Source organism: Sinorhizobium chiapasense, from assembly GCF_045277575.1.
Taxonomy (GTDB): domain Bacteria; phylum Pseudomonadota; class Alphaproteobacteria; order Rhizobiales; family Rhizobiaceae; genus Ensifer; species Ensifer chiapasense_A.
In genome coordinates this window covers 795,721-852,564 of the sequence record NZ_CP144205.1, presented here as the reverse complement: position 1 = coordinate 852,564, position 56,844 = coordinate 795,721, and the positions used below count along the sequence as shown (strand labels likewise).

The following is a 56,844-nucleotide window of genomic DNA, read 5'->3' as shown; positions in this document are numbered from 1 at the left end:
TGACCCCCGAAAGTTGGACATCAAGCTTCGGGGGTCAGTTCAGTTCTGCGCGGCGTTCTCGTTTCCGGAGTTGTTTTTAGCGACGCGATTCCGCACGGAAAACCGCTTCGCACTTTTCCTGGAATTGTCGTTGAAGTGGCGCAATTCCGGACGGAAAACCGCTTCGCACTTTTCCTGGAATTGCTTTTAACGCCGCAGATTGTCGATCGGAAAGATCGCGCAGGTTTCGGTGCCATGGGCCAGCAGCTTGCCGTTTCCGTCGCGAAGCCAGGCTTCCGATGTCGCGATCGTCCGGCCGCGATGCACGATGCGCCCCTCGCAGAAGACCTCACCCATTCCGGGGAGCAACGGCCGGACGAGGTTCACCTTGAACTCGACGGTCGTATAGGCTTCGCCCGGTTTCACCGTGGTGAAGACGGCGCAGCCGAGCGCGGAATCCATGATCGTCGCCGTCCAACCGCCATGAACCGTGCCGAGCGGGTTGAGATGTTCCTCGGTCGGCAATCCCTTGAAGACCACCCGGCCCTCTTCCACTTCGCTCAGTCCGAACTTCAGTGTCTTGGACATTGGCGGTGCCGGCAGCTCGCCGCTCAGCAGATCCTGCATCGCCTTGAGACCGCCGTCACGGGCGACACGGTCGAGCGACAGCACACCGATGCCGGATACGGACATGCCGGGATAAAGCTCTTCATACATCGATAACTCCTACTGCATGTTGCCTTTAATCGTTGCCGATTAAAGGACAAAAACATGCAGCACTTCAAAGTGCTACAGCGACCTTTGGCGTCTGATAAGACGCTCTGCGCTGTAGGAGATCAGGCGGCGGAGGATTGCGCATTCAGCGCCTTGAGCGCCGCATGGACGAAGCCGTCGCGCGCGGAAGATACGTCCAGGCCGCGCGGCTCATAGACATGGCGGTTGAGGAAGAAGGCGGTCAGGCGGAAGGCGGCGGCAAGGCTGTCGTGATCCGCTGCCCGGCGCGTTTGCGCAGAAAGGAACTCCGGCAGCACCAGCATCCGGTCGGCATAGCGTTCCCCCGCCGCCCGACAGACCGCCCTGCCCGATTTCGGCGAGACATAGACCAGTTCGGTGCGGGCGCCGGTCGCGACACATTCCGTGAGGTCGAGCCCGAATCCGAGGTCGTTGAGAACCGCAAGCTCGAAGCGCACGAACAATTCTCCGGCATCGGCCGGATCGGCGAGATGATCGACGATGACGGTCAGCGCCTCGTAGAGGTGCGGATGCGGGTCACGCTCCGGGAGGAGCCGCAGGAGCGCACCGAGCGCCTGGATGCCATAGACCGAGGTTGCCGTCTCCATCAGCCGGGCGGCGCGCAGCTCCACCGGTTCGATGCGGAATTCGCCCATATGCTCGTCAAGCCGGGCGCGCCAGGTCACTTCCACCGAATTGCCCGGCTGCAGCACCGGCTGCATGATGCGCGAGCGGCCCGAGCGCACCATGCCGAGATGCCGGCCGTGGGTGGCGCTCATGACCTCCACGATGGCCGAGCTTTCGCCGTGCCGCCGTATCCCGAGAATAATGGCCTGATCGCTCCATTGCATGGATATGGCATACACCCGCGGTCGAAAGCGGATCAAGCTATGTTGCGAACGCAAGCGCGACACGGCCGAGTGTCGCCATTCGGCCACACTCACTGGTTGCCTCATTTGCGACATGCTGTCGCCGCCCCGACGCCGTCTTTGACATTAGAACGGAAGAGCGGCAAAAGCCGTGCCTCCCGCCCAAAATGACAAATCAGCAGGATCAAAATTTTCATTATGTGTGTGTCCCGGAACAGCGCCGGCCGCCTGGCGCAGCTCTTCGCCCTTCTTCTCGCCACCTCGACGCTCGCCAGTTGCGTCACCACGTCGGGGCCGGCCAAGCCGAAGGGACCGGATCCATACTATGTGGCGATGTACGGGCCGCTGCCGAATGAGAAGTTCCCGCTGGATGCGATCGATATCAGCAAGGTCGACAAGCGCTATCTGCGCCAGCAGGTTGCCTATCAGACGCATGAGCCGCCGGGCACGATCGTGATCGATACGCAGAACCGCTTCCTTTACCTCGTCCAGGATGGCGGCATGGCGATGCGCTACGGCATCGGCGTCGGCAAGGCCGGCCTGGAATTCGAGGGCGAGGCGCGCATTGCGCGCAAGGCCGAATGGCCGCGCTGGACGCCGACGCAGGACATGGTGGCGCGCGAGCCCGAGCGCTACGGCCCGCTTGCCGGCGGGATGGAGCCGGGTGTGCGCAACCCGCTTGGACCGCGCGCGCTTTATCTCTTCCAGGGCAACCGCGACACGCTGTTCCGCATCCACGGCACGACCGAGGCCTGGTCGATCGGCAAGGCCGTCTCCAGCGGCTGCATCCGTCTCTTCAACCCCGATATCATCGACCTCTACAGCCGCGTGCCGCTCGACTCGCGTGTCGTGGTACTGCAGGCCGAACCGCCGATAACAGAGCCGGCCGCAGGCGTGCCGATGGCGAGCGCTGCCAATGGCGGCCTGCCGCCAGCCTATTGACTGAACGCCTTGCCGATCCAAGCCATCCACGAGCGCTGGATCAGCCAATATGCGGGACACGCGATGTCGGTCCTCTCCGCCCTGCAACAGGGACTGGACCGACCATCGGAGTGATGGATTCGACTTTCCATCGCGCGGCTTTCTTCGTAAGAACGCCCTGACAACACAATCTGGGGACATGGTCGTGCGCTACCTCATCACCGGCACCGCGGGCTTCATCGGTTTTCATCTCGCCAAGCGATTGATCGACGAAGGCCATTTCGTGGTCGGCTTCGACGGCATGACGCCCTATTACGACGTCACGCTGAAGCAGCGCCGGCATGCGATCCTGGCCCGATCGAACGGCTTCAAGGCCGTCGTCGGCCTGCTCGAAGACCGCGCGGCGCTGAACCATGCGGCGGAGATTGCCGAGCCCGAGGTCGTCATCCACCTCGCGGCCCAGGCCGGGGTGCGCTACAGCCTCGAAAATCCCAAGGCCTATGTCGATTCCAACCTCGTCGGTTCGTGGAACATCCTGGAGCTGGCGCGCGAGCTCGGCCCCAAGCACCTGATGCTCGCCTCGACGTCCTCGATCTACGGCGCCAACGAAAAGATCCCGTTTGCGGAGACCGACCGCGCCGACGAGCCGATGACGCTCTATGCCGCCACGAAGAAATCGATGGAGCTGATGGCGCACAGCTATGCCCATCTCTACAAGGTTCCAACCACGGCCTTCCGTTTCTTCACGGTCTATGGCCCGTGGGGCCGGCCCGACATGGCGCTGTTCAAGTTCGTCGACGCCATCCACAAGGGACAGCCGATCGACATCTATGGCGAAGGCCGCATGAGCCGCGACTTCACCTATATCGACGACCTCGTCGAAGGCATTCTCCGGCTCTCGCACGTGGCGCCGGCGGAAGAAAACCGCGTGCCGTCCGAGAAGGCCGAGGACACGCTGTCGCGCCAGGGGCCGTTCCGGGTCGTCAATGTCGGCGGCGGCCAGCCGGTCGAGTTGATGACCTTCGTCGAGACAATCGAGAAGGCCGTCGGCAAACCGGCGCTGCGCAACATGCTGCCGATGCAGCAGGGCGACGTGCCGCGCACCTATGCCTCTCCCGATCTGCTCGAGGCACTGACCGATTTCAAACCCTCGATCCCGGTGGCAGAAGGCGTGGCGCGCTTTGCCGCCTGGTATGAGGAATACTACAATGTCGGCGGCAAAGCCGGATCCTCGGCCCCGCAGGCATAAGCACGGGCGAACCGGCATGGTGTGCGCGTTCACCGACAAGAGCTCGCCAGACAACAAAGGAAAGAGCCTATGAAAATCACGATGATCGGCGCCGGCTATGTGGGCCTCGTTTCCGGTGTGTGTTTTGCGGATTTCGGTCACGACGTCGTTTGTCTCGACAAGGATGAGAGCAAGATCGACGCGCTGATGCAGGGGCGGATCCCGATCTTCGAACCCGGCCTCGACCAGCTGGTCGCCAGCAACGTCGCCTCGGGCCGCCTGTCGTTCACCACCGATCTCGTTGCCGCCGTCGCCGACAGCGACGTGATCTTCATTGCGGTCGGCACCCCTTCCCGCCGCGGCGACGGTCACGCGGACCTGTCCTATGTGTATGCGGCCGCCCGCGAGATCGCCGCCAATCTCCAGGGCTTCACCGTCATCGTCACCAAATCCACCGTTCCGGTCGGCACCGGCGACGAGGTCGAGCGCATCATTCGCGAGACCAATCCCGGCGCCGATTTCGCCGTCGTCTCCAATCCGGAATTCCTGCGCGAAGGCGCGGCGATCGAGGACTTCAAGCGGCCTGACCGCATCGTCATCGGTGTTGCCGACGACGACGAGCGGGCGCGCGACGTCATGACCGAGGTTTACCGGCCGCTCTATCTCAACCAGTCGCCGCTCGTCTTCACCTCGCGCCGCACCTCCGAACTGATCAAGTATGCCGGCAATGCCTTCCTGGCGATGAAGATCACCTTCATCAACGAGATGGCCGATCTCTGCGAAAAGGTCGGCGCCAATGTCCAGGACGTCGCCCGCGGCATCGGCCTCGACGGCCGCATCGGCTCGAAGTTCCTGCATGCCGGCCCCGGCTACGGCGGCTCGTGCTTCCCGAAGGACACGCTGGCCCTGGTCAAGACCGCCCAGGACCATGACGCGCCCGTGCGCCTCGTCGAGACCACGGTTGCGATCAACGACAACCGCAAGCGGGCGATGGGCCGCAAGGTGATCGCGGCGGCCGGCGGCGACGTGCGCGGCCACAAGATCGCCATCCTCGGCCTCACCTTCAAGCCGAACACCGACGACATGCGCGACAGCCCGGCGATCGCCATCGTGCAGACGCTGCAGGATGCCGGCGCCCACATTGTCGGCTATGATCCGGAAGGCATGGAGAACGCCAGGAAGATCATCGACGGCATCGATTATGCCGGCGATCCCTACGAGGCGGCCAACGAGGCGGATGCGCTGGTGATCGTGACGGAATGGAACGAGTTCCGGGCGCTCGATTTCCGCCGCCTGAAAGCGGCGATGAAGAAACCCGTGCTCGTCGACCTCCGGAACATCTACCGCCAGGACGAGGTCGCCAAGCACGGCTTTGCCTATTCCAGCATCGGCCGGCCCCTCTGAGGGGGCCTACTGCATGTTTCCTTTAATCGTAGCCGGTTAAAGGGCGAAAACATGCAGCAATTCAAAGTGCTACAGCGACCTTTGCGCGTCTGATAAGATGCGCGGCGCTGTAGTCGGCGAGAGGCCGCGCACAGTACGGCGCGGCCGGCTATGCTTTTGGAACCGGCAGCGGCGGCAGAGCTTCCCAACTCTTGCCCGCAAGGATGACGCAGCTGCGGCCATTGACGTCGGTGACGATCAGTGTCCAGCTGCCGTTGTCGGCCGCGTAGACTTCCATGATCGCCTGAGGATTGATGAGCGCCGTCGCGGCTGGTTTTTCCCGATATTGTCGCGCCAGAAACTCGACCACCTCGGATCGGTTAGCGCAATTTATGGGGGCTTGCGAAACTGCCGGAACCGGGCGCGCCATCACGCCTGCCGCCAGAAGGGCGGCCAGCGCGCAGCCGCGGATCACCTTGCGTACCATCACGCAACTCCTTTCACCGGATGCCCGGCGGAGGAGGAGTTTCCGCTGACCTTTTCCGCCGTCGATCCGGCTGCTCGATCGGCACATTGCTCACAAAGTGCACGTGCCACGATGAAGAGAGTATGGCGGAAAGCCGATATTATTACAATTATCTAAATTATAGACTATCCCTCGGGGCGCCGGAGCGCCCCAATGGAGGCACTGCTATTTGCGTTTCATCGCTTCCATCAAGGCCGCCCCAAAGGCGCCTTGCGACGGCGCTTGCGGCTTCTGCTGGTGCACGGGCGCGCCGCGGTTGCCGCCGTTCGGTGCACTTCTACGCGCCTCACGGCCAGACTCGGCGCCGCCATCCTTCCGCATCGTCAGGCCGATGCGCTTGCGGGCGACGTCCACCTCGGTGACGCGGACGGTCACGACGTCTCCAGCTTTCACCACTTCGTGCGGATCCTTGATGAAGCGGTCCGCCAGTTGCGACACGTGAACAAGCCCGTCCTGGTGCACGCCGATATCGATGAAGGCGCCGAAAGCCGCAACGTTGGTAACGGTGCCCTCGAGCTGCATGCCGACCTTCAGGTCCTTGATGTCGTCGACACCCTCGGCGAAGGTCGCTGTCTTGAAGCTCGGGCGCGGGTCACGGCCCGGCTTTTCAAGTTCGGCCAGAATGTCCTTGACGGTCGGCAGGCCGAACCGCTCGTCCACGAAAGTCCTCGGATCGAGCTTCTTCAATGCAGCGCTGTCGCCCATCAGCGCGCGCACGTCGCGACCGCAGGCCGCAACGATCTTCTTGGCAACGCCATAGGCTTCCGGATGCACCGAGGAGGCGTCGAGTGGTTCCTTGCCGTTCGGGATACGCAGGAAGCCTGCGCACTGTTCGAAGGTGCGCGCGCCGAGCCGCGGCACCTTCAACAGTTCCTTGCGACTTTCAAACGGCCCGGTCGCGTCGCGATGCGCCACGATCGCCTCGGCCGAGGATTTGCCGAGACCGGATACCCGGGCGAGCAGCGGAGCCGACGCCGTGTTGACGTCGACGCCGACGGCATTCACCGCATCTTCCACCACCGCATCCAGCGAGCGGCTGAGCTTCGACTGGTCGACGTCGTGCTGGTACTGGCCGACGCCGATCGATTTCGGCTCGATCTTCACGAGTTCGGCCAGCGGATCCTGCAGGCGGCGAGCGATTGAAACGGCACCGCGCAGAGAAACGTCGAGGCCGGGGAACTCCAGGGCGGCGGTTTCGGAGGCCGAGTAAACCGATGCTCCGGCCTCGGAGACAATGACCTTGGTAGGCTTTGGCGCAGGCAGTTGCTGCAGCATGTCGGCAACAAGCTTTTCGGTCTCGCGGCTCCCCGTGCCGTTGCCGATCGCGATCAGTTCCACCTTGTGCTTGCGGACCAGCGAGGCGAGCTCGGCCTGCGTTCCGCGAATGTCGTTTTTCGGCGGGAACGGGTAGACGGTCGTCGTTTCGAGCAGCTTGCCGGTGCCATCGACCACGGCGACCTTGACACCGGTGCGGATGCCCGGATCAAGACCCATCGTCGCCCGCGATCCCGCGGGTGCGGCAAGCAACAGGTCCTTGAGGTTGCGGGCAAAAACGTGGATCGCCTCCTCCTCGGCGCGCTCGCGCAGTTCGCGCATCAGGTCGAGCGACAGCGACATGGAGAGCTTCACGCGCCAGGTCCAGCCGATCATCTCGGCCAGCCATTTGTCACCCGGCAGATGGGCGCCGACATTGTAGACGGCGGCGATCATGCGCTCGACCGGCTTGACCGGCGAGGTATCGTCCTGATCGACGACGATGTCGACGGAAAGCACCTCTTCGTTCCAACCGCGCAGCATCGCCAGTGCCCGGTGGCTGGGTGTCGTCGCCCAACGCTCGGAGTGGTCGAAGTAGTCCGAGAACTTGGCGCCGGCTTCCTGTTTGCCCTCGACCACCTTCGCGCGCAGGAAGGCGGCGCCCTTCATGTGGTTGCGCAGGCGGCCGAGCAAGTCGGCGTTTTCGGTCATGCCTTCGGCGATGATGTCGCGGGCGCCGTCGAGCGCCGCCTTCACATCGACGACCTCGGCAGTCAGGAAGGCGGTTGCGCGATCGGCCGGCGCCATGGAGCGATCAGCAAGGATGGCTTCGGCCAGTGGCCCGAGGCCGCGCTCGCGGGCGATCTCCGCCTTGGTGCGGCGTTTCGGCTTATAGGGCAGATAGATGTCTTCGAGCTCGGCTTTGGTTTCGACGGCGGCGATCTTGGCTTCGAGTTCGTCGGACAGCTTGCCCTGCCCGCGGATCGACTCGAGGATCGACGCACGGCGTGCCTCGAGTTCGCGCAAGTAGGTCAACCGCTCCGACAGCACACGCAGTTGCGTATCGTCGAGCCCGCCAGTCACTTCCTTGCGGTAGCGCGCGATGAACGGCACTGTCGCCCCCTCGTCCAGCAGCTCGACAGCGGCGGTAACCTGAGAAGCTGTTGCCTTGATTTCGCTGGCGATGATGGCGGCGATAGGTTTTGCGGGGCTGGCCATGGGCAATTCCGTCTTTCCTGCAGCGCTTCGAAGCGCTGCACGTTTTGTCCCTGGATCGCAGACGATCGAGGGAAACAGGCAGTTCGTTTGGCTGGCGACCATAAAGGCGCAGAGCTTCCAGGCCAAGTGAAGGCCTTCGGAGGAAATCCGGAACTCCACAGAAGAACAGAAGATGGGAGGTGGCCATCCCTTGGCCCCTGTGGGGGCCGAGGAGATGGCCCTGGATCAGACCGCGATGGCAGCCGGCTCGATATGTTCTTCCGGCGGCGCCTCATCCCAATTGTTGACCGGTTCGAGCGGCGGCCGGCGTTTTTCGAACTCGACCAATTGCCGCTCCCGCTCCTCGATGTAACCGCGCGAGACCGGCACGGCATCGAGAGAAGGCGAAAGCTGGAGCTGGAAGATGAAGTGCTTGTCGTAGAGGAAGGCCGTTTCGGAAGCCGCCAGATAGAATTCCCACATGCGGAAGAAACGTTCGTCATAGAGCCGCACCGCCTCTTCGCGGCGGGCGACAAACCGCTCCCGCCAGGCGCGTAAGGTCCAGGCATAGTGCATCGGCAGGATCTCGATATCCTTCACCAGGAGCCGCATGCGCTCGACCGACGGCAGAACCTCGGAAAGAGCGGGAATGTAACCGCCGGGGAAGATATACTTTTCGATCCATGGATTGGTTGCCCAGGGCTTGTAGACCTGGCCGATCGAATGCAGCAGCATGACGCCTTCAGGTTTCAGCAACTCCTTCATCTTGCTGAAGAAATTTCCGTAGTTACCGATACCGACATGCTCGAACATACCGACGGATACGATGCGATCGAACTGCCGGCCCTGCAGGGTGCGGTAGTCCTGCAGTTCGAAGCGGACGCGATCGGAAAGCCCACGCCGGGCGGCACGATCACGAGACACCTTGAGTTGCTCCTCGCTGAGTGTGATGCCGGTAACTTCCACTCCGGAGGATTCGGCCAGATACATGGCCATTCCGCCCCAGCCAGAACCGACTTCCAGCACTTTCTGTCCCGGCTCCAGCAGAAGCTTCGCGGCGATGTGCCGTTTCTTGGCAAGCTGGGCCGCATCGAGTGAGATGCCCCGCGGCTGGAAATAGGCGCAGGAATATTGCCAGTCCTCATCGAGGAACAGGTTGAAGAGCTTGCGATCGAGATCGTAGTGATGCGCAACATTGTGCCGGTTGCGGTTCACAGGCATGCGGCTGCGCACCTGCTGGCGCAAGACATGCTGCAGGGCCGTCAGTGTGTTGGCAAACGTTGCCGCATTTTCCAGCCCATTGTCCTTGACGATCGAAAGCACGTCGAAGATGTCACCTCTTTCGATGACGACGCGCCCGTCCATGTACATCTCACCGAAGCGAAGGCCCGGGTCCCGGACGATCGCCTTCTCCGCCTCTGCATCGACGATGCGGATCGATGCCGGTTTTCCGGTGCCGTCACCCAAGATGACTTGTTCGCCGGAAGAAAAAGTCACCGTCAGGTTGCCGTTGCGCACCAGGCGACGAAGCAAAGTCAACAATGCTGCATTCATATCCCACCCCTACCAGACCTACAGACGTGTCCTGGTGCATGAGAGATGCGAAGGGTCGGCTCGTTCGGGACTTCAGGGAGGTGCGCCAGCGCGCATTGGGAACAGACGCGGCGCGTCCCGAAGCGGCGAGAACCGGCTCGGGCGTGGCCTCACGGGCATCCAGCGCGCGCATCAGGCTCCTCGTGCTTGCGCCGCCGGATATTCGTCAGGCCAGCCGCCATCGGGCTCCTATCCATCAGAACTTCCATTAATCTAGGAAGCTTCAATCGATTGGCAATGGGCTCTTTGTGGCCCCTCATAGATTTGTTTCCTTAGCAATTACTGAGGAACAGGCCTAGGCACCCGATCCCGCGGCCCGGCAGGCGAGCACGATCATGCGGGCGATCGAAATCCAGGGTTGGGCCAGCGGCAACAATACGGGTCGGATTGATGTGGGCAATGCCGTAGTAGCCGCGCTTGATGTGATCGATGCGCACGCTCTCGCGGATGCCCGGCCATTGATAGATTTCGCGCAAATAGTTCGACAATGCCGGGTAGTCTTCGATCCGACGGATGTTGCATTTGAAGGCGCCGTGATAGGCCGCATCGAAGCGAACCAGGGTGACGAACAGGCGGATGTCAGCCTCGGTCAGATACTCGCCGGCGAGGTACCGGTTGGCCGCAAGGTGAGCATCAAGCCCGTCGAGCATGTCGAACAGGCTCACCACCGCCTCGTCATAGGCCTCCTGCGTCTTTGCAAAGCCGCACCGGTAGACGCCGTTGTTGACCCGTTCGTAGATCGGGCCGTTCCAGCGATCGATGTCGCTGCGCAGCGCCTCCGGATAGAAATCGAGCCGGTTGCCGGTCAGGTGATCGAAGCCTGAGTTCAGGATGCGGATGATGTCTGCGGACTCGTTGTTGACGATCCGCCCCTCCTGCATGTCCCAGAGAACCGGGACCGACACCTTGCCGGTATAGGTCGGGTCGCTCGCCACATAGAGTTCATGATGGAAGCGGATCTTGCCGACGCGCTCGCCGGCATCGACGGGCTCGTCATAGGTCCAGCCATCCTCGCCGAGCACCGGGTTGGACACCGTGAGCCCGATGATCTGCTGCAATCCCTTCAGGTTTCTGAAAGCGATCGTGCGCGAGGCCCAGGGGCAGAGATAGGAAACGAACAGGCGGTAACGCCCAGCCTCGGCCGGCAGAGCCGGCTGGCCATCCGGGCCCGGGCTTCCGTCTGGCGTGATCCAGCGATGAAAGCGTGTCGGTTCCCGGTGGAATGCGCCGCCCTTCATCTCGCTCGCCGCAACGTCGCCCTTGACCCATTTCCCCTCGACAAGTTGCGGCATTTCTTTTCTCCGGATCGCAAAAGTCAGCGATAGCTACGTCTCACAGGGCTCGGCGGAGGGTCAATCGCGCGCACGGGTGACACATTGTTCGCAATCCGCGACACGCACGCGGTACGTGCACGATCATCGTCGCGCCACATTGTCGGGCAATCCCGATTTCGAGAGGAGAATCGGGATGAAGAAAGCCCTTGCCGCTGTTGCGCTGTTTGCCGCCATGGTCTGGCTGATGAACACGTCGCTGTTTGTCACGCCGCCGCCGGGCGCGGCGAAACTGCTCTCACATCGAGGCGTCCACCAGACCTATCCGAAAACGAATGTCGGCAACGACACCTGCACGGCAACGATCATCGACACGCCGCAGCATCCCTATCTCGAAAACACGATCGCCTCGATGCAGGCCGCCTTCGATGCCGGCGCCGATGTCGTCGAACTCGACGTGCATCTGACGCCGGACAAGCAATTCGCCGTCTTCCACGACTGGACGCTCGATTGCCGCACCGAAGCCAAGGGCGTCACCGAAGAGACACCGATGACGACGCTGAAGGGTCTCGATATCGGCTACGGCTATACGGCCGATGGCGGCAAGACGTTCCCTTTCCGCGGCAAGGGTGTCGGCCAGATGCCGACGCTGGACGAGGTGCTGGCTTCCCTGCCCGACCGCAAGTTCCTCGTCAATTTCAAGAGCCGGCGCGCCGAGGAAGGCACGGCACTCGCAACGCTGGTCGAAGCGCAGCCGCAATGGCGAGAGGCGGTGTTCGGAGTCTATGGCGGCGAAGAACCGACCCGCGAGACGATGAAGCGCCTGGACGGCATGCGCGGCTATGACCGGACATCGACGATGGCGTGCCTCACCCGATATCTCGGTTACGGCTGGACGGGTCTGATGCCGGAGGCCTGCAAGAACACCCTCGTCGTCGTACCCGGCAACTACGCGCACTTCCTGTGGGGCTGGCCCGACCGTTTCGCCGAACGCGTGAAAGCGGCCGGAAGCGAGATCATCCTGCTCGGCCCTTATCACGGCGGCGACTTCACCGCCGGGATCGATACGATGCAGGATCTGGAATTGGTCCCGCCGGGGTTTTCCGGCTACATCTGGACCAACCGGATCGAGGTGATCGGACCGGCACTGGGAAAGCGCCGGATCGCCGACCGCTGAAAGAACTGTGGCACTATCCAGCACGCCGCTTGCCGCTTGCCGGTATCGATCCTATGACTTCGAGAACAATCGTCGGGACCGCCAGCAGCGGCCGGTCCGTCTCGACTTCGCAGGAGGCAAGCTCATGGACGTCACGATCTACCACAACCCCGCCTGTGGCACCTCGCGCAATACGCTGGCGATGATCCGCAACGCCGGCATCGAACCGACCGTGGTCGAGTATCTGCAGGCGCCACCATCGCGGCAGGAACTCGAAAAGATGATCGCCGATGCCGGTCTGACGGTTCGTGACGTGATCCGCGAGAAAGGCACGCCCTATGAGGAACTCGGGCTCGCAGACCCCGCACTCAGCGACGATCGCCTGCTCGACGCGATGATGGAGCATCCGATCCTCATCAACCGTCCCTTCGTGGTGACGCCGATCGGCACGCGGCTTTGCCGCCCGTCCGAACTGGTGCTCGACATCCTGCCCGATACGCACAAGGCTCCGTTCTCGAAGGAGGACGGCGAGCCGGTTCTTGACGCAGAGGGAAAGCGCATTTCAGGCGTCTGATCTCGCTTTCAGCGGCCACTGCACGAGGCCTAGCTCCGGAATCGATTTAAGGACTTATGCTGCAGAACTGAAGTGTTGCGGCAATCTGCGCGCATCTTGACAGGCGCATGCCGCTACCATGCGACGCCCGTCCGGTGCGGGCGCCAAGTCCTGTTGCAGCGGGGAAATGCAGCGGGCCAATGCGGCCAGGCTTATCGCGGAAACTCGAGACCCATTTCGCGGAAGCGTTCGGGGTCGTCGCCCCAGTTCTCGCGCACCTTGACGAACAGGAAGAGGTGCACCGGTTGCTCGAGGATCTCGGAGATTTCCTTGCGCGATGCCGTCGAGATCGCCTTGATCGCGTCGCCACCCTTGCCGAGCGCGATCTTCTTCTGGCTTTCGCGCTCGACGTAGATCACCTGTTCGATGCGCACCGAGCCATCCTTGCGCTCTTCCCACTTCTCGGTTTCGACATGCGAGGAATAGGGAAGCTCCTGGTGCAGCCGCAGGAATAGCTTTTCCCGGGTGATTTCGGCTGCAAGCTGGCGCATCGGCAGATCGGAAATCTGATCTTCCGGATAATACCAGGGCCCCTCGGGCAGAGCGGCCGCGAGATAGTCCATCATGTCGTCGCAGCCGGAACCGTTGAGCGCCGAGATCATGAAGGTGCGGTCGAACTTGATCGTCTCGTTGGCGGCGGCCGCCAGCTTCAAGAGGTCCTCGGGGCGCACCTGGTCGATCTTGTTCAGCACGAGGATCTTCGGCTGGTGCACTTCCTTGAGCCCCTCGAGGATCGCTTCCGCATCGCCCTTCAAGCCGCGTTCGCTATCGATCAGGAACATGATCACGTCCGCATCCTTGGCGCCGCCCCAGGCGGTAGTCACCATGGCGCGGTCGAGCCGGCGGCGCGGCTTGAAAATGCCGGGCGTGTCCATGAAGACGATCTGGGCGTTGTCGTGGATGGCGATGCCGCGCACGATCGCGCGCGTCGTCTGGACCTTGTGGCTGACGATCGACACCTTGGCGCCAACGAGGCGGTTGACCAGGGTCGACTTGCCTGCGTTGGTCGCGCCGATCAGCGCCACGAAACCCGAGCGGGTCGGCGCGCCTTCGGCGGCCGTATCTTTTTCCATATCCGTCATTTTTTCCGTCAATTTCCGGCGGAGTTTTTCCGCCACACGCCTTCGCGTTCCAGCAATTTCATCGCGGCGATTTGCTCGGCGCCACGCTTGGATCTATCGATCCCGGTCTCCGGCGCGATCCCCGAAATCTCCACGGTTACCGTGAAGCGGGGATCATGGTCCGGGCCGGAACGATCGTCCGTCCTGTAAGTCGGCGCGATGCCGAACTTGGCATGCGCCCATTCCTGCAATTCGGTCTTCGCATCGCGGCGGGCACCGTCGGCGCGTACTGCCCTGTCTTTCCAGTGGCGCAGCACGAAACCGCGGGCGGCTTCAAGGCCCCCATCGAGATAGATGGCAGCGATGAGCGACTCTACCACATCGGCCCGCACATTCATCATCGCCTTGCCGGTAATCTTCTTGACGTCGGAGCCGGTGCGAATGAACTGGTGCAGTTCCAGATCGTCGGCGACCTTGGCGCAGCTTTCGGCGCTGACGAGCTGGTTCAGCCGTACCGAGAGCTCGCCTTCGTTTGCGTCGCGAAACGTCTGGAACAGAAGCTCGGCAACGCAGAGCCCCAGCACCCGGTCTCCCAGGAACTCCAGGCGCTGATAGTTGGAGCCTTTGGCGCTGCGGGCGCTGGAATGGGTGAGCGCCCGGTCCAGGCGCTCCTTCTCGGCAAATTGATAGCCAATCACGGTCTCGAGTTTTGCCCGATCCTCCGCGCTCAGCGACCGCGACTTCATTATTCGACCGCCTTGAACAGACGATCGTAACGCAGGTTCGCCGGCCACTTCCAGATTTCGCGGAACGAGGTGTCGTTGCCGAGCGAGAAGAAGATCATGCTGGCGCGGCCAACCAGGTTCTCGGCCGGCACGAAGCCGACGTCGAAGCGGCTGTCGGCCGAGTTGTCGCGGTTGTCGCCCATCATGAAATAGTGGCCTTCGGGCACGATGAATTCGCGGGTATTGTCGCCGCGCGAATCCGGGAACTGGTCGAGGGTGTCGTAGGAAACGCCGTTGTCCATGGTTTCGCGATAGACCGAGACGTCTCCGCCCGTGTCGTACTGGTCGTCGGCGCGGAACGCACCGTCCGGCACGCGATCGACCGGCTTGTCGTTGATGTAGAGGATACTGTTGCGCACCTGGACGCGATCACCCGGAAGACCGACGAGGCGCTTGATATAGTCGATGTCGGGGTTCGGCGGGAAGCGGAAGACGACGATATCGCCGCGCTTCGGCTCGCTTGCGAAGATGCGGCCGGAGAAGAGATCGGGCGAGAGCGGCAGCGAATACTTGGAGAAGCCGTAGGCGAACTTATTGACGAAGATGTAGTCGCCGACAAGCAGCGTCGGCATCATCGAGCCCGAGGGAATGGTGAAGGGCTGAAAGAGCACCGTACGGATGACGACGGCCAGGAGCAGCGCCTGGATAACGACCTTCACGTTTTCCCAGAGCCCGCTCTGCTTCGCTTCTGTCTTTTCTGCCACGCTTTTGTCTTCCTTTATCATGGCAACGCCCTCACCGGGGCTTGCTCTCAACTTTCTTCCGCAGTTTTGATCCCACCTTCAAACTGCGTACAATCCGGTCTCATATGCTGCAGACTGCCTGCCCTTCAATCGCCTCGGACCGGGTTTTCCAGCGGAATGCTCTAAACCGTTCCCTCAACCGGGGCAACGGGCAGCGCTTCGATAATCACGAAGGCCTGCGCCAGAGGAAAATCGTCGGTAATCGTCAGGTGAATGGCCGCCCGGTGATGGGGCGGCAGCATCTGCGCCAAACGCTCCGCCGCACCGCCGGTGAGGTTCATAGTCGGCTTGCCGCCGGGCAAATTGATGACGCCCATGTCCTTCCAGAAGACGCCTTGCGCCAGCCCCGTGCCCAGCGCCTTCGAACAGGCTTCCTTGGCGGCGAACCGCTTGGCGTAGGACGCAGCCCTATTCTTCCGGCCTTCGGACTTGGCGATCTCGACATCGGTGAAACAGCGCTGCACGAAACGCTCGCCGAAACGGGAAAGCGAATTTTCGATCCGCCTGATATCAATCAGGTCGCTGCCTATGCCTATGATCATGGGGAAGGTCCGAAGTCTTTGGCGCGCGCCGGGCGTCGCTTCTGAAACATGCGGGCCGCATGGTAAGCCGCAATATAGGAAATCAGTGCGCCAGCAGCGGCCAGCGGCAGGGAGCCGATGAGCATCGGCTTGAACACCGGTCCCCAAAGGGCGGAAAGGTCGAGGTGCTCGACCATACGCATGACGTCGGCACTGCTGGCGGCATGGGCGCTTTCGACGCCCAAAAGGGCAATGCCGAGCTCATAGGACGCCGTCAGGATCATGGGGATCGTCACCGGGTTGGCAAGCGCGGTGGTGATCGCGGCGGCAACCAGGTTGCCCGAGAAGACGAAGGCCAGGGCGACGGCTATGACGATGTGCAGGCCGAAGAACGGCGTGAACGACGATGCCACGCCAGCAGCCACGCCGACAGCGATGGAATGCGGCGTCGAAGCCAGGCGCAGGATACGCAAGGCGATATAGCGCGGGCCACGCCGAAAGCCCTTGCGTGGCCAAAGGAGCGCGCGGAGCCTTTCGGAAATCGTGACCGGTTTTCTACGTCTGAATAACATTCTGCCGTCATGACCGCATCTTGGATGCCGTGGCCCGGCACAAGACGGCGCGTCCGCCTGTTTGCTGGCCGCAAGATAGGCATCATGCCCGTTGCTTGCAACCCGCCGGCGCGCCGCGCACGTGTCGCAGGCGAGCCATTCATCGAACGCATAGCTTCAGCATCCCGCCCAAGAGACGGGACGCGATCGACTTAGTAGTTGCGGAACAGGCCGCGGTCGATCTGACGCTGACGGTATTCGAGATCGATACGATCGACCGAATTGTTGAGATAGGCGAGCTCGCGCTCTTCCTGAGTGGGGACGCGCAGCGCGCGGGTGATCTTCTTCAACTGATTGAACATGGCAAACCTCTTTGTTTACCTCCCGAGACAGAAGATAGTTTAGAGGTCCCTTTCCCACCAGTTCCAGGAAAAGGCGGCAGCCATGCGCCTGCAGCATACCTTGCCGTTTTGCCATGCATCCGATGCCTGTTTTTGAGGCATCCACGTGCAGAATGGCCCGGCAGCAGGCACGGCAGCGCTACCGGCAGCCGTGCCGATCGACTCACTCGAAGAGGCGTTTCACCAGCGACACGCTCGGCAGTTCCTTGAGCTGCGCGATTAGGTGGTTGAGCTGACGCAGATCCCAGACCTCGAGATCGAACTGCAGCTCGCTGAAGTCCGCCGCCACGCGGCCCATCGACAATGAGCGGATATTGACGTCGCTGGTCGCGATCGCCTGGGCCAGCTCAGCCAGCGTTCCGGGCTCGTTCAGGGCGCTGATCGCAATCCGCGCCATGAAGCGGCTGCTGTTGGCCTCGTCCAGATCCCAACGCACATCGATCCAGCGTTCCGGTTCGTCGTCGAATTTCTGCAGGATGGGCGACTGGATCGGGTAAATGGTGATGCCCTTGTCCTTCTCCATGATGCCGACGATGCGATCGCCGGGAATGGCACCTGCGGGGCTGAAATGCACTTCGGCATTGCCCGAGAGGCCGCGAATTGGAAGCGCTTCCGGCCCTTCGGCCTGGGTCGCGCCGTTCGCATCCTTGCCGCGACCCGGCAGCTTGAACACCATGCCGGCGGCGCTGCGCATGTTGAACCAGCCATCGTCGGCGCTGGGCTTCACCGTCACGCGTTCGTCCTGATGGTCCGGGAAGACGGCGCGCAGGACATCGAGAGAAGAAAGCTCGCCGCGACCGACGGCGGCGATCGCGTCTTCGACTTCCTTCTGACCGAGACGGTGCAGGGCGGGCTTCAGTGCTTCGCGCGAAAACGTCTTGTTGGCGCGCTCGAAGGTGCGTTCCAGAATGCGATAGCCGAGCCCGGCATATTGTTTGCGAATGGCGGCCCGTGTCGCGCGGCGGATCGCCGAACGCGCCTTGCCGGTCACGACGATCTCCTCCCAGGCCGGCGGCGGCACCTGGATACCCGAGCGGATGATCTCCACCTCGTCACCATTGTTGAGGCGGGTCACCAGCGGCATGATGCGGCCGTTGATCTTGGCGCCGACGCAGGTGTCGCCAATGTTGGTATGCACCGCGTAGGCGAAATCGATCGGCGTCGCGCCGCGCGGCAGCGCGATGAGCTGTCCCTTGGGCGTGAAGCAGAACACCTGATCCTGGAACAGTTCGAGCTTGGTGTGCTCGAGGAATTCTTCGGGATTATCACCCTCCGCGAGGGATTCGATCGTGCGCCGCAGCCAGGAATAGGCGTTCGAGGTCGGCGACAGGGCGGTATCGTTCGAGTTCCCCTCCCCGTCCTTGTAGAGCGAATGGGCGGCGATGCCGTATTCGGCGATGTCGTTCATCCGCCGCGTGCGGATCTGCAGCTCGATGCGCTGGCGCGACGGGCCGACGATCGTCGTGTGGATCGACTGATAGTCGTTCTGCTTGGGCGTCGAGATATAGTCCTTGAACCGACCTGGAACGACACGCCAGCGGGTATGGACGATACCGAGCGCCCGGTAACAGGACGGGATGTCATCGACGATGATGCGGAAACCCCAGACGTCGGAAAGCTGCTCGAAGGACAGAGACTTCGACTGCATCTTGCGGAAGACCGAATAGGGCTTCTTCTGGCGCCCCTTGACCTGTGCAGCCTTCAGGCCCTCAGCCTGAAGGAGTTCCCGCAATTCGTCCTCGATCTTCTTGATCAGGCCTTCGTTGCGCTGGGAAAGCTCCTCCAGTCGCCGGGTAACCGTTTCGAAAGCCTCTGGATTGATGTGGCGGAACGAGAGATTTTCGAGTTCCTCGCGCATGTCCTGCATACCCATGCGGCCGGCGAGCGGCGCATAGATATCCATGGTTTCTTCGGAGATGCGGGCCCGCTTTTCCGCCGACATGTGGTCGAGCGTGCGCATATTGTGCAGCCGGTCGGCAAGCTTCACCAACAAAACGCGCACGTCATCCGAAATGGCCAGCAGCAGCTTGCGCAGGTTCTCGGCCTGCTTGGCCTTCTTGGTGACGAGATCGAGCTTCTTGATCTTCGTCAGCCCCTCGACGAGCGCACCGATGTCCTCGCCGAAGAGATCGTCGATCTCCTGGCGGGTCGCCGTCGTGTCTTCAATGGTGTCGTGGAGCAGCGCGACCGCAATCGTCGACTCGTCGAGCCGCATTTCCGTCAGGATGGCCGCCACTTCCAAGGGATGAGAGATATAGGGATCGCCGCTTGCCCGCTTCTGCTGGCCATGCTTCTGCATCGCATAGACGTAGGCCTTGTTCAGCAAGGCTTCATTGACGTCGGGCTTGTATTTTTGCACGCGCTCTACGAGCTCGTATTGGCGCATCATTCGCTGGCGATCCTCTAGAGCGGGATGATTTCAGGTCGGCTCGACCTAAAATCATAAACGTGATCGTTCTCATAGGTTAGAGCGGAATGCGGGCGGAAAACCGCAAACACTTTTCCTCATCCTGCTCTGGAAGAAATCAATAAAAAAGTGCGCCAATCATACGAGTGGCGCACTGCTTTGAAAACACGCGGGAACGGGCGTTCCGCGAAGGATCTCAGTAGTCGTCGCTCTTTTCCGGCGGCACGAGACCTTCGATGCCGGCCAACAGTTCCTCTTCCGACATGCGGTCGAACGTGATCGCTTCCGGCTGATCCTCGTCTTCGGCAACCTCGGCGAACGTGGTCTCCGATTCCGACTGAAGCAGCGAAGCCGGATCGGGCTCGGGCTCGTCCACTTCAACGTGCTTCTGCAGCGAGTGGATCAGATCTTCCTTGAGGTCGTCGGGAGAAAGCGTTTCATCGGCGATCTCGCGCAGCGCAACGACCGGGTTCTTGTCGTTGTCGCGGTCGATGGTGATGGCGGCACCCTGAGAGATCAGGCGCGCGCGGTGGCTGGCAAGCAGAACGAGTTCGAAACGGTTATCGACCTTGTCGATGCAATCTTCGACGGTGACGCGGGCCATTGCCTGTCCTTTTGGGCTCGAAGCGCGGCGGCATGGCCGCTGCACGGATTGACGACACGAAACCGGAAACAGCCGTCTAGCGACGGCCTCGTCGGCTCCGATTTCTGGAATTAGCCGCCCGGATACAATCAAAACAAGGCAAGTTCAAGTTTTTCCTTCAAGTGACGCTCACGTAACGTCACACTTCGTGATAAAATGCGATCCAAATGGGCCGGAAAACCTAACTCGCAAACACCTGGTTGCATTGTAGGCCACAACACCAAAACGCCTGGTAGAAAAGGCATTCCAGGGATGTGGACTATCTATAGCAACTGCTAAAACTAGCTATATTCGCGAGCGCCCTGCTGGAATAATGCAATGCCTAGCCTACATTATTTGCAATATCAGCAATTATTAATGTAAACGACTTATTTTGCGTATCGGCCGGCAGCGGGCCTTTGATGCGCCGGCATTGAAAAGGAAAGACGATGTTTGATCCCCGCGAAAAGATCGCACTTTTTATCGACGGCGCAAATCTCTACGCGGCATCGAAAAGCCTCGGCTTTGACATCGACTATCGCAAGCTGCTGAAAGCCTTTCAAAAACGCGGCTATCTGCTGCGCGCCTACTATTACACCGCGCTCATCGAAGATCAGGAATATTCTTCGATTCGCCCGCTGATCGATTGGCTAGACTACAACGGTTACAAGGTCGTGACGAAGCCGGCCAAGGAATTCACCGACTCGCTCGGTCGCCGCAAGATCAAGGGCAACATGGACATCGAACTCGCGATCGATGCAATGGAGCAGTCCGAGACCGTCGACCACCTCGTCATCTTCTCCGGTGACGGCGACTTCACCACGCTCGTCGAAGCGCTGCAGCGCAAGGGCCGCAAGGTCTCGGTCGTCTCGACGATGTCGACCCAGCCGCCGATGATCGCCGACGACCTGCGTCGCCAGGCCGATCACTTCATCGACCTCGCGACGCTGCGGGCAGAGATCGGCCGCGAACCTTCCGAACGTACACCGCGGCATACGGCCGAACCGGTGGCGGACCCCGTCGAAATCTAAAACGACGACAATCAGCGAAGCGCTTTCAAGCTAGAGCTCGAAGGGCGGGTCAACGCTTTTGGGCAGGCGATGGCGACGCCGTGTCACGTGAACCTCGACCTTCCATTGGTCAAGGACCTGGTCGTGTTCGTGGGTATTGACCGGTGGCGATCTGGCAGGAGCAGGATCGCTTTTAGCCACGATCCTTCAGCAGGCGGCTTTTCTGCCGGTTCCAATCGCGCTCTTTCGAGCTCTCGCGCTTGTCGTGAAGCTTCTTGCCCTTGCCGAGCGCCAACTCGAGCTTGGCCCGGCCGCGCTCGTTGAAGTAGATGCGCAGCGGAATCAGCGACATGCCTTCGCGGTTGACCGCGCCCTGCAGACGATTGACCTCGCGCTTCGACAGAAGCAGCTTCCGCCGCCGCCGCGTTTCATGGTTGAAGCGGTTCGCCTGAAGATACTCGGGCAGATAGGAGTTAATCAGCCAGATCTCGCCGCCTTCGTCCGTCGCATAGGATTCGGCAATGTTGGCCTTGCCCTCGCGCAACGACTTGACCTCGGTGCCGGTCAGAACCAGACCGGCCTCGTAGGTGTCGACGATCTCGTAGTTGAAGCGGGCCCTTCGGTTTTCCGCCACGACTTTTTTGACCGTGCGCTGGCTTCCTTTGGGTGCCATCAGTTCATCAATCCTGCATGCCTCAGTGCCGCGTCGATCGCTGCCTCGGTTGCCGGCTCCAGCGTCGACAACAGCGGCGAGCGCACGGTGCGGCTCATCCGGCCAAGGCGGTTCAGAGCATATTTCGCACCGCAGAGACCGGGCTCCATGAAGATCGCCTTGTGCAGCGGCATCAGCTTATCCTGGTAGGCGAGCGCCTTGGCGAATTCGCCGGCAAGCGTTGCCTCCTGGAACTCGGCGCAAAGGCGTGGAGCCACGTTGGCCGTGACCGAAATGCAGCCGACACCACCATGGGCGTTGAAGCCGAGCGCAGTCGCGTCCTCACCGGAAAGCTGCACGAACTCCGGGCCGCAGGCCATGCGCTGCTCGGATACGCGCTCGATCTTGCCGGTCGCATCCTTGACGCCGATGATGTTCGCATAGGCCTTGCTGAGCGCCGCCATCGTCTCGACACTCATATCCACGACCGAACGACCGGGAATGTTGTAGATGACGATCGGCAGCTTCACGCTCTCGGCGATCGCCGCATAATGCGCGAAGAGGCCCTTCTGCGTCGGCTTGTTGTAATAGGGCGTGACAACGAGGATCGCGTCAGCACCGGCCTTTTCGGCATGCTGGGCGAGCTCGATCGCTTCCGTCGTGTTGTTGGAGCCGGCGCCGGCAATCACCGGCACCCGCTTGGCGGCCGCCTCGATGCAGAGTTCGACGACTTTCTTGTGCTCGTCATGGGAAAGGGTCGGAGACTCGCCGGTGGTGCCGACCGGCACGAGACCATGGCTGCCTTCTTTTATCTGCCATTCCACATGCGCGACGAAACCATCCGCATCCACCGCGCCGGTCGCGGTGAACGGTGTTACGAGAGCGGGAATGGAACCCTTGAACATGCACAACTCCTGACGGCACAAAGGCGCAAAATGCACTCATGCTTTGGCCGTAATCGACGGTTAAAAAACTGCCGCACCATAATCATGTGAGTGGGCTGCGGCAAGCGTCGTGACACGGCATTTCACGCCGGTTTTCGTGCAAAAGCTTGACGTTCGGCCCGCATAATGGTCCCGCCCAGCCACAGGCCTGGGCGGCAAGGTACGATTGCCATGATCAATATTGGCCGCTAGTCTTGCCTCAGACAATCCGGCGGCAGTTGAATGTGAGACACGGGGAACACAGCCTCTTGATGCGCGGATCAATTTTCCTGCCCGTCGCCGCCGTCATCGGCGCTGCGCTGCTCACATCGCCAGCGCTTGGTTCCGAAACGCCGGAACGAATACCGGTCCCGACGCATAGACCCGACAAACCTGGCAAGGCTGCGCAAGTTGCCGCCGACGAGACTACCAATGCCATTCCGGCAATCGCCGCGCCGGGCGACAGCGATTTGAAGGCGGGGCTCGACGCCCTCTCCAACCGGCAGCCCGCGGCCGCGATTGCCGTGCGCAACGCGATGAGCCGCGACGCGCTCGACCGTCACATCCTGACCTGGGCGATTGCAGTTTCCGGCCAGCGCGGCATTCCCTCCTATGAGATTGCCGATGCCCAGCGCGAACTACAGGGTTGGCCCGGCTTGAAATCCCTGCGCGCCAATTCGGAGCGGGCGCTCTATCGCGAAAACCCGCCGGCACCCGACGTCCTCGCCGCCTTTGGCGACACGCAGCCCGAGACAACCGAGGGAACCCTCATCCTTGCTCGCGCGCTTGTCGCCCAGGGACAAACGGATGCGGCTGCGAAACGGTTGCGCGAAATTTGGCAACGGGACGCACTCGACAAGGACATGGAGACCCGGATCCTGGCGGAGTTTTCCGGCCTGCTGACGCCCACCGATCACCAGCGGCGCATGGCTATGCTTCTCTACCGCAACCGTGTCGAACAGGCCGAACGTTTTGGCGACCTCGGCAAGGCGCAGTCGCTCTATCGTGCCTGGGCAGCGGTCAGCCGCGGCAACGACAAGGCAGATGCACTGATCGCGGCGGTCGACCCTTCCTGGCGCAAGGATCCCGCCTATCTTTTCATTCAAATCGAGTTCCTGCGCAAACAGAAGAAATACGAGGAAGCAGCCAAGTTGCTTGCCCGTATGCCGAAGGACAAAGGGGTACTCATCAACCCGGGCGAATGGTGGGTCGAACAACGCGCGGTCAGCCGGGGCCTGCTTGACGCGGGCGACTTTGAGGGCGCCTACCGGATCGCGGCCAGTCATCTGGCAACGGATGCGACCGATATCGTCGATGCCGAATTCCACGCGGGCTGGTATGCGCTTCGCGGCATGGAAGATCCGGCGATCGCCGCCCGCCATTTCCGCCGTATCCTCGACGTCTCCAACCGCCCGCTTTCCGCTTCGCGCGCCTGGTACTGGCTGGGCCGATCGGCCGAGGCTGGCGGACCTGGCAATGCCAGCGAGTGTTTCGCCAATGCGGCGCGCTATCCCGGAACGTTCTACGGGCAACTGGCCGCCGCCCGGCTTGGCCGCAAGACGCTGAACGTCGCCTACCCTGCCCCGACGGCAGATGACCGGACAAGATTCGAGAATCGTGAAGCGGTGCGTGCGATCACCCGGCTTGAAAGCGCCGGCCACGCCTGGCGCGCCGACAGTATCTACCGTGCGCTTGCGGAGGAGTTGACCAGCCCCGGCGAACTCGCGCTGCTTTCGGCGCGGGCAGAGAAGGCCCGCAACCATCAGCTTTCGCTCCAGATCGGCAAGATTGCATTCGGACGTGGCATTGATGTCGCCGCCCTCGCCTTCCCGGTCGGCGTGATCCCTTCGAGCGCCAATATCGACGGCTCCGGCAAGGCGCTGGCCTATGCGATCGCGCGACAGGAAAGCGCCTTCAACCCTGCAGCCATCTCGACGGCCAATGCCCGCGGCCTGCTGCAACTAATGCCGGGAACCGCCAAGGGCGTCGCCAGCCGCTACGGCCTTGCCTATTCGCAGGATAAGCTGACCAGCGACGCCGGCTACAACGCCACGCTTGGCGCGCACTATCTCGGCGAACAGATCAGCAGCTTCGGCGGGTCCTATATCCTGACCTTCATTGCCTATAATGCCGGTCCGCGCCGGGTTCCGGAATGGCTAGGCCGCTACGGCGATCCGCGCGGCAAGCCGATCGACGAAGTCGTCGATTGGATCGAGCGCATCCCCTTCCAGGAGACGCGGAACTATGTGCAGCGGGTCATGGAGAACTATCAGGTTTACAAGTCGAGGCTCGGCCAGACGGCCGACATCGTCGAAGATCTGAGAATGGGGCGGCAATAGTTTGAGTTCAGATGCCGCGATCAAGCAATTGTGATAGACGCTGCCGGCACAAACGACGATTTCAGCCATTTCCTTCCTGAAGGTCCGATGTTTCCTGAAGGAAAATGGTGAGCGCGATGAAGACATTGACAATAATTGCCCTGTCGTTGGCGACGGCGATGAGCAGTGTCCCGCCAGCCGAAGCCTTCCCCACCGCTCCGCAGGTTGCCTCTCAGTCGAGCGATGTCCAACGGGTGCAATTCTCCTACGAGCGAGGTGAGGAGCGCAAGAGCGGTCGCAACTGCTGGCCCAATTGCAGAGGCTACTATCGGGATGGCCGACACGGCTACTATCGGGACGGCTACTATCGGCACGGATATTATCGGGACGGCTACTATCGAAACCATTATCGCCGATACTATCGCCACCACGATAATGATTTCGGCGCATTTTTCGGTGGTCTCGCCGCGGGTGCGATCGTCGGCGGCTTGTTGAGCCAGCCGAGATATTATAACGGTGGCAGCGCCCATACGCGCTGGTGCTACGCACGCTATCGGTCCTATCGAGCCTGGGACAATACCTATCAGCCCTATGGCGGCCCAAGACGTCAGTGCTATTCGCCTTACTGACAAGGCCTAATGGCCGGCCATTGGTCCTGTGGGAGCGATGGTTTCCTTGCCGAAGTATCACGATGAATCGCCGCGGTAGCTCCCCGAGGTTGTGATTCGCGACTGCGCGGCCTGTGGCGCTCGCCAGAATGCTCTCCGACATCACCGCTTCCCCTTTCCCCTTCAACGGCTACGATCCGACCGGTTTTGAAGGAGACTGAGGATGGATCAAGGCGCGTTTCGCGAACACCGCTTCTGCGGGACCGGCGGCTTGCAACTCTACGCACGGACCTACGGTCCCGAGCCTCGGCCGTCAACGGCGATACCAATCGTCTGCCTGCCAGGGCTTACGCGCAACAGCCGCGATTTTCACGAACTCGCCACCTTTCTCGCATCCTCGCCCGGGGGCGGACATCCCATAGTCACCCTCGACTATCGCGGCCGCGGCAACTCGGAGCGAGACGGCGACAAGAGCCGTTATGCGATTGCAATCGAAACCTCCGACGTCATCGCCGCCTGCGCCCATTTTGCTATCGATATAGCCATATTCATCGGCACGTCCCGCGGGGGACTGATCCTGCACCGCTTGATAGGTGACGCCCCCGGCTTGATCGCAGGCGCCATCTTCAACGACATCGGACCGGTCGTTGAAATTGAGGGATTGATGGGCATTCGGGACTATCTCAACAGGGCAACCGGACCAGTAAGTTGGACAGCAGCGCCCGACTATCTGAAAGCCCTGCATGGGGACGATTTCCCGATCCTTCGCGATTCCGATTGGCAGCAGATGGCCAGGGCGATCTATCGGGACGAAGGCGGCGTGCCTGTCGCCGATTTTGACCCGGCAATCGCACAGCAATTGCTGGGCCTGACGGCTGAAACGCCGTTACCCGATCTCTGGCCCCAATTCAATGTCATGGCAGAGATCCCGCTCATGGTTATCAGGGGTGAGCACTCACGGCTTCTCTCGCAAGCAACGGTTCGGGAAATGAGTAAGCGGCATCCGGGAATGGTCGAATTCACCGCGCTAGGCCAGGGGCATGCGCCATTGCTGCATCTCGATGGCCCTCGGGAAGTGATTTCCGCTTTTCTCGACGGCATTTGCGTCGGCGCCAAACCGCGCTCGACCTAAGCGGCGCCCCAGCACGCGCTGACGATCGATTTTCATGACATTGGCGCGCATCCGCTGGAGATCCGTCGAAGATTGACTGAGACGACCACCCAATTGCGACGCGTCGAGAAAACGGAAAAGCCCGGCTCGAAGGCCGGGCTTCTCTCTTCTGACCGAAGCCAGACGATCTTAGAAGTCGCGCTGCAGGCGGACGAAGCCGAATACCTGGTCGTCAGCGTTGTCAGCATCTTCGTACTGAACCGAAACGCGGGTCGCGAGGCCTTCGGTGATCTTGTAGTCAACCGTTACACCAGCGCGCCATGCATCGTCGTTGCCGAAGTCAAGAAGCGAAGTCTGCAGGCCATCAAAGTACTGAACGCCGGGGGTGATAGCGAGCTTTTCGGTAGCGTTCCAGCGATACGAAGCTGCAACAGACCACTCGGAAGCGTTCCAGTAGGTGTTCGGGTTGGAAGCCCAGATACCAGCAACCTGGAAGACGCCCGGGCCGAGGTCAGCCGAGAGCAGAGCGCGGAGCGCGCCCTCTTCCCATTCGGTGTCGTAGCCGCCGAGCAGGTCGAAGGAAACACCGCCGACCGAAGCCGAAACGATACCGGAGATGCCGACGCCGTTAGCCTTGGTGGACCAGCCTTCGAGCTCATCAACCGAGATACCGGCCTGGAACGAACCGCCGTCATAGAGGTAGGCGATCGAGTTGAACTCGGTGACGTTGCCGAGCGAGTCGGTTTCGCCGTTCAGGCCCTTATCCCACCAGTTGTAGAAGAAACCGGCCTTGAGGCCACCGAGCTGGATGTAGGCTTCGTCAACGTCGATGAAGTCGCTGTCGCCCGAGTCGGTGTCGTTGTCGGCGTTGAACTCAGCAGCGAAGAAACCGGTGAGTGTGCCGTACTCGGTGTCGCTCTTGGCATCGAACGAGATGTAAGCGCGCGAGAAGGCATCCCAGTCCGACGTGGACTGATCGTTTACACCGTTGTCGTCGAAGTCGAAGTCGCGCTGGTCGTAACGGCTGGTCGAAGCACCATCACCAAACGACGTCTGGAAACGGATGAAGCCGCCGATCTTGAGGCAGGTCTCGGTGCCCGGGATGTAGAAGTAGCCGGTGCCGAAAGCGTCGCAAACGCGAACGTATTCCATGGGCTCCGGCTCGGCTGCGACGATTGCGTCGGCTGCCTGGGCGCCGGAGACTGCTGCGAGAGCAGCAGCGGAGCCGAGAAGAAGGCTCTTGATGTTCATTTCTGACCTCCAGTCAGAATCGGAAGGTTTTCCGCATCTGACTGGGTTGGCTCCCAAGCTAAAACTCAGCGCAATCGAGCCCGCACGTGGGTCATGCTGGGGGTTGGTAGAGGGGTGTTATTTCAAATGGCGTTCTAGCACCGGCACGCACATGTCGAGATCATGCGAGGCCAGATGGGCGTAACGCATTGTCATCTCAAGCGTCTGATGGCCGAGCCACATTTGAACTCGCCGTAAGTCGATTCCACCGCGCACCAGACGAGACGCGCAGGTGTGTCGTAGAACGTGCGGAACGATATCCTCTTCATCGCCCAGTCCTGCGTCCAACTTGGCTGCATTCCAGACCGCGCGATATTTTTGGGGGTCGACCGACGAGAATGGTCCCGGAGCTCTGTCCGCAAGCATTTCCATCGCATCTTTTGCTCTGGAGGTCAGAGGCACTGTGCGGCTGCGTCCAGATTTGGTGACCCAGAAGGTCACTCGGCCCTCATAGATGTCATTACATTTGAGGGCGATGGATTCGCCGAGGCGGGCGCCGGTGTCCACCAGGAATATGGAAAGCTGCAAGTAGAGGTCTGAACGGCTGCCAATCTCTCGGAACAACGTTTCCTCTTCGGCAGCCTCCAGGAAGCGGAGGCGTCCGGCTCGTTCTTTTTGCCGTCTGAACTCGGGCAAACTGTGGATGTCACCCATCTTGTACGCTTTCCGCAGCAACTTGCTCAGCGCCGCCATCTTCCTGTTGATGGTTGCGTTGCTGTTGCTGCGTTTGCGTAGTGCGCCGATGAGGCTGTCGAGCATGTCTTGTGAGAAGGTGGAGAACCTGGCGCAGATCAGAATCTCGTCAAGTTCGCCGATGAAGGCTTTCACATTATATTTGTGGCTGCCCTCTTCCCACAAAATATCGGCATAGCGCTGAAGCAGTTCCCCCAGGGTGGTTTCCTTCACCACTCCGATCGGGCGTTGCGGGCTAAAGCTGTAATTGACTTCATATCCCGAACGCAGGTCCGGAAAGCTGAAGTCGCCCGCCTGTTTTTCAGCGTCCTGTCCCACGCTCACAGTTTCCCTCTTCCTCTTGCGAATGAGGCCGAGAAACCGGCTTGCGTTCAAGCCAACGTCTTCACCCTGGGCGAATCCGGTGGCCCGATGACATGCAAACGTTGCGAAACAGCAACAGCCCGCAACTCGAAAGAGCTGCGGGCCACGCTTCTGACCGAGGTCAGACGATCTTAGAAGTCGCGCTGCAGGCGGACGAAGCCGAATACCTGATCTTCTTCGCCGTCAGCATCTTCGTACTGAACCGAAACGCGGGTCGCCAGGCCTTCGGTGATCTTGTAGTCCAGCGTTACGCCAGCGCGCCATGCGTCGTCGTTGCTGAAGTCCGTGAGCGAGCCGTGGCTCAGACCGTCGAAGTACTGAACGCCGGGGGTGATAGCGAGCTTGTCGGTGGCGTTGAAGCGATACGACGCAGCAACGGTCCACTCAGACTTTTCCCAGTAAGCGTTCGGGTCGGAAGCCCAGATACCAGCGAGCTGGAAGACGCCCGGGCCGAGGTCAGCCGAGAGCAAGCCGCGGATCGCGCCTTCTTCGAGTTCGGAGTCGTAGCCGCCGAGCAGGTCGAAGGAAACGCCGCCGACCGAAGCCGAAACGATACCGGAAACGCCGATGCCGTTCGGCTTGGTGGAGGTGCCTTCGAGTTCGTCGATCGAGAGACCAGCCTGGAACGAACCGCCGTCGTAGAGGTAGGCGATCGAGTTGAATTCGGTGAAGTTGCCGAGCGAGTCGGTTTCGCCGTTCAGGCCCTTATCCCACCAGTTGTAGAAGAAACCAGCCTTGAGGCCGCCGAGCTGGATGTAGGCTTCGTCGACGTCGATGCGGCTGTCGCCGGCGTCGGTGTCGTTGTCGGCGTTGAATTCGGCAGCGAAGAAGCCGGTGAGCGTGCCGTACTCGGTGTCGCTCTTGGCGTCGAACGAGATGTAAGCGCGCGAGAAGGCATCCCAGTCGGACGTGCCGGCGTCGCCCCAGCCCTGACGACCGTTGACTTCGTCACGACCAAACGAGGTCTGGAAACGGATGAAGCCGCCGATCTTGAGGCAGGTTTCGGTGCCCGGGATGTAGAAGTAGCCAGTGCCGAAAGCGTCGCAAACGCGAACGTATTCCATGGGCTCCGGCTCGGCTGCGACGATTGCGTCGGCTGCCTGGGCGCCGGAGACTGCTGCGAGAGCAGCAGCGGAGCCGAGAAGAAGGCTCTTGATGTTCATTTCTGACCTCCAGTCAAAAGTTTCAAACGGGTCTGGGTATTTTGCTGAAGGACAGCTTTCCCTGCCCCATCCCCAACGTTCAAGAAGTCGGACGATCAACCGCCCTTGCTTCCGGAGTTGAAAATACAAGACCCGATCATCGGCGCAACGTCCAACTAGCGAGATCACGTGCTTTGCATCGCCCTTCGCCGAACCCTGTTGCTGAAACGACACAAAATCGCCGCAGACCCCTTGAGAAAATTAACAAAGCATTAAGAAAATCCTTTGCTGGCAGGGGTTTAGCGTAATGGGAATACGCGCAGCCTGTTTCAGAAAGAGGCAGAAAGCGGCCCAAAATGGGGGAAAGCGCGGCCACAAATGCCGACTCCACCTCGGCGGCAAACGGCTGAAACAGCATTCTCTCCAGGAAACGAGAACGGGACGGACGGTTCGAGACCGAAAGAATCATCAGAATCAATGCCGAGATTCGCAAACGAAACGCATCCTTGATTCTGACCCAGCGAGAATCGCGGCCGCCGACCGCAGGAAGAAGACGTCAATGGACGAACAGACGGACAGAGATTTCGAAAAGAGTTGATGCGCGCACGAGAGAGCGAGAGAGTCGACGGTCTGGCCGACTTGCCGGAAAGCCCGGTAGCGTTGCGCCAAACAGTTTGCGGATCTTGAGATGCGCTGACCGATCGGTTCCCGCACTCGGTGCGCTGCGCCATCAAATGCCCAAGTTGGCGGGAGCCATCATCACTGTCTTTACGAAAGCAAGGTATTGCAGACCATCGACAATCCGTTCGGCACGAGATTGTCTCCCATGTCTTAGGGACAAACTGTCACCTATGTCTCCGGGCTGGACAAGAAAAGGGATGGCGGAGAAGAAGGGATTCGAACCCTCGATACCGTTTCCGGTATACTCCCTTAGCAGGGGAGCGCCTTCGACCACTCGGCCACCTCTCCGTTAGCGCCTGACTAGTGTCACTCAGCGGCCAATGCAAGATTTTTTTGTCGTTTTCCGGCAATTCCCCTCATTTTCCGCGTGGGCCTGCCCGGCAGGAAGTAAGCATGCGCGTTTATCGACAGGCCGCTCCTCAAGCTGACCAGGAAGCGCCGGAACGTTTCGGCGTCCGCCGACGTCTGATTCTCGCGCGCGATGAAAATGGAATTCGAAGAGCCGCGCCTTTATCTCTTATGTCTCAAGACTTGCTTGCGAGGCGCTCGATCGCCTGTTGCGTGGCGGCACCGAAGTCGCCGTCAATCGGTCCGCCGTAATAACCGCGATCTCGAAGCAGCACCTGCATTTCCTTGCGGAAGTCCGGCGTGAAATTGTTGGGCTGCGTCCGCAATTCTTCAAGCTTGGCCGGATCGCCGCCCTCGATGCTCGCCGCCGCCCAGCGAACCGCCTCCTTCGCATCCGCCTTGGTGCCGAGGCCGTAATCATAAAGTCGGCTCAGATTGCCCATGGCATAGGCGCTGCCGGCATTCGCTGCCATCTCATACCAGGTGCGTGCCTGCACATAGTCCTGCGAGACACCGTTGCCGATATCATAGAACCAGCCAAGCAATGCCATGGAATAGGAATCGCCCATATTGGCCGCCTTCTCATACCAGACCTTGGCTTCGTTGTAGTTCTGCTCGGTCCCCAACCCGTTCTGATAGGCCCAGCCGAGCGAGGACATCGCATTGGTGTCACCGCTCTCAGCCGCCTTTTTGTACCAGGAGAGCGATTGCGCCAGGTCCTTTGGGAGGCCAAGCCCTTCCCGGTAGAACCACCCCATCGTCGCCATGGCGTTCGCATAACCCTGGTTGGCCGCCAGTTCATACCATCTGGCTGCTTCGGCATAGTCCTGCATGATGCCGCCATAGCCCTCACGGTAGAGCCAGCCGAGGGACGCCTGGCCGTAGGCGTTGCCGCCCCTGGCTGCCTGCTCGAACATGCGCTTGCCCTGGTCGACGTCCACCGGACCATCGGTCCCATAGACTGAAAACCAAGCGAGATTCGTCAGCGCATACAAATTGCCGCCGTCGGCGGCCTTCCGGTAGTTGCGCCGCGCGTCAACATAATTGCGGCCGGCATCCTGCGCCCGACCCAGCATGTTGACGAGCATCATATCGTCCGGATTCTCGTTGACGGCCTGGGCGCAGGCGGTCAAAGCCCGCTCGGAATCGAGCTTCAGGAAATTGACCCCGAGGAAGCCCGGCATCGATTGCGGCTCCCCTGCGAGCAGATAGCAATCGCGCGAGGCCTGCGTGTCCTTGCCGGTCGGCGAGACGTTGAGACCCTTTTGCGGTTCCAGCGCCGCGATCTGCTGCTCGGCCTCGGCCTTGTGGCTGCTATCCGGATAGCGCTCGATAAAGCGCGTCAACGCCGCAGCATCGGTCGACTGCTTCAGTGCCTCCCAGGCAATTTCGTCGGGAGCCACACTCGACGTCTGCTCCGCCTCAGTCAGGCGTTTCAGCTTCTTTTCGGCGAGCATCCTGTACACGGGATCCGACCCATGCTTCGCCAGGAACGCCGCGATCAGATCCTTGTCGGCGAGGTCGCGAATATTTTGCCAGTCGGCGGCGGCTTCCGATTGGCTGTTTGGCGAGAGTTGGCCGCCGTCGTTGGCGATGTTGATGTTCACCTCTTTGATATTGAGGAAGATCTGCGCCCCACCGAGCGACCCATAGACGAACGGCTCCTGGCCGCGATTGGTCACCGACACCACCTCGTCCCGCACCTTGCCAAGCGCAATGCGAACGTCAACGCCCGGCTCGGTCAGGTATTTGGCGAGCGCAGTGGCAAAGGGACTGTTCTTTCCTTCACCGTCGAGCGCGACCGTGCCGGCCTTCGAAGCAAAGGCGACGAGCAGGTCGGCCGATTCCGGTTCGACACGCGCCAGTCCGCGCGACACCGCCCTGGTCGAGATCGAGCGTGTCATGCTTTGTTCAAAGGGATTGTTGCGGCACGCGTCGAGGATGACGAGCTTGAGCTTGGTCGCACCTTCAAGCGAACGCTGAACCCGGTCGAGCCCGATCGCCTCGTCTTCGACGTCCTTGTCCGTTTTCAGTCGCACGTCGACGGGAAGCAGAAAATTCTCGCCGTTCATCTCCATGCCGTGACCGGAATAATAGACGATTGCCACTTCGGCGCCGGTCGCGAGATCCTCGAAATCGCGCAGCGCCTTGACCATGTCCTGGCGACCGACGTCGTGCACCGTCGTGACCGAATCGAAACCGGCATCCTCGAAGGAGGCCTTCATCAGTTCCACGTCATTGGCCGGATTGTTGAGCGGCGACGTCGCTTCATATTTCTCGTTGCCGATCAACAGCGCGACGCGCTTGGCAGCCCATGCATCGGCCATCGGCACAAACAACGCGATACAAAGAATAGAAAGCGGCAGCCAGTGCCGCGAATGCCTCGTGAACATGCCATTCCCTCCGGCACCGACCATCGTTCTTCGCCTTGCCCGGTTTGAACGACCGACGATGCCCTCGCCCATCTGCCCCTCGGAATCACCACATCGGGCGCTCCGGTCATGCCTGACGAAAGTATTACGTATGAGATGGGGGCTTTCAATGTGCGCACGCGTCATAATTTGCTCCGTGAGGCGCGTGCGCAGAGCGCAAGGTCGAAGCAAGTCGATGCACTTAGCTGAGACATGATAGCGGCACAGCCGTCGATTCCATCGATGACGAAGCTGCGAGGGTTACGAAGGGCTGTCGGTCTCGGAGCTTGCCATGTCCATGAAGATGCATGTCGCGGAAGGAAAGCCCGGCCAGGTTGCAACGACGCATCAGCACTATTTCGTCGAGCGGCCCTGCCGCATCCTCGTCATTGGCCAGCACCTGAAAGCGAAGACCAAATATCAATGCCTGCTGCGTCATATCTCGATTGCCGGCGCGATGCTCGACTTCAATGCTGCGATCCCGCTGCCGAAGCACTTCTTTCTGGAGATCGAAGGTTTCAAGGAGGAAATCGGCTGCTCGCAGGTTCATCGAGAAGGCACCGAACTCGGCGTGCGCTTCAACATGCTGCTCTCGCCGGATTTCCTGAGACGCCTCATCCGAATCCAGTTCTCCAGCGGCGGGCTCTGATTCTGAACGCAAAACGCGCGACATTAGATTTTTAGTGATCGATTTCAGGGGATTGCAAGTTTCTCCTGCGAAAGTGATTCTATCATTGGTGGAGTTGGGCCACTGCGATGTGGGGCAAATGAATTGTCCTGGATTGCCGAATGCGTTCGGGAGACGATCGCATGCGCAATCCGGCTCTGGCGGAGAATAGCGCATGTTGCACCAGACAATGTATTCCTGCGTCCCTTCGCCATTCTACGAGCGACGCTACGAACGCTTCTCCGTCGCCCACGCGGGTACGGTGACCTCGGTCCGGCCAGGACTCGGCGGCGTCTCGGTCAGGCCATGCCGAATGATCGACATATCGCGTGGCGGAGCCAGCTTTGCGGTCGATACCACCATCGGACTGTCGCAACATTATTATCTGCACATTATCGGCACGCCGCTCAGAATCGGCTGCGCCGAGGTCTATCGCAACGGCGAGCGCATCGGTGTCCAGTTCATTAAGCCGATCGAACAGACCTTGCTGCGCGAGATTATCCGGCAGGATTTCTTTACCGGACAAAACGGCAAGGCGGCCAAATCGCGCTGATTGCAGGACAGCAATGGCGTACCGCAATGAACAAAGGAATTCCGGCAGCTTTTCTCGTCAGGGCGATTCCGAATTGCGGCAGCTTGCGCTAAGTTCCCCGGACTTTCTTCGAACGGGGCCCATTCTCCAGCATGTCCGCTTTCTCTCGCTTCACGCCGCTCATCCAATCCCTTCCGTCTACAATTCCGTTCGTCGGCCCGGAGGCAATCGAACGGCAACGTGGGCGAGCCATCGCAGCGCGCATCGGCGCCAACGAAAGCGGGTTCGGTCCGGCCCCAAGTGTTCTGGCGGCAATCAATGAAGCGGCCGGCGGAACGTGGAAATATGCCGACCCGGAAAACCACGACCTGAAACAGGCAATCTCTGCGCATCTCGGCACCACGCCGGCCAATATCGCCATCGGTGAAGGCATAGACGGATTGCTCGGGCAGATCGTCCGCATGGTGATCGAGCCAGACATGCCGGTCGTCACATCGCTCGGCGCCTATCCCACCTTCAACTATCACGTCGTCGGCCATGGCGGCCGACTGGTTACGGTACCCTATGCCGAAGACCGAGAAGATCTCGAAGCTTTGCTTGCAGCGGTGAAGCGGGAAAATGCGCCGCTCGTCTATTTCGCCAATCCCGACAATCCGATGGGAAGCTGGTGGCCGGCCGAGCGTATAGTCGACTTCGCCCGGGCCTTGCCGGAAACAACGCTCCTTATCCTGGATGAAGCCTATTGCGAGACGGCGCCGGCCGAATCCCTGCCGGCCATAGATGCCTTGATCGATCGTCCGAACGTCGTGCGCACGCGCACCTTCTCGAAAGCCTATGGGCTTGCAGGGTCGCGCGTCGGCTATGTCATCAGCACGCCGGGCACGGCGCAGGCCTTCGACAAGATCCGCAACCACTTCGGCATGAACCGGATCGGTGTCGCGGCAGCGATGGCCGCGCTCGCGGACCAGAACTATCTAAAGGAAGTAATTGCGAAGATCGCAGCGTCACGCCAGCGCATTGCAGCCATTGCCGCGGACAACGGCCTCACGCCGCTTGCCTCCGCCACCAATTTCGTGGCGATCGACTGCGGCCGGGATGCCGTCCATGCCCGCGCGATCGTCGATACACTGATGAACGACCATGGCATCTTCATCCGGATGCCGGGCGTGGCGCCCCTCAACCGCTGCGTCCGTGTCAGCACCGCACCGGAAGCGGAGTTGGCCCTGTTTGCGGCCGCCCTGCCCGAGGTTCTGAAAAAGCTGGCCTGATCCGGCTTTCAGATTCCTGCTGTCGTGCGGCGCTCACACTGAGTGCCGCCGCATCGGTTCAATGAACCGTCATCCATTCGCGAGCGGCGCGAAGCGCTGCGGCGAGATCTACCTTGCTCATCGTCATCGCCAGGTCGGCGCGCAGGTCGACGGCGCGGTCGCAGCCCTTGATCGCCGCGATGTTCAGCCACTTGTGGGCGGCGACGAGATCGACCGGGCGTCCGTGGCCGGTCGCATAGGCCAGACCCATTTCACAGAAGATTTCCGCCTGGTTGTCACCACCCATCGCGGCATCCGAAGCAATCTGCATATCAAAGCGTGCCATTGTCTTGTCCCTGTCTTGCCTGGTTGGTTTTCCGAAGCGGCCCGCCCGTTTGGAGCGGGCCATGCTCCAGATCAGCACTTGTTTTGGTCCCTGTTCGACCTTGCCTCTTAGTGGGCCTTTCCGAAGCGCACCGTCTTTTTGCGGCGTCGTCTTCGGCGGTTTGTCGGAGCGTTTTTGTCCGCTCGTCTTATGGGCTCCAATATGCAGCAGGGCTTTCAATGCGCGCTTAAAATGCATGCTTAATTTGCGACAAACAAAGTTCAAACGCTTGGTAAACTTGAGTTTTTGTTAAACATCGGAAGGCCTGGAATCCGGCGCATTCGCCTCAAAATTTACGAAAAATTCAACTGCCGATTTCAACCAAACGCTAACCACGAAAAGATCGACGGTGGCGGAGCCGCCAGGAAATCCTGGCTTCGACCTGCTTGAAACGGCCAAGAAAAAGCACCGAAAGCCGTCATTGGGCTTGTTTGCCTTTACGTGCGCGTAAGCTATCGTGCGCGCGGCGGTGAGGAGCCTGCCTTTGCACACGAGGACATCTCATGAGCTGCCGGCGGAGCGGACCACGCCGGCAGCCTCGATCTGGAGGACTGGAATGATAAGAACCTTGCTCATGACCGCGACGCTCGCCCTTGGCATTGCCGGGACGGCGGCAGCGGCAGAATCGATCGTCGGCAACTGGAAGACCGCAAGCGGAGCAACTGCAGAGATCGCTCCCTGTGGCGGTGCGTTCTGCGTGACGCTGAAGACCGGCAAGCATGCCGGCAAGCGCATTGGCAACCTCTCGGGCACCGACGGCAGCTATTCGGGCGAAATTACCGATCCGGATACCGACAAGACCTATAGCGGTTCGGGTTCCGTCGACGGCAATTCGCTGAAGATGAAGGGCTGCGTCCTGAAGGTGCTCTGCAAGTCACAGATCTGGACGCGCCTCTAAGCAACTTCGTTGCACGACGCACGACCATCGAAGAATTGAAAGGGCGGCCACCGGCTGCCCTTTTTGCATATGCTTTCCGTTGGCCTGGCCGCCCTGTTCCGCCAGGCTCGGCATTTCCCGGCTCGCGCGACAGCGGCCCAAATGCAACCGAAGATGAACGCCAGATGAACGGACATCTCAGCATCAATTCAGTTTGGGTATGCGAAAACACACTCAATCGATTTGAACCTGCCTCCAAACAACGGACAGAACCATGGATATCCTTGCTCGGCGCCTCACCATCATCAGCCTTCTGATGGTCGTTTTCGCTGTAACTCTCGCCGCTGCCGTCAGCGCGGACACCGAACGTCGCCGCAGCAACACCTACCTCGGTTCGCTGACGGATTGCACCGCGCACACGGCGCAATACTGCCAGGCCAAACTCTAACCCGGACGAGACGGGCTGCGCCCTGCCCCGCCGCCAAGTGAAACCGATCACCTCGTGATCTGATGGAGAGACGAACATGCTGGCCGCTTTTTCGACATCCGCGTTTCTCTCGCTGCGCGTGCTTGCGCTGGCCGGCCTGTTGATGGCACCGGTCGGAGCGCTTGCCTACTCCAAGGCCAACGGCGCCGGCATCGGCAAACAGGGCGCCGGTCTTGTCCTCTTCGTGACCCTGCAGCGCCAGTCCATGACCTGAGGCGGGACACCCAAACGGAATCGCATGAAAAAGGGTCGCGCCCCTTTGTTCTTCCGGCTTGCGCTTGGCGTCGCGTCTATATCGCCGCCTCGCTGCTCTGGCTGTGGCTGGCGGAGGGTGTCAAACCGGACCGCTGGGATCTGACGGGCATGACGGTCGCACTCCTCGGCAGCGCCATCATCCTTGCCAGCCCGCGTTGAACCCGTCGATACGCCAATCGCGACACAGTTGCGCGCGCCGATATCTTGTCGTTTGCTTGTCAGAAGCCGCAGCCTATAATGCGACATGAACAAGCGAATCTCTTCACACTCCGTCCTTTCCGTCGCAACGCCTGAGCCTTTCGAGCCGCAGTATTTCGACGATCCCGCCGCTGCCGTCGATTGCCTCGAGGCGCTTTACGAGCGTAATACCCGCTTCCTCTGCGAAGCTTTCGAGGGTCTGGGGAAAACCGACAAGCCCCTGACGCGCTATCGCGCCTGCTACCCTCAGGTCAGCATCGAGACGAGCAGCTTCGGCCACGTCGATTCCCGTCTGTCCTTTGGCTATGTCAGCGCCCCCGGCGTCTACACGACCACGATCACCCGGCCAAAGCTCTTCCGGCACTATCTGAAGGAACAGCTCGGGCATCTGATCCGCAACCACGGCCTCGGCATCACCGTTTCGGAATCGGCGACCCCGATCCCCCTGCATTTTGCCTTCGGCGAGGGCGCCTATGTGGAGGCCTCGGCGGCAAACACCATCGACATTCCGCTGCGCGATCTGTTCGATGCACCCGACCTGACGACCACCGACGACGAGATCGCCAACGGTTCCTACGAGCCGGGTCCTGGAGAACCCTCGCCGCTCGCGCCCTTCACGGCCCAGCGCATCGATTATTCGCTGGCGCGCCTTAGCCATTACACCGCGACAAGCGCCACGCACTTCCAGAACTTCGTCCTCTTCACGAACTACCAGTTCTATGTCGATGAGTTCTGCGCCTGGGCCCGCCAGCAGATGGCCGAAGGCGGCAACGGCTACACGGCCTTCGTCGAGCCCGGCAACATCATCACGCCGGCCGGCTCCGACAGGCCGGAGACCGATTATCCGCTCGCCCGGCTGCCGCAGATGCCTGCCTATCACCTGAAGAAGAAGGGACACGGCGGCATCACCATGGTCAATATCGGCGTCGGCCCGTCCAATGCAAAGACGATCACCGACCACATCGCGGTGCTGCGGCCGCATGTCTGGCTGATGCTCGGCCACTGCGCCGGCCTTCGCAACAGCCAGCGCCTTGGCGACTATGTGCTTGCGCACGCCTATATGCGCGAGGACCATGTGCTAGACGACGACCTGCCGGTCTGGATCCCCCTGCCGGCGCTCGCCGAAGTCCAGGTGGCGCTGCAGGATGCCGTTGCCGAGGTTACCGGCTACCGCGACTACGATCTCAAACAGATCATGCGCACCGGAACCGTCGCGACCATCGACAACCGCAACTGGGAGCTTCGCGACCAGCGCGGCCCGGTCAAGCGGCTGTCGCAGGCACGCGCCATTGCGCTCGACATGGAATCGGCGACGATCGCCGCCAACGGCTTCCGCTTCCGCGTACCCTATGGAACGCTGCTTTGCGTGTCGGACAAGCCGCTGCATGGCGAACTGAAGCTGCCGGGCATGGCGACCGCCTTCTACAAGACGCAGGTCAGCCAGCACCTGAAGATCGGCATCCTCGCGCTGCAGAAGCTTGCGTCCATGCCGCCGGAGAAGCTGCATTCCCGCAAGCTCAGAAGCTTCTACGAAACCTCGTTCCAGTAATCATTGGGACTCCCGCAATCACGGCGGGGAGCCCAATTCACACTGCCACGGGATTGCTCAGCGTTTTCTCCCCAACACCATCGACAGCATCGTGCCCGCCACCGCGGACACGATGATCAAAAGATGCGCGTTGACGCCGGCGGCCGCCAGCTGCTCCAGCCCCGCACGATCGGCGGCAGCGCCGAAGGATACCGCGCCGGCCGCGATCGCCGCCGGATAGGTCCCGACGCCCGCGGGCGCATGCATCGGCAGCACCGAGGAGAGTTCGCCGCCGAGGGCGCCGCCGAAACAGGCGGCCAGCGGCGCGACGCCCATAAAGGCCAGCACCCAGGCAAGAACGATAACCTTGACCGCCCAGTTGAGGATGGTCATGCCCCAGGCGCGCAGGAACGCGATGATGTTGACGGGGACACCCGCCTCCAATTCGTCGACAATCGCATCGAGCTTTGTCGGCAGCAGCCGGCGCGCCAGCGCAATCATTTGATCCTTCAGAAGAAAGAAGAGAAGCGGCGAGACAAACGCAGCCAACCAGACGATCCACAGGACGGCCGATCCACGGCCGATGACGAGGCCAATGGCGGCAACGACGAGAAGAGCGTGCAGGTCGAGCAGGCGCATCACCAGGAGCGCCGACGTGCCGCGTGCAAGTGGCACGGAAAACTCCGAGCGCATCAGGAGCGGAAAGCTCGTCTCGCCGGCGCGAAACGGCAGCATGATGTTCAGGAGGTTGTGAACCTGGGTGACGCGGAAAAGCGGCAGGAAACGCCCCGCCGTCTCGTTCGGGAAATAGTCGTAGATGCGATAGCAGCGAATGAAGTATGTCGCGACGAGCAAGGCCAGCGCTGATGCCGCAGAACCGAAACCGATCTCGGACCATTGCCTCAGCAGCGCCGCCCATCCCCAGAACCATTCGACGAAGGCGGCGTAGGCCGCAATGGCACCTGCCGACAGCAATGTCATCCGGTTGCGAGCGAGCCAGGATCGCCCGTCGGACTGGCAATCCGAAGTCATCAGATCTCGATTTCCCGTGTTGAAACGCAAGAATGAACGTTGGTTATCACTGATAACTGTGCAAGAAAACGATTATGTAAGCGCAATCCCAATCTTGCGGCAATTGCAAGCGCCGCATGCACGAGCTGTTCCTATGTACTCCATCGAACTATCCGTCGTCATTCCCGTGTTCAACGAGGAGGACAGCATCCAGCCGCTGATTACACGGGTCCGCGATGCGCTGGCGACGTTTCCGTCTCCTTGGGAACTGATCCTCGTTGACGACGGCAGCACCGACCGAACGCTTGCAAATGCAAGAAAGGCCCTTTCCGATCCTGACCTCGATCTCAAGATCGTCGAATTGCAGAAGAACTTCGGGCAGACGGCGGCTATGCAGGCCGGCATCGACTCTGCCGCCGGGCGGCTGATCGCCACGCTCGACGGCGACCTGCAAAACGATCCGGCCGATATCCCCGAAATGGTCAAGGCAATCGAGGAGCGCGAGCTCGACCTGCTCGTCGGTTGGCGAAAGAACCGGCAGGATGGCCTCTTGCTCCGAAAGATTCCCTCCTGGTGCGCCAACCGCCTGATCGGCAAGATCACCGGCGTCAGGCTGCATGATTATGGTTGCAGCCTGAAGGTATACCGGACCTCCGTCATCAGGCAGGTGAAACTGATGGGGGAAATGCACCGCTTCATTCCCGCCTGGGTCGCCGGCGTGGTGCCGAGCAGCCGCATTGGCGAGATGCCTGTAACCCACCACGCACGGCAGCATGGCCAGTCGAAGTATGGGCTTTCCAGAACCTTCCGGGTGATTCTCGATCTGCTGTCGGTGCTCTTCTTCATGCGATACAAGGCGCGCCCGGGGCACTTCTTCGGCTCGATCGGCCTGGCGACAGGGGCGCTCAGCGCGCTGATCCTGATCTATCTCGGCTTCGATAAGTTCATCCTCGGCAACGATATCGGAACGCGACCGATGCTGATCGTCGGCGTCATGCTGTTCCTCTCGTCCGTTCAGCTGATCACGACAGGCATTCTCGCTGAAATGATGGCGCGAACCTATTTCCGCGACGACGGCACCACCAACTACATCGTGCGGCAGGTCTTCGTGCGGGACCCGGCCGATGCTTGACGTCGTCAACCGTCGGCCAAACTTCGTCGTTGCACTGATCGCCGGCTATTTCCTGTTCTGTATCGGTTTGCGCCTCGCCATTTCCACATCGCTCGAAATTGACGAGTCGGAACAAGCCTTCGTCTCGCAATTCCTGATGCTCGGCTATGGTTCGCAGCCCCCCTTCTACAACTGGCTGCAATACGGCCTCACCTCGGTTTTCGGGCCATCGCTTGCGACGATGACGGTGCTCAAGAACGGGCTCCTGTTTCTCTGCTGTCTCTTCTACGGCCTTGCGGCGCGCGAGGTCCTCAACGACCGGCGCCTGACCGCCATCGCCACGGTCGGCGTTCTGACCTTTCCGCCGATTTTCCTGCTCGCCCAGCGCGACCTTTCGCATACGGTCGCTGCACTGTTTGCCGTATCGCTGTTCCTCTACTGTTTCCTCCGGACGATGACGCGGCCGAGCCTCTTCGCCTACGTCATGACCGGCGCTGCCGTCGGCATCGGCGTCATCTCGAAGTATAATTTCGCGCTCGTCCCAGCCGCCGCGGTTCTTGCGATCCTGCCGGAGCCGAAGCTTCGCGCCCGGCTCTTCGACTGGCGCATCCTGGTTGCGGTCGCCATCTGCACGCTGATTGCGCTGCCGCACGGCTACTGGATCCTGGAGAATCTCGGCGCCGCCTCGCGAAATACCCTGAATGAGATGGGAACGGCCCAACAAACGAGCTACCTGAGCAAGGCGCTCAAGGGGATTCTTGCGCTGATTGCCGCCACGCTTCGCGGCGCCGCCATTCCCTTGGTGGTCTTCGCTCTGGTGTTCCGCAAGGATCTGCCGGCCATCTGGCGAGCTGGGAGCCCGTGGACACGCGTCACCGGGCGCATGTTGCTGCTCTGTCTCGGCGCCGTGCTGTTGATCATGCTGGCCGTCGGCGCCACCCACATGCGCGAGAAGTGGCTGGTTCTCTTTCTCGTCCTGCTGCCGCTTTACCTTGCCCTCAAGGTGGAGGCTTCCGGCGTCGACACTGCACCCAGCGTCCGCCCGTTCCTGGCGCTCGCCGCCTTCATCATTGTCACGACATTGGTGGTCGTCTCGGCCCGCGTGGTCGTTCGCCCCTGGTTCGGCAAATTGTCGAGGCTGAGCATCCCCTACAGCACCCTTGTCGATACCGTGGTGCAACAGGAGGGAGCCGAGCCGGCGATGGTCATCGCCTCGGACAAGCTGATTGGCGGCAACGTGCGTACGCGCCTGCACGGGGCCAAAGTATTCGTGCCGGGAAACAGCAGTTCGACGATCGAGCATCTGGCCGGACCGCTGCTTGTGGTCTGGAGCGACAACGGCAAGCTTGATTCTCAGCCACCTGAATGGCTTCCCGACGTGTTGAAGTCGCTCGGTGTGCCGGAGGCGGCGATGAAGCCGCGGCAACTCGCCGTGCCCTATCTCAATGGCGATCTGCCGGACCGCTATGGCTTCGGCTACTTCTGGATCGCCGATCCGTCGCGGTCGGCGCCAACGAGCAACTTGAGTTCACCCGGGTGAATGCGCAGCGCGACGTCGCGGCCCATCGGCAGGAGTTCCCCGTCGATGACGCAGTTGATCTTGCGCTCCACCTTCGGAAAATGCAGGTCGAGCGCATGACCGCTCATGGCGGTGATCAGCGGGCTGTCGCGAAATTTGCCGCGCATGACATCGAAAGCGAGCTTGGCCACGCCCGGCGGGCTCAGGGGCGGCGCCGTATAGAAGCCAAGGTGGCCAGCGGTGACGTCGTCGGCATACATCAGCGTATCGCGGCCGAACGGGTTGTTCGAGACCGAGACCGCCGAAACATGACGGCTCTCCTTGTGGCCGTCGACATCGAACTCGATTTCGAAATCGGGGGGATTGAGAATAACGCCGAACGCCGCGCGGGTGCTTGCGGCGATCTTGCCTGCTCTCGAACGAAAGCTGAAGGACTCGCGATAGCGCACCATGCGGGCATGGAGGCCCATGGAAAACTGGTGCACGAAGGCCCGGCCATTCGCACTGCCGATGTCGCCGTCGATGATCACGCCGTTTGCCAGCACCTCCGGCACCTTCCAGATGTCAAGCGGCAGTTTCAGCGTGCGGGCAAAAAGGTTCATCGTCCCGGCGGGAACGACACCAAGCGGCATGCTGTTCTTCCAGGCGACCCCGGCGGCCGCGGAAATCGTGCCGTCTCCACCACCGGCGAGGATCGCATCGAGATCGTCGCGGCGGCACGTGCGCTCCAGGGTCTCGCGCATCTCGCTTCCGGAAACCGCTGCAATCTCGATCTGATGCCCCGCATCGTGAAAGACTTCCTCGACCTTCCGGCCATAGGCCGCCATATCCGTCGTGCGGAAGGTTCCGCCATCACGATTGAAGATCGCCTTGATTTTCATGAATGGGTCACTGGCTCCGTTGCCGCGGCAATGCTGCTCATCGCGATCAGATAATCGCGATTGCGGCCAATTCCAGAACCTTACTGAAACTTAACGGGAATCGAGCGCGTGCCGATCCTCCCTGAGATCCGCAACGGATCGCCGTTCAACGGGGCTCAGGTAACTTGAGCGGCCCGCCCGTCTTGATCGACCGGATCGCGAAGTTCGAGCGTATGTCGGTCACGCCCGGCAGGGCCAGCAAAGTCTCGGTCAAGAGCTTCTCGTAAGCCGGGAGATCCTCGACGACGACCTCGGCGAGGAAGTCGGCATCGCCCGAGATCAGGAAGCAGGACACCACCTCAGGAATGGCAAGCAGCGCCTCCTGCTGCAATTGAGCGTTTTCGCGGCTATGGCGCCCGACCTTGATCTCCACGAAGACCGTGAGCCCGAGGCCGGCCTCCTTGCGGTCGATATCAGCCCGATAGCCACGCAGAATGCCGGATTTTTCCAGATTGCGGATGCGCCTGAGGCAAGGCGACGGCGAAAGATTGACCTTGTCGGCGATCTCGACGTTCGTCGCACGCGCATCCTCCTGAAGGATCTTGAGGATGGCGAGATCGAACTTATCAAGATTTGGCATGATCACAAACTTCAGAGGTCATTATTGGCACATTGTTGCTGACAGTAATCTATTTCAGGCATAAATCGCAAGGACATGCCCTGGCTCCAGGGCGTAATCTTCCTTCCAGACCCAAAAGCCCCTCAAATATCCAAATCGGGAAGGAAATTCAAATGGTTGCGCTCGCATTCGATCGCGGCAATACGACAGCTGTCGCCGCCGGCTATGCCGGTGCCATGGTAACCGTCCTCATCTGGGCGGGCTGGATTCTCGCGACCCGCCATTCAGCCGGCACAGCGCTTGGCACGATCGACCTCGGCCTGATCCGCTACGGCATCCCCGCTCTTCTCCTCGCACCGGTCTGGCTGAAGACCGGACTCTTGCCGCGCAGGCTGCCGATCCTGCTTCTGGCAATGATGGTCACGGGCTCGGGCGCCGTCTTCTTCCAGGTCTCCGCCTTCGCGATCCATTCCGTTCCCGCGTCCTCAGTCGGCATTCTTCTCGGCGGCTCGATGCCCCTTGCGACCGCCCTGATCGGTATCACGATCTTTGGTGAACGGCCGGACCGGATGCGGATGATCGGCTTCACTGCGATCGTCGCCGGCGTCGCCATCCTGCTGACGCGCAGCCTTGCCGTCTCGGCCCCAACAAGCTGGATCGGCTACGCCCTGCTTCCGGCGGCCGCGACGCTCTGGGCGATCTACACCCACGCCTTCCGACGTTCGGAGCTCAGCCCACTGCAGGGAGGCGCCCTGATTGCCGTCTGGTCCTTCCTGATCCACCTGGCGCTTGTCGCCTGGTTCGGAAGCACGCTTGCCGGCGTTCCGGCCAGGGAGATCGCCTTGCAGATCACCAGCCAGGGCATTCTGTCCGGCCTCGTCGCCATGGTCGCCTATGGCTATGCGGTGAAGAGCCTCGGCGGCACGCAGGCTGCCGCCTTTACCGCGCTGACACCGGTGCTCGCGATGATCGGCGGCGCCGTCCTGCTCGGCGAGCAGATCGGTCCGTTCGAGATCCTGGCCGCGATCATCACGGCTGCCGGCGTGGCGTTTTCAACCGGCATTCTTTCGGCCCGCAGTTGAGCCCTGAATATTTCCCATAAGACAAAGGCCCCGGCGCTTTTGCGCTCCGGGGCCTCAACTTGCACCACTCGCTCGGACTCAGCCGTGGATGATCTCCCGATGCTTCTGCAGGCGGTGACCGTAGGCCTGGCTGACACGATCGAAGATGATCGCAATGCCGACGATGGCGAGGCCGTTGAAGATGCCAAGCGTGAAATACTGGTTGGCAATCGCCTTCAGCACCGGCTGGCCAAGCCCCTGAACGCCAATCATCGAGGCAATGACCACCATGGCGAGCGCCATCATGATCGTCTGGTTGATGCCCGCCATGATCGTCGGCAAGGCCAGCGGCATCTGCACGTTCTTGAGCTTCTGCCAACCGGAGGAACCGAAGGCATCGGCTGCCTCCAGCACGTCCTTGTCGACCAGGCGGATGCCGAGATTCGTCAGGCGGATCATCGGCGGGATGGCATAGATCACCACCGCAATCAGTCCCGGAACCTTGCCGATGCCGAGCAGCATGACGACGGGGATCAGATAGACGAAACTCGGCATGGTCTGCATCACGTCGAGGATCGGATTGACGATGTTCTGGAACCGGTCCGAACGGGACATGACAATGCCGATCGGAATGCCGATCGCGATCGACAGCACAGTACAGACGAAGATCATCGAGATCGTCTTCATCGTATCGTCCCACATGTCGAAGTAGCCGATGAGCAGGAGCGTGCCGACGCAGCCGGCGACGATCTTCCAATTGCGGCTCGCCACCCAGGCGATCAGCGCGACCAGCACCAGAATGATCGGCCAGGGCGTCTTCGTCATGAAGCGCTCCGACTGGATGAGGAAGAACTGCAGCGGCTCGAAGAAGCCTTCGATGGCATCGCCATAGGTGCGCGTGAACGTCCGGAATCCCTCATCGATAGCCTTCTTCAACGCCCGCAGGCTTTCGTCGTCCATATGCGGAAACTGGGTAAACCAGTCCATTCCAATTCCCCTTCACATCTCGCCGGCCGCGATTGTTGTTTTGCTGTTGCCGGGGGTCAAACAAAGAGGCGGCGCAAGGATCGCGCCGCCAATGGGTTCAATCGCTCCAATCAGAGCGCAGCCTTGATCTTTTCGGCAACTTCCGGCGAGACCCACTGGGTCCAGATGTCAGAGCTTTCCTGGAGGAAGTGCTTGGCGCCTTCTTCGCCGCTGGCCTGATTGTCGGTCATCCAGGCCATCAGCTTGTTGACCGTATCGTTGGTCCAGGCGCGCTTGTTGAGGTAGTCCATGGCCGGGCCGGCGCGATCGGCGAAGGCCTTGGTCACCAGCGTCTGGACCTTGTCCTTCGGCCAGTCGTTCTTCTTCGGATCCGGGCAGTCGGCAACGGTGTTGCAACGCTTCCATTCGGCCGCATCGCCCGGAACGCCATGCTCGAGCTTCACCATCTCGTATTTGCCGAGAAGTGCCGTCGGCGCCCAATAGTAGCCGACCCAACCCTGCTTGCGCTCATAGGCCTTGGCGATCGAGCCATCGAGGCCGGCGGCCGATCCGGTGTCGACAAGCGTGAAGCCCGCTGCTTCGGCGCCATAGGCCTTATAGAGCTGCGTCGTCACGACCGTTCCGCCCCAGCCCTGCGGCCCGTTGAAAACCGCGCCCTTGCTGGCATCTTCCGGATCCGGGAACAGTTCCTTGTGCTTCAGCACGTCGTCGATGGTCTTGATGTCAGGATTGGCATCGACGATGTATTTCGGGATCCACCAGCCCTGGACGCCGCCATCGGAAAGCGCGAGCGCCGCGCCGACGAGCTTGCCTTCCTTGAGGCCGCGATTGACGACATCCGGCAGCAGGTCGACCCAGCCTTCCGGCGCGACATCGGGCTCACCCTTTTCGATCATCGAGGTGATCGTCGGCACCGTATCGCCAACAACGAGGTCGGCGTTGCAGCCGTAGCCTTCCGTCAGGATGATCTTGTCGACGTTCGCCAGCACCTCGGCGCTCTGCCAGTTCATATTGGCGATCGTCACGTCGCCGCATTCGGCGGCAGAAGCCGCACCAGCGAGGCCAAGGAGGCCTGCCGCCAGGCAGGTCGTTGCAAGAAGCTTCTTCATTTCCGTTCCCTTGTTTTGGCGGTGCATCCCGTCGCACTGCCGATCTCACCGCGTGGATCGACAGCGTCACAAGGCTCGGTCCAACTCGAAACAACAGGGACCGAAAGCCTGCAGATTCGTCGGCGTCGAGCCGATGACACCATGAAAGCTAACGGGGTTTTCCGGCAAGGACTTTTCCATTTGCGTCAACGAGTGCCTTTCCCGACGCGTGAACAACTCTGAGGCGCGAGTCAGGACGATTGGCTGCACTGGTTATAGCGTGACACCCGGATCCGGTGCCGCAGCGGGTGGCCGAACACCAGCGTCGCCGGGCATTGGTGCCGACGAAAAGCAATGCCTGCCTGAGATGGCGCCCTCATCACCGACTTCGTCGACCGGGTATGAAAGAGAAACGGCGCCGGGAGGCCGGCGCCGCTCTTCTTTCGTTTTCCATGAGGACCAACCGATATCACATGTTCGGATAGACCGGTCCTTCGCCGCCCTGCGGCGGTACCCAGTTGATGTTCTGGTTCGGGTCCTTGATGTCGCAGGTCTTGCAGTGCACGCAGTTCTGCGCGTTGATGACGAAGGTCGGCTTGCCGTCCTTCTCCACCCATTCGTAAACCCCGGCCGGACAGTAGCGCGTCGACGGGCCGGCATAGATGTCGTACTCGGAGCGCTTCTGCAGATCCATGTCCTTGACCTGCAGGTGGATCGGCTGATCTTCCTCGTGGTTGGTGTTCGACAGGAACACCGAGGACAGCCGGTCGAAGGTCAAGACGCCATCGGGCTTCGGATAGTCGATCTTCTGGTGCTGCGATGCCGGCTCGAGCGACTGCGCATCGGTCTTGCCGTGCTTCAGCGTGCCGAACAGGGAAAGGCCGAAGAGCTGGTTGGTCCACATATCCAAGCCGCCGAGTGCGACGCCCACCGCCGTGCCGAACTTCGACCACAGCGGCTTGACGTTGCGGACCCGCTTCAGGTCCTGGCCGATGGCGCTATCGCGCCAGCCGCGCTCGATCTCGATCGGCTCGTCATTGGCGCGGCCCGAAGCGATCGCCGCCGCCAGCTTCTCGGCTGCGAGGATGCCCGACAGGACGGCATTGTGGCTGCCCTTGATGCGCGGCACGTTGACGAAGCCGGCCGAACAGCCGATCAGCGCGCCGCCCGGGAAGGACAGCTTCGGCACCGACTGGTAACCGCCCTCGGTGATCGCGCGGGCCCCATAGGAGAGCCGCTTGCCGCCTTCGAAGGTACCGCGGATCGCCGGATGGGTCTTGAAGCGCTGGAACTCCTCGAACGGGTGGAGATAGGGGTTCTTGTAGTTGAGGTGGACGACGAAGCCGACGGCGACGAGGTTGTCCTCAAGATGGTAGAGGAACGAACCACCGCCGGTCTTCATGCCGAGCGGCCAGCCGAAGGAGTGCTGCACCAGGCCTGGCCGGTGGTTCTCCGGCTTCACTTCCCAGAGCTCCTTCAGGCCGATGCCGAATTTCTGGACGTCGCTGTCCTTCGAGAGGTTGAATTTCGCGATCAGTTGCTTGGCGAGCGAACCGCGCACGCCCTCGCCGATCAGCGTGTATTTGCCCAAGAGCGCCATGCCGCGGGCGAAGTTCGGGCCCGGCTCGCCATTGCGCTCGATGCCCATGTCGCCGGTGGCGACACCGACGACCGCGCCTTCGTCGTTGTAAAGCACTTCGGTGGCCGCGAACCCTGGGTAGATCTCGACGCCGAGTTCCTCCGCCTTGGTGGCCAGCCAGCGACAGACGTTGCCGAGCGAGACGATGTAGTTGCCGTGATTGTTCATCAGCGGCGGCATCAGGAAGTTCGGCAGACGGATCGAGCCGGCGGGCCCCAGGAACAGGAAGTGGTCGTCCGTCACTTCGGTCTTGAACGGATGGTCGGCCTCCTCGCGCCAGCCCGGCAGCAGCCGGTCGATGCCGATCGGATCGACGACCGCACCCGACAGGATGTGCGCGCCGACCTCGGCGCCCTTCTCGAGCACGACCACCGAAAGCTCCGGATTGACCTGCTTCAGCCGGATCGCCGCCGCAAGACCGGCCGGCCCCGCGCCGACGATCACGACGTCGAACTCCATGCTCTCACGCTCGGGCAGATCTTGCTCGGTCATATGGTCTCTCCAGTCTCACCGGTCTTCTGCCGGTTCAGTTCCCAGGATATATCATGCCGTCATGGCAAATGCAGTTTGGCTTGTCGAGCCGGGATGCGACAGACGATGCCCGCTTTTGCGCATGAGGTCATGAGTTTAGGGCAAATGTCTATATGACGTGCACGTAAACGTAAATACATCATTTTGTCGCGTGCCGACGCTATGAGCCATTCGGCCTTGCTTTTGCCGAAGAGCCATGCCACGAGGCCGCGACATCCTTTCGGCGGTTCGCGCCGGCTTATCCCATTCGCAAACGGCACTCGATAAGGCGCCCCTCTGGCGCCCGGACGGCGTGTCTTTTGTCGTCTTCGGTGCCGGCCGCCTGACATGCGGAAATGGCCCGACAAAATTTCATGTTGCATTGCGCGCCGCCGACTTGCTCCGGGCGGCGCAGCGACGCCAGACGCAAGGAGACCACCATATGGCCAAGGCACTGGGCTTCGACTTCGGCACCACCAATTCCGTGCTTGCGGTTGCCGCCGGCGACGCCACCCACTCGATGCGGTTCGACAGCCTCGCCGGCACGACCGACGCCATGCGCACTGCACTTTCCTTCATGAAAGACACCAACCTTGGCGCCCAGGCGCTGAAGGTCGAGGCCGGCCAGGCGGCGATCCGCGCCTTCATCGACAATCCCGGCGACTGTCGTTTCCTGCAGTCGATCAAGACCTTTGCCGCGAGCCCCCTCTTCCAGGGCACGCAGGTCTTTGCCAAGCGCCACAGCTTCGAGGACCTCATGCGGGTGTTCCTGACCAAGCTGCGCGACTATGCCGGCGACGGCTGGACGGATCAGTATAGCCGCATCGTCGTCGGCCGCCCGGTGCACTTCGCCGGCTCCAGCCCCGATCCGGCGCTCGCCCTGGAACGCTACGGCGCAGCACTTTCTGCCTTCGGCTTCCCGGAGGTGCACTATGTCTACGAACCGGTGGCGGCCGCTTTCTACTTCGCCCAGAACCTGAAGCAGGACGCCACGGTCCTCGTCGCCGATTTCGGCGGCGGTACGACCGACTATTCGCTGATCCGATTCGAGACCAGGGCCGGCCGCCTGACGGCGACGCCGATCGGCCATTCAGGCGTGGGTGTCGCCGGAGACCATTTCGACTTCCGCATCATCGACAACGTCGTCTCGCCGCTCATCGGAAAGGGGAGTCTGTTCAAGAGCTTCGACAAGCTGCTTGAAGTGCCGTCGAATTATTACGCGAATTTCGGTCGCTGGAATCAGCTTTCGATCTTCAAGACATTGAAAGATTTCACCGATCTGAAGCAGCTCGTGCGCCAGAGTCTGGAGCCGGAAAAACTCGAAGCCTTTGTCGACCTGATCGAGCATGACGAAGGCTACCCGCTCTATCAGGCGATTTCGGCGACGAAGATGCGGCTGTCGCAAGAAGACGAGACCGAGTTCTATTTCGCCCCGCTCGGTGAGATGTCGCGCCGAACGGTTCGTCGCAGCGATTTCGAAGGCTGGATCGCGCCGGAACTCGCCCGCATCGAAGGCGCGCTCGACGACGTGCTGCAGTCGACCGCGACGGCGCCCGGGTCGATCGACAAGGTGTTTTTGACCGGCGGCACGTCTTTCGTTCCGGCCGTGCGCGGCATCTTCGAGCGCCGCTTCGACGCCGACCGCATCGAAAGCGGCGGCGAACTGCTGTCGATCGCCCACGGCCTGGCGCTGATCGGCGAGCACGAGGACATCGGCCACTGGACGGCGAATGCGGCCTGAGCCGGACATCATCGATGACCTTGGATAGGGATGGCGAGAGCCGGAAAAGCGGTTCCGGTCCGGCGGCTTATGGGTTAGGTTGGCGGCCATGATTTCCGCCCACGACCTCTCTCCGGCTGAGCTTGCCGCCCTCCTTGCCTTCCATGCGGATGCGGGCGTCGAATGGCTGCTGGAAGAGGAGCCGGTCGACCGCTTCGCCGAGTTCGAGGCGATGAAGGCGGCGCGCGGCAGCGCGCGGGCCTCGGCAGCCAGCAGCCGTGCGGAGGCGCCCCCTGCGCAGCCGGCGGCGCGCCAGACAGCCGCGGCTGCCCCGGCACCATCCCGGGAAAACCGCGCACCGGCTCCGGCCGCCAGCGCCCCTGCCGTCGCCATCCCGGATGCGCAGGCGATCGAAGAGGCGCGCTTTGCCGCCGAATCGGCGCGATCGCTCGCCGAGCTCAAGGTTGCGATGGAAGGTTTTGCCGGCTGCAATCTCAGGAACAGCGCCCGCAATCTCGTCTTTGCCGAGGGCGACCCGGCAAGCGGCATCATGGTCGTCGGTCCGATGCCCTATGCCGACGACGATCGCGACGGCCAGCCCTTCGCCGGGCGCCTCGGCGAGATGCTGACCCGCATGCTCGCCGGCATCGGCCTTGCCCGCGAAAGCGTGCTGCTGAGCAATGTCGTGCCCTGGCGCCCGCCGGGCAACCGTGTGCCGACGGCTCGCGAAGCCGATATCTGCCGCCCCTTCATCGAACGGCAGATCGCCCTTGCCGAGCCCAGGCATCTGCTCCTGCTCGGCAATTTCACCGCCCGCTTCTTTTTCGGCGGCAACGATACGATCCATCAGCTTCGCGGCGAATGGCGCGAGCTGCCGATCGGCGGCATCACGGTGCCGACCCTTGCGACCCTGCACCCGCAGGATCTGGTGACCGCACCGGTCAACAAGCGCTTCGTCTGGCAGGACCTGCTTGCCTTCAAGGCGCGGATTCACGGCTGATCCGCACCGAAACGCCTTACACACATACGGCGCCAACGCGCCGGCCGGCTTTATGAACAAAGAATGAAGAAAGCCATGCGGTTTGCGCATATCAGCGGCGCATAATGACGCGTTGCAAAATTCGATGTTGCAGCGCAATATGATGACACGGGAGGAATGGAATTAAGGAATTGAACCATGACTGCCCGCTTTCGTCCGATCCACAGCAGCTTTGAGACGCTCCGTCACACCGGTGCTGCTCAACGGACGCCGTTCAACCGTTTCGGCACGGCAGCCAACGAGCAGATGACCGCGATCGGCCTTGCCCGGACCACCCGTCCGGCGCAGATTTTCGCCGATTTCATCCAGCGCTGATCCCCACGCGATACGCTTGGCCGCGTATCGCGTGCACAAGTCGGCATAATTGGCCGGCGACGATGAAAGGAACGAAACCATGACCAAGCCCATCGCGAGCCTCAAGGTCCTGTTCGATTCGATCTCCGACATTGGCACTGCCGTGCGCGCCTCGCGCGAATACACCCTTCTCAGCACCAAGAAGGATGCGCGCCGTGCCCACCGCGTGGCCGTGAGCCCGTTATTGCCGAACTAGGACGGATCGACATTCAGCGTAGCCAGATAGTGATCGCGGCCAGATGGATTAGTCCGGTGAAATGAATGGTTCGGCGTTCGTAGCGGGTTGCGAGACGGCGGAAATGCTTCAGGCGATTGAAGCACCGCTCTATGCGGTTGCGATGCTTGTAGGCGACCGGGTCGTGGGGGATGATAATCTTGCGGGAGCGGTTCGAAGGGATAACCGCCTCGGCGTCCATAGCCTTGATCGTCTCACGCAAGGCATTGCTGTCATAGACTTTGTCGCCGAGCACAGCCTTGCCCACCTGTCCATGGAGAAGAGTGGGAGCCTGCGTGATGTCGCCGACCTGGCCGGCCGTCACGATGAAACGCAGGGGACGGCCGAGCGCATCGGCCAGCATATGAACTTTGGTTGTCAGTCCGCCTCTGGAACGCCCCAGCGCCTGATCCTTGGCCCCCCTTTTCCGCTCGCCGCCTGTTGATGAGCACGCACGATGGTGCTGTCGATCATCAGATATTGATTGTCCCGGTCGGCCGTCAATGTGTCGAAAACCCGCTCCCACACACCGGCATGGCACCAGCGGCTGAAACGACGATGGACTGTCTTCCACTTGCCGTAGCGCTCCGGCAGGTCCCGCCAATGTGCGCCCGAGCGCAGCACCCACAAGCACCCGTTCACGAACAACCGGTTATCCGCACCCGTCCGGCCCGGATCGCCGGCCTTGCCAGGTAGCAAAGGCGCAATTTTCGACCACTGCGCCTCGTTCAACTCGTATCGCTTCACCGCCATCAAAGGCCTCCGTGCTTAACACGGTGTCCTATGAATCACCCATCAACTGATTTGATGTTGTGGAACGGCTCTGCTCCCGCCCTATCCTGAAAAGGGCCGAGCATCCGGTTCGGCGAACAGCTTGGAGCGCTCTCATGACCTTGATCACGACGATCGGCCTCGACACGGCTAAGCACCTCTTTCAGTTGCATGGAATAAACGACGAAGGAACCCTTGTCCTCCGCCGGCAGCTCCGACGCTCTGAGCTTCTGGCGTTCTTCAAGAAAATCCCGTCGTGTGTCGTTGGATTGGAGGCGTGTGGGGGCGCTCATCACTGGGCACGCGAGATAAGTGCTCTCGGACATAAAGTTCGGTTGATCCCACCCGCCTATGTGAAACCCTATGTCAAAAGAGGAAAGAATGACGCGGCAGATGCTGAGGCGATATGCGAAGCTGTAGGCCGACCCTCAATGCGTTTCGTGCCGGTCAAGACCATCGGCCAGCAAGCTGCAGCCATGCTGTTGAAGTCGCGAGACTTGCTGGTTCGACAGCGCACCCAAACGATCAATGCTTTGCGCGGCCATCTTGCCGAGCTCGGCATCACCGCCACCAGAGGTGTTGGCAAGGTTGATGACCTTGTCAGCATCGTTCGTGACGAGAATGATGCTCGTGTGCCACCTTTGGCGCGTACCGCCCTGTTGCCGCTGACGCTCCAGATAGACGCCTACACGGCAGAGATCGCAAAACTGGAAAAGCACATGGTGCGCGAAGCCAGACAGGATGCGACCTTGAGCCGACTGACCACAATTCCTGGCGTGGGACCAATAACCGCCGCCTCCATCGCGGCATTTGTACCCGACCCACTAGCCTTCAGGTCTGCTCGCCATTTTGCGGCCTGGATAGGGCTAACCCCGAAATCGAACTCCACGGGTGGGAAGACCAGATTGGGAAGAATCTCAAAGATGGGAAACCCGGTCTTGCGATCTCTCTTGGTCGTGGGGGCGTCCGCGGTCATCCAGCACGTGCGTCGGGGTGCCAAGGTCTCAGGCTGGTTGACCGATCTGCTGAAGCGCAGGCCGTACAAGGTTGCGGCCATTGCCCTGGCGAACAAGATGGCCCGGATCATATGGGCTCTTCTGGCAAGGGGTGGGCAATTCCGTGGCGTTGCGAGCGAAATGGTGGCGGCATGAAATCCGCGCGAAGGTAGCTTGTCGGCATCAGCCGACAGACAGAGGCCAAGGTGCAATGTCAATGATGACCCCGAGGAAAGACATCCGGATTGGATCAAGACCGTGATTCCCAACGTGCTTTGAGCTCGCTGATTTGTTTAGGTCAATCCAATCGCGAACGTCATCAAGGCCGGTAGCCCAGCGCTGCGCGAAAAGGCCGGACATATGGGCGCATCAGCCCTCGGATCATCTGAGGTCAGAAACACCTTGACCGCAGAGCCGTTCCACATATGGGAATCCTGAATGTCGATCCGACCTAGAGTGCCGTGCGTTCAGATGAACGCACTAAGGTCGCTCTAGCACTTTGTTTCTAGAGCATCTTTCCGCTTCAAGCGATTCAACTTGAAAAGCGGGATGCTCTAGTTGCTGCCGACAAAAAGGCTTACCGCCTTTTTGCCATCGCCTGTCGCAATCGACAGGGCCTCAAAATCTGGATAGAGCCACACTCGTCCCGACCTGCTGCATGTCTTCGTCCTTAAATCGACCTCGATTTAAGGACGAAGACATGCAGCAAATCAAAGTGCTACAGCGACCTTTGCGCGTCTGATAAGACGGGCGACGCTGTAGGAGTGTCAGGCTCATCCGGCCCCTGCCAGACCGTTCCTCGCTCCACCTGCGCTTTGCTCGTCATCGGCTTCGATGGCGAAGTGCCATGTTTTCAGGAGCGCCGATGCTGGCCAGCCTCGCTTCCGTCTTCAGCCTGATGGTATCGACCCTGCTCATGATGGTCGCCTTCGGCCTTCAGAGCTATGTCATCCCGGTGCGCTCCGTCGCCGAGAACTGGTCGACGCTGACGGTCTCGGTGATCGCCACCGGCTATACGGTCGGCTTTACGCTCTCCTGCGTCGTCACCCCGAAATTCGTGCTGCGGGTCGGTCACGTCCGCGTCTTCACCGCGCTGATCACGCTGCTGTCGATCGCAATCCTGCTCTGCGGCCTCATCGTCGACTGGCACGCCTGGATCGTGTTCCGGGCGATCGCCGGCTTCGCCATCTCCGGCAGCTATCTCGTCATCGAGAGCTGGCTCAATGAACGCGTCACCAACGAAAACCGCGGTCTCCTGTTTTCGCTCTACCTGATCACCACGATGGTCGGCACCATCGGCGGCCAATACATGGTGCCGCTCGGCGACCCGACCAACACGTCGCTCTTCATGCTCTGCAGCGTGCTGTTCTCCCTTGCGCTGCTGCCGACGGCGCTCTCCTCCTCGCCCATGCCGGCGCCACCGGCGCAGGCGAAGTTCGATATCCCTGCGCTTTTCCGCCGTTCTCCGGTCGCTGTCGTTGGCGGTTTTCTTGCCGGCGCACTGTCCGGCGCGTGGCTCAATCTCGGCGGCGTCTTCACGCAGAAGATCGGTCTCTCCACTGCCGAGGGTGCGACGCTGCTCGCCTCGCTCCTGACCGGCAGCGCGATCTCGCAGATCCCGATCGGCCGCCTGTCGGACAAGATCGACCGGCGTATCGTCATGGTCGGCTGCGGTATCATCGGCGTCGTCTCCTGCCTGGTGATGTCGGCATCGATCGGCAGCCAACCGGCGGTCCTCTACGTCATCGCCGCACTTGTCGGCTCGGTGCTGTTTCCGATCTATGCGCTGAACGTCGCGCATGCGAAC

52 protein-coding genes, 1 tRNA gene and 3 pseudogenes (1 of these 56 only partly in view) are annotated in these 56,844 nt (G+C 61.1%); 27 read left to right on the top strand and 29 right to left on the bottom strand.

Annotated elements, in window-relative coordinates; all coding sequences use genetic code 11:
• Positions 1–186: 186 nt before the first annotated feature.
• Together QM996_RS04125 and recO are read right to left on the bottom strand one after the other, a co-directional pair.
• On the bottom strand, positions 187–696 hold the full coding sequence (locus QM996_RS04125; protein ID WP_500269412.1) for a PaaI family thioesterase: 510 nt from the start codon (positions 694–696) through the stop codon (positions 187–189).
• A 119-nt stretch (positions 697–815) separates the two neighbouring features.
• A complete protein-coding gene (gene recO / locus QM996_RS04120; protein WP_500269411.1) occupies positions 816–1,562 on the bottom strand; it encodes a DNA repair protein RecO in 747 nt (248 codons plus the stop codon).
• Between the two features lie 216 nt (positions 1,563–1,778).
• Between recO and QM996_RS04115 the strand changes: the two genes are divergently transcribed.
• The 4 genes and pseudogenes from QM996_RS04115 (at position 1,779) to rkpK (ending at position 5,133) form a co-directional block, all read left to right on the top strand.
• Positions 1,779–2,522, top strand: coding sequence for a L,D-transpeptidase (locus tag QM996_RS04115; protein WP_500269410.1), 744 nt, complete (start codon positions 1,779–1,781; stop codon positions 2,520–2,522).
• Positions 2,523–2,636: pseudogene (locus QM996_RS04110) on the top strand (transcriptional regulator); the annotation flags it as partial.
• A 70-nt stretch (positions 2,637–2,706) separates the two neighbouring features.
• Positions 2,707–3,750: an NAD-dependent epimerase gene (locus tag QM996_RS04105; protein WP_334198660.1), complete on the top strand. Its 1,044-nt coding sequence runs from the start codon at positions 2,707–2,709 to the stop codon at positions 3,748–3,750.
• 69 nt (positions 3,751–3,819) lie between these two features.
• Positions 3,820–5,133, top strand: coding sequence for a UDP-glucose dehydrogenase family protein (gene rkpK, locus QM996_RS04100; protein ID WP_500269409.1), 1,314 nt, complete (start codon positions 3,820–3,822; stop codon positions 5,131–5,133).
• A gap of 148 nt (positions 5,134–5,281) precedes the next feature.
• Here rkpK and QM996_RS04095 read toward each other — a convergent pair whose 3' ends face one another.
• From QM996_RS04095 to QM996_RS04080, 4 genes are all read right to left on the bottom strand, one after another.
• Positions 5,282–5,599: a hypothetical protein gene (locus tag QM996_RS04095; RefSeq protein ID WP_500269408.1), complete on the bottom strand. Its 318-nt coding sequence runs from the start codon at positions 5,597–5,599 to the stop codon at positions 5,282–5,284.
• A gap of 204 nt (positions 5,600–5,803) precedes the next feature.
• The gene (locus QM996_RS04090; protein WP_500269407.1) at positions 5,804–8,110 is read right to left on the bottom strand and encodes a Tex family protein; all 2,307 of its coding nucleotides are present in this window, start codon (positions 8,108–8,110) and stop codon (positions 5,804–5,806) included.
• A gap of 225 nt (positions 8,111–8,335) precedes the next feature.
• Positions 8,336–9,643 (bottom strand): cyclopropane fatty acid synthase, encoded by a 1,308-nt coding sequence (locus tag QM996_RS04085; RefSeq protein WP_500269406.1) that lies wholly within the window; start codon positions 9,641–9,643, stop codon positions 8,336–8,338.
• 311 nt (positions 9,644–9,954) lie between these two features.
• Positions 9,955–10,974, bottom strand: coding sequence for a glutathione S-transferase family protein (locus QM996_RS04080; RefSeq protein ID WP_500269405.1), 1,020 nt, complete (start codon positions 10,972–10,974; stop codon positions 9,955–9,957).
• A 175-nt stretch (positions 10,975–11,149) separates the two neighbouring features.
• Here QM996_RS04080 and QM996_RS04075 point away from each other — a divergent pair, with 175 nt between their 5' ends.
• Both QM996_RS04075 and arsC read left to right on the top strand, forming a co-directional pair.
• Positions 11,150–12,130: a glycerophosphodiester phosphodiesterase family protein gene (locus tag QM996_RS04075; RefSeq protein WP_500269404.1), complete on the top strand. Its 981-nt coding sequence runs from the start codon at positions 11,150–11,152 to the stop codon at positions 12,128–12,130.
• 124 nt (positions 12,131–12,254) lie between these two features.
• The gene (arsC, locus tag QM996_RS04070; protein ID WP_500269403.1) at positions 12,255–12,683 is read left to right on the top strand and encodes a thioredoxin domain-containing protein; all 429 of its coding nucleotides are present in this window, start codon (positions 12,255–12,257) and stop codon (positions 12,681–12,683) included.
• A gap of 191 nt (positions 12,684–12,874) precedes the next feature.
• Here arsC and era read toward each other — a convergent pair whose 3' ends face one another.
• From era to rpoZ, 8 genes are all read right to left on the bottom strand, one after another.
• Complete coding sequence (era, locus tag QM996_RS04065) at positions 12,875–13,804, bottom strand: GTPase Era (RefSeq protein WP_500269402.1); 930 nt, start codon at positions 13,802–13,804, stop codon at positions 12,875–12,877.
• 8 nt (positions 13,805–13,812) lie between these two features.
• On the bottom strand, positions 13,813–14,529 hold the full coding sequence (gene rnc, locus QM996_RS04060) for a ribonuclease III family protein (protein ID WP_500269401.1): 717 nt from the start codon (positions 14,527–14,529) through the stop codon (positions 13,813–13,815).
• Positions 14,529–15,272: a S26 family signal peptidase gene (lepB, locus tag QM996_RS04055; protein WP_500269400.1), complete on the bottom strand. Its 744-nt coding sequence runs from the start codon at positions 15,270–15,272 to the stop codon at positions 14,529–14,531. Before lepB ends, rnc begins: the two co-directional genes overlap by 1 nt.
• Before the next feature lie 161 nt (positions 15,273–15,433).
• Entirely contained in the window at positions 15,434–15,853 is a 420-nt protein-coding gene (acpS, locus tag QM996_RS04050) for a holo-ACP synthase (protein WP_291158827.1), read from the bottom strand.
• A complete protein-coding gene (locus QM996_RS04045; RefSeq protein ID WP_500269399.1) occupies positions 15,850–16,404 on the bottom strand; it encodes a DUF2062 domain-containing protein in 555 nt (184 codons plus the stop codon). Before QM996_RS04045 ends, acpS begins: the two co-directional genes overlap by 4 nt.
• Positions 16,405–16,595: 191 nt before the next feature.
• Positions 16,596–16,745, bottom strand: a complete 150-nt coding sequence (locus QM996_RS04040) for a DUF3563 family protein (RefSeq protein WP_112975742.1) — start codon at positions 16,743–16,745, stop codon at positions 16,596–16,598.
• Between the two features lie 202 nt (positions 16,746–16,947).
• Positions 16,948–19,173: a RelA/SpoT family protein gene (locus QM996_RS04035; protein WP_500269398.1), complete on the bottom strand. Its 2,226-nt coding sequence runs from the start codon at positions 19,171–19,173 to the stop codon at positions 16,948–16,950.
• Positions 19,174–19,387: 214 nt separating this feature from the next.
• Positions 19,388–19,795: a DNA-directed RNA polymerase subunit omega gene (gene rpoZ / locus QM996_RS04030; protein WP_173515996.1), complete on the bottom strand. Its 408-nt coding sequence runs from the start codon at positions 19,793–19,795 to the stop codon at positions 19,388–19,390.
• Between the two features lie 467 nt (positions 19,796–20,262).
• On the opposite strand from rpoZ, the gene QM996_RS04025 reads away from it, so the two are divergent.
• A complete protein-coding gene (locus QM996_RS04025) occupies positions 20,263–20,844 on the top strand; it encodes a LabA-like NYN domain-containing protein (protein ID WP_057252816.1) in 582 nt (193 codons plus the stop codon).
• A gap of 172 nt (positions 20,845–21,016) precedes the next feature.
• Here QM996_RS04025 and smpB read toward each other — a convergent pair whose 3' ends face one another.
• A complete protein-coding gene (gene smpB / locus QM996_RS04020) occupies positions 21,017–21,496 on the bottom strand; it encodes an SsrA-binding protein (protein WP_500269397.1) in 480 nt (159 codons plus the stop codon).
• The gene (gene dapA, locus QM996_RS04015) at positions 21,496–22,380 is read right to left on the bottom strand and encodes a 4-hydroxy-tetrahydrodipicolinate synthase family protein (protein ID WP_500269396.1); all 885 of its coding nucleotides are present in this window, start codon (positions 22,378–22,380) and stop codon (positions 21,496–21,498) included. Before dapA ends, smpB begins: the two co-directional genes overlap by 1 nt.
• Before the next feature lie 290 nt (positions 22,381–22,670).
• On the opposite strand from dapA, the gene QM996_RS04010 reads away from it, so the two are divergent.
• The 3 genes from QM996_RS04010 to QM996_RS04000 all read left to right on the top strand — a co-directional run bounded on the left by QM996_RS04010 (position 22,671) and on the right by QM996_RS04000 (position 26,456).
• A complete protein-coding gene (locus QM996_RS04010; protein ID WP_500269395.1) occupies positions 22,671–24,737 on the top strand; it encodes a lytic transglycosylase domain-containing protein in 2,067 nt (688 codons plus the stop codon).
• A 116-nt stretch (positions 24,738–24,853) separates the two neighbouring features.
• Positions 24,854–25,345 (top strand): BA14K family protein, encoded by a 492-nt coding sequence (locus QM996_RS04005; RefSeq protein ID WP_500269394.1) that lies wholly within the window; start codon positions 24,854–24,856, stop codon positions 25,343–25,345.
• A gap of 202 nt (positions 25,346–25,547) precedes the next feature.
• A complete protein-coding gene (locus tag QM996_RS04000; protein WP_500269393.1) occupies positions 25,548–26,456 on the top strand; it encodes an alpha/beta fold hydrolase in 909 nt (302 codons plus the stop codon).
• 168 nt (positions 26,457–26,624) lie between these two features.
• Here the strand turns inward: QM996_RS04000 and QM996_RS03995 are convergent, their stop codons facing one another.
• The 5 genes from QM996_RS03995 to QM996_RS03975 form a co-directional block, all read right to left on the bottom strand.
• The gene (locus QM996_RS03995; protein ID WP_500269392.1) at positions 26,625–27,686 is read right to left on the bottom strand and encodes a porin; all 1,062 of its coding nucleotides are present in this window, start codon (positions 27,684–27,686) and stop codon (positions 26,625–26,627) included.
• Positions 27,687–27,803: 117 nt separating this feature from the next.
• Positions 27,804–28,736, bottom strand: a complete 933-nt coding sequence (locus QM996_RS03990; protein WP_500269391.1) for a tyrosine-type recombinase/integrase — start codon at positions 28,734–28,736, stop codon at positions 27,804–27,806.
• A 176-nt stretch (positions 28,737–28,912) separates the two neighbouring features.
• A complete protein-coding gene (locus QM996_RS03985; protein ID WP_500269390.1) occupies positions 28,913–29,944 on the bottom strand; it encodes a porin in 1,032 nt (343 codons plus the stop codon).
• Positions 29,945–30,802: 858 nt separating this feature from the next.
• Positions 30,803–30,892 (bottom strand) — tRNA-Ser (locus QM996_RS03980).
• A 236-nt stretch (positions 30,893–31,128) separates the two neighbouring features.
• Entirely contained in the window at positions 31,129–33,345 is a 2,217-nt protein-coding gene (locus tag QM996_RS03975; RefSeq protein WP_500269389.1) for a caspase family protein, read from the bottom strand.
• A 310-nt stretch (positions 33,346–33,655) separates the two neighbouring features.
• On the opposite strand from QM996_RS03975, the gene QM996_RS03970 reads away from it, so the two are divergent.
• From QM996_RS03970 to QM996_RS03960, 3 genes are all read left to right on the top strand, one after another.
• Complete coding sequence (locus tag QM996_RS03970) at positions 33,656–34,012, top strand: hypothetical protein (RefSeq protein ID WP_500269388.1); 357 nt, start codon at positions 33,656–33,658, stop codon at positions 34,010–34,012.
• A gap of 193 nt (positions 34,013–34,205) precedes the next feature.
• Positions 34,206–34,583 (top strand): PilZ domain-containing protein, encoded by a 378-nt coding sequence (locus QM996_RS03965; protein ID WP_173515987.1) that lies wholly within the window; start codon positions 34,206–34,208, stop codon positions 34,581–34,583.
• A gap of 131 nt (positions 34,584–34,714) precedes the next feature.
• Entirely contained in the window at positions 34,715–35,830 is a 1,116-nt protein-coding gene (locus QM996_RS03960) for a pyridoxal phosphate-dependent aminotransferase (protein ID WP_500269387.1), read from the top strand.
• 58 nt (positions 35,831–35,888) lie between these two features.
• On the opposite strand, the gene QM996_RS03955 is transcribed toward QM996_RS03960, so the two are convergent.
• Positions 35,889–36,155, bottom strand: a complete 267-nt coding sequence (locus QM996_RS03955; RefSeq protein WP_173515985.1) for a sel1 repeat family protein — start codon at positions 36,153–36,155, stop codon at positions 35,889–35,891.
• Between the two features lie 595 nt (positions 36,156–36,750).
• Here QM996_RS03955 and QM996_RS03950 point away from each other — a divergent pair.
• The 5 genes and pseudogenes from QM996_RS03950 (at position 36,751) to QM996_RS03930 (ending at position 39,560) form a co-directional block, all read left to right on the top strand.
• Positions 36,751–37,092: a DUF2147 domain-containing protein gene (locus QM996_RS03950; protein ID WP_500269386.1), complete on the top strand. Its 342-nt coding sequence runs from the start codon at positions 36,751–36,753 to the stop codon at positions 37,090–37,092.
• 253 nt (positions 37,093–37,345) lie between these two features.
• Positions 37,346–37,519, top strand: coding sequence for a hypothetical protein (locus QM996_RS03945; RefSeq protein WP_034804185.1), 174 nt, complete (start codon positions 37,346–37,348; stop codon positions 37,517–37,519).
• Between the two features lie 76 nt (positions 37,520–37,595).
• Entirely contained in the window at positions 37,596–37,772 is a 177-nt protein-coding gene (locus QM996_RS03940) for a hypothetical protein (protein ID WP_500270378.1), read from the top strand.
• Positions 37,773–37,834: 62 nt separating this feature from the next.
• A pseudogene (locus QM996_RS03935) lies at positions 37,835–37,972 on the top strand (YnfA family protein); the annotation flags it as partial.
• Between the two features lie 85 nt (positions 37,973–38,057).
• On the top strand, positions 38,058–39,560 hold the full coding sequence (locus QM996_RS03930) for an AMP nucleosidase (protein WP_500269385.1): 1,503 nt from the start codon (positions 38,058–38,060) through the stop codon (positions 39,558–39,560).
• A gap of 57 nt (positions 39,561–39,617) precedes the next feature.
• Here QM996_RS03930 and QM996_RS03925 read toward each other — a convergent pair whose 3' ends face one another.
• Complete coding sequence (locus QM996_RS03925) at positions 39,618–40,571, bottom strand: lysylphosphatidylglycerol synthase domain-containing protein (RefSeq protein WP_500269384.1); 954 nt, start codon at positions 40,569–40,571, stop codon at positions 39,618–39,620.
• Positions 40,572–40,704: 133 nt separating this feature from the next.
• Between QM996_RS03925 and QM996_RS03920 the strand changes: the two genes are divergently transcribed.
• Together QM996_RS03920 and QM996_RS03915 are read left to right on the top strand one after the other, a co-directional pair.
• Positions 40,705–41,682: a glycosyltransferase family 2 protein gene (locus tag QM996_RS03920; RefSeq protein ID WP_500269383.1), complete on the top strand. Its 978-nt coding sequence runs from the start codon at positions 40,705–40,707 to the stop codon at positions 41,680–41,682.
• Positions 41,675–43,201, top strand: coding sequence for an ArnT family glycosyltransferase (locus QM996_RS03915; protein WP_500269382.1), 1,527 nt, complete (start codon positions 41,675–41,677; stop codon positions 43,199–43,201). Before QM996_RS03920 ends, QM996_RS03915 begins: the two co-directional genes overlap by 8 nt.
• Here the strand turns inward: QM996_RS03915 and QM996_RS03910 are convergent.
• A complete protein-coding gene (locus tag QM996_RS03910) occupies positions 43,138–44,061 on the bottom strand; it encodes a diacylglycerol/lipid kinase family protein (protein ID WP_500269381.1) in 924 nt (307 codons plus the stop codon). The two genes, QM996_RS03915 and QM996_RS03910, sit on opposite strands and share 64 nt — an antisense overlap.
• 145 nt (positions 44,062–44,206) lie before the next feature.
• Positions 44,207–44,680 carry an Lrp/AsnC family transcriptional regulator gene (locus tag QM996_RS03905; protein ID WP_500269380.1) on the bottom strand — a complete coding sequence of 158 codons (474 nt, stop codon included), beginning with the start codon at positions 44,678–44,680 and terminating at the stop codon, positions 44,207–44,209.
• A gap of 152 nt (positions 44,681–44,832) precedes the next feature.
• Here QM996_RS03905 and QM996_RS03900 point away from each other — a divergent pair, with 152 nt between their 5' ends.
• On the top strand, positions 44,833–45,741 hold the full coding sequence (locus QM996_RS03900) for a DMT family transporter (RefSeq protein WP_500269379.1): 909 nt from the start codon (positions 44,833–44,835) through the stop codon (positions 45,739–45,741).
• Between the two features lie 78 nt (positions 45,742–45,819).
• Here the strand turns inward: QM996_RS03900 and QM996_RS03895 are convergent, their stop codons facing one another.
• From QM996_RS03895 to QM996_RS03885, 3 genes are all read right to left on the bottom strand, one after another.
• Entirely contained in the window at positions 45,820–46,707 is an 888-nt protein-coding gene (locus QM996_RS03895; protein ID WP_500269378.1) for an ABC transporter permease, read from the bottom strand.
• 110 nt (positions 46,708–46,817) lie between these two features.
• Positions 46,818–47,816, bottom strand: coding sequence for an ABC transporter substrate-binding protein (locus QM996_RS03890; protein WP_500269377.1), 999 nt, complete (start codon positions 47,814–47,816; stop codon positions 46,818–46,820).
• 448 nt (positions 47,817–48,264) lie between these two features.
• Complete coding sequence (locus QM996_RS03885; RefSeq protein WP_500269376.1) at positions 48,265–49,926, bottom strand: electron transfer flavoprotein-ubiquinone oxidoreductase; 1,662 nt, start codon at positions 49,924–49,926, stop codon at positions 48,265–48,267.
• 460 nt (positions 49,927–50,386) lie between these two features.
• On the opposite strand from QM996_RS03885, the gene QM996_RS03880 reads away from it, so the two are divergent.
• The 4 genes from QM996_RS03880 to QM996_RS03865 all read left to right on the top strand — a co-directional run bounded on the left by QM996_RS03880 (position 50,387) and on the right by QM996_RS03865 (position 53,253).
• On the top strand, positions 50,387–51,685 hold the full coding sequence (locus QM996_RS03880; protein ID WP_500269375.1) for an Hsp70 family protein: 1,299 nt from the start codon (positions 50,387–50,389) through the stop codon (positions 51,683–51,685).
• 88 nt (positions 51,686–51,773) lie between these two features.
• Positions 51,774–52,664: a uracil-DNA glycosylase gene (locus tag QM996_RS03875; protein WP_500269374.1), complete on the top strand. Its 891-nt coding sequence runs from the start codon at positions 51,774–51,776 to the stop codon at positions 52,662–52,664.
• Positions 52,665–52,841: 177 nt separating this feature from the next.
• The gene (locus QM996_RS03870; RefSeq protein WP_156134297.1) at positions 52,842–53,018 is read left to right on the top strand and encodes a hypothetical protein; all 177 of its coding nucleotides are present in this window, start codon (positions 52,842–52,844) and stop codon (positions 53,016–53,018) included.
• Positions 53,019–53,097: 79 nt separating this feature from the next.
• On the top strand, positions 53,098–53,253 hold the full coding sequence (locus tag QM996_RS03865; protein WP_429808155.1) for a hypothetical protein: 156 nt from the start codon (positions 53,098–53,100) through the stop codon (positions 53,251–53,253).
• A gap of 13 nt (positions 53,254–53,266) precedes the next feature.
• Here the strand turns inward: QM996_RS03865 and QM996_RS03860 are convergent.
• A pseudogene (locus QM996_RS03860) lies at positions 53,267–54,024 on the bottom strand (IS5 family transposase).
• Between the two features lie 134 nt (positions 54,025–54,158).
• On the opposite strand from QM996_RS03860, the gene QM996_RS03855 reads away from it, so the two are divergent.
• Together QM996_RS03855 and QM996_RS03850 are read left to right on the top strand one after the other, a co-directional pair.
• Positions 54,159–55,193: an IS110 family RNA-guided transposase gene (locus tag QM996_RS03855; RefSeq protein ID WP_500269373.1), complete on the top strand. Its 1,035-nt coding sequence runs from the start codon at positions 54,159–54,161 to the stop codon at positions 55,191–55,193.
• Positions 55,194–55,902: 709 nt separating this feature from the next.
• Positions 55,903–56,844 carry the 5' portion of an MFS transporter gene (locus QM996_RS03850; protein WP_500269372.1) on the top strand. 351 nt of this gene lie beyond the right edge of the window, so the window shows 942 of its 1,293 coding nt (coding positions 1–942); the start codon lies at positions 55,903–55,905; its stop codon lies off the right edge, out of view.

Coding starts and splice junctions, on each gene's coding strand:
- QM996_RS04125 (WP_500269412.1), bottom strand. CDS start 696: ATGTATGAAGAGCTTTATCCCGGCATGTCCGTATCCGGCATCGGTGTG.
- recO (WP_500269411.1), bottom strand. CDS start 1,562: ATGCAATGGAGCGATCAGGCCATTATTCTCGGGATACGGCGGCACGGC.
- QM996_RS04115 (WP_500269410.1), top strand. CDS start 1,779: ATGTGTGTGTCCCGGAACAGCGCCGGCCGCCTGGCGCAGCTCTTCGCC.
- rkpK (WP_500269409.1), top strand. CDS start 3,820: ATGAAAATCACGATGATCGGCGCCGGCTATGTGGGCCTCGTTTCCGGT.
- QM996_RS04095 (WP_500269408.1), bottom strand. CDS start 5,599: ATGGTACGCAAGGTGATCCGCGGCTGCGCGCTGGCCGCCCTTCTGGCG.
- QM996_RS04090 (WP_500269407.1), bottom strand. CDS start 8,110: ATGGCCAGCCCCGCAAAACCTATCGCCGCCATCATCGCCAGCGAAATC.
- QM996_RS04085 (WP_500269406.1), bottom strand. CDS start 9,643: ATGAATGCAGCATTGTTGACTTTGCTTCGTCGCCTGGTGCGCAACGGC.
- QM996_RS04080 (WP_500269405.1), bottom strand. CDS start 10,974: ATGCCGCAACTTGTCGAGGGGAAATGGGTCAAGGGCGACGTTGCGGCG.
- QM996_RS04075 (WP_500269404.1), top strand. CDS start 11,150: ATGAAGAAAGCCCTTGCCGCTGTTGCGCTGTTTGCCGCCATGGTCTGG.
- arsC (WP_500269403.1), top strand. CDS start 12,255: ATGGACGTCACGATCTACCACAACCCCGCCTGTGGCACCTCGCGCAAT.
- era (WP_500269402.1), bottom strand. CDS start 13,804: ATGACGGATATGGAAAAAGATACGGCCGCCGAAGGCGCGCCGACCCGC.
- rnc (WP_500269401.1), bottom strand. CDS start 14,529: ATGAAGTCGCGGTCGCTGAGCGCGGAGGATCGGGCAAAACTCGAGACC.
- acpS (WP_291158827.1), bottom strand. CDS start 15,853: ATGATCATAGGCATAGGCAGCGACCTGATTGATATCAGGCGGATCGAA.
- QM996_RS04045 (WP_500269399.1), bottom strand. CDS start 16,404: ATGTTATTCAGACGTAGAAAACCGGTCACGATTTCCGAAAGGCTCCGC.
- QM996_RS04040 (WP_112975742.1), bottom strand. CDS start 16,745: ATGTTCAATCAGTTGAAGAAGATCACCCGCGCGCTGCGCGTCCCCACT.
- QM996_RS04035 (WP_500269398.1), bottom strand. CDS start 19,173: ATGATGCGCCAATACGAGCTCGTAGAGCGCGTGCAAAAATACAAGCCC.
- rpoZ (WP_173515996.1), bottom strand. CDS start 19,795: ATGGCCCGCGTCACCGTCGAAGATTGCATCGACAAGGTCGATAACCGT.
- QM996_RS04025 (WP_057252816.1), top strand. CDS start 20,263: ATGTTTGATCCCCGCGAAAAGATCGCACTTTTTATCGACGGCGCAAAT.
- smpB (WP_500269397.1), bottom strand. CDS start 21,496: ATGGCACCCAAAGGAAGCCAGCGCACGGTCAAAAAAGTCGTGGCGGAA.
- dapA (WP_500269396.1), bottom strand. CDS start 22,380: ATGTTCAAGGGTTCCATTCCCGCTCTCGTAACACCGTTCACCGCGACC.
- QM996_RS04010 (WP_500269395.1), top strand. CDS start 22,671: ATGCGCGGATCAATTTTCCTGCCCGTCGCCGCCGTCATCGGCGCTGCG.
- QM996_RS04005 (WP_500269394.1), top strand. CDS start 24,854: ATGAAGACATTGACAATAATTGCCCTGTCGTTGGCGACGGCGATGAGC.
- QM996_RS04000 (WP_500269393.1), top strand. CDS start 25,548: ATGGATCAAGGCGCGTTTCGCGAACACCGCTTCTGCGGGACCGGCGGC.
- QM996_RS03995 (WP_500269392.1), bottom strand. CDS start 27,686: ATGAACATCAAGAGCCTTCTTCTCGGCTCCGCTGCTGCTCTCGCAGCA.
- QM996_RS03985 (WP_500269390.1), bottom strand. CDS start 29,944: ATGAACATCAAGAGCCTTCTTCTCGGCTCCGCTGCTGCTCTCGCAGCA.
- QM996_RS03975 (WP_500269389.1), bottom strand. CDS start 33,345: ATGTTCACGAGGCATTCGCGGCACTGGCTGCCGCTTTCTATTCTTTGT.
- QM996_RS03970 (WP_500269388.1), top strand. CDS start 33,656: ATGTCCATGAAGATGCATGTCGCGGAAGGAAAGCCCGGCCAGGTTGCA.
- QM996_RS03965 (WP_173515987.1), top strand. CDS start 34,206: ATGTTGCACCAGACAATGTATTCCTGCGTCCCTTCGCCATTCTACGAG.
- QM996_RS03960 (WP_500269387.1), top strand. CDS start 34,715: ATGTCCGCTTTCTCTCGCTTCACGCCGCTCATCCAATCCCTTCCGTCT.
- QM996_RS03955 (WP_173515985.1), bottom strand. CDS start 36,155: ATGGCACGCTTTGATATGCAGATTGCTTCGGATGCCGCGATGGGTGGT.
- QM996_RS03950 (WP_500269386.1), top strand. CDS start 36,751: ATGATAAGAACCTTGCTCATGACCGCGACGCTCGCCCTTGGCATTGCC.
- QM996_RS03945 (WP_034804185.1), top strand. CDS start 37,346: ATGGATATCCTTGCTCGGCGCCTCACCATCATCAGCCTTCTGATGGTC.
- QM996_RS03940 (WP_500270378.1), top strand. CDS start 37,596: ATGCTGGCCGCTTTTTCGACATCCGCGTTTCTCTCGCTGCGCGTGCTT.
- QM996_RS03930 (WP_500269385.1), top strand. CDS start 38,058: ATGAACAAGCGAATCTCTTCACACTCCGTCCTTTCCGTCGCAACGCCT.
- QM996_RS03925 (WP_500269384.1), bottom strand. CDS start 40,571: ATGACTTCGGATTGCCAGTCCGACGGGCGATCCTGGCTCGCTCGCAAC.
- QM996_RS03920 (WP_500269383.1), top strand. CDS start 40,705: ATGTACTCCATCGAACTATCCGTCGTCATTCCCGTGTTCAACGAGGAG.
- QM996_RS03915 (WP_500269382.1), top strand. CDS start 41,675: ATGCTTGACGTCGTCAACCGTCGGCCAAACTTCGTCGTTGCACTGATC.
- QM996_RS03910 (WP_500269381.1), bottom strand. CDS start 44,061: ATGAAAATCAAGGCGATCTTCAATCGTGATGGCGGAACCTTCCGCACG.
- QM996_RS03905 (WP_500269380.1), bottom strand. CDS start 44,680: ATGCCAAATCTTGATAAGTTCGATCTCGCCATCCTCAAGATCCTTCAG.
- QM996_RS03900 (WP_500269379.1), top strand. CDS start 44,833: ATGGTTGCGCTCGCATTCGATCGCGGCAATACGACAGCTGTCGCCGCC.
- QM996_RS03895 (WP_500269378.1), bottom strand. CDS start 46,707: ATGGACTGGTTTACCCAGTTTCCGCATATGGACGACGAAAGCCTGCGG.
- QM996_RS03890 (WP_500269377.1), bottom strand. CDS start 47,816: ATGAAGAAGCTTCTTGCAACGACCTGCCTGGCGGCAGGCCTCCTTGGC.
- QM996_RS03885 (WP_500269376.1), bottom strand. CDS start 49,926: ATGACCGAGCAAGATCTGCCCGAGCGTGAGAGCATGGAGTTCGACGTC.
- QM996_RS03880 (WP_500269375.1), top strand. CDS start 50,387: ATGGCCAAGGCACTGGGCTTCGACTTCGGCACCACCAATTCCGTGCTT.
- QM996_RS03875 (WP_500269374.1), top strand. CDS start 51,774: ATGATTTCCGCCCACGACCTCTCTCCGGCTGAGCTTGCCGCCCTCCTT.
- QM996_RS03870 (WP_156134297.1), top strand. CDS start 52,842: ATGACTGCCCGCTTTCGTCCGATCCACAGCAGCTTTGAGACGCTCCGT.
- QM996_RS03865 (WP_429808155.1), top strand. CDS start 53,098: ATGACCAAGCCCATCGCGAGCCTCAAGGTCCTGTTCGATTCGATCTCC.
- QM996_RS03855 (WP_500269373.1), top strand. CDS start 54,159: ATGACCTTGATCACGACGATCGGCCTCGACACGGCTAAGCACCTCTTT.